56 protein-coding genes and 1 tRNA gene (1 of these 57 running past the window's edge) are annotated in these 57,671 nt (G+C 43.5%); 37 read left to right on the forward strand and 20 right to left on the reverse strand.

Annotation, left to right across the window (positions count from 1 at the left end; genetic code table 11):
* The 3 genes from AC07M6_RS16425 to AC07M6_RS16435 all read right to left on the reverse strand — a co-directional run.
* Nucleotides 1–449 (reverse strand): hypothetical protein (locus AC07M6_RS16425; protein ID WP_494891253.1); only part of this gene is annotated, 449 nt, incomplete at its 3' end.
* 47 nt (nucleotides 450–496) lie between these two features.
* On the reverse strand, nucleotides 497–1,471 hold the full coding sequence (locus tag AC07M6_RS16430; RefSeq protein ID WP_494891255.1) for a hypothetical protein: 975 nt from the start codon (nucleotides 1,469–1,471) through the stop codon (nucleotides 497–499).
* 50 nt (nucleotides 1,472–1,521) lie between these two features.
* Nucleotides 1,522–2,745: a hypothetical protein gene (locus AC07M6_RS16435; protein ID WP_494891257.1), complete on the reverse strand. Its 1,224-nt coding sequence runs from the start codon at nucleotides 2,743–2,745 to the stop codon at nucleotides 1,522–1,524.
* Nucleotides 2,746–3,382: 637 nt separating this feature from the next.
* On the opposite strand from AC07M6_RS16435, the gene AC07M6_RS16440 reads away from it, so the two are divergent.
* The 11 genes from AC07M6_RS16440 to AC07M6_RS16490 all read left to right on the forward strand — a co-directional run bounded on the left by AC07M6_RS16440 (nucleotide 3,383) and on the right by AC07M6_RS16490 (nucleotide 12,584).
* Nucleotides 3,383–4,612 (forward strand): phage integrase SAM-like domain-containing protein, encoded by a 1,230-nt coding sequence (locus tag AC07M6_RS16440; protein WP_494891259.1) that lies wholly within the window; start codon nucleotides 3,383–3,385, stop codon nucleotides 4,610–4,612.
* A gap of 58 nt (nucleotides 4,613–4,670) precedes the next feature.
* The gene (locus AC07M6_RS16445) at nucleotides 4,671–5,999 is read left to right on the forward strand and encodes an ATP-binding protein (RefSeq protein WP_494891261.1); all 1,329 of its coding nucleotides are present in this window, start codon (nucleotides 4,671–4,673) and stop codon (nucleotides 5,997–5,999) included.
* Nucleotides 6,000–6,131: 132 nt separating this feature from the next.
* Nucleotides 6,132–7,235 carry a hypothetical protein gene (locus AC07M6_RS16450; RefSeq protein ID WP_494891263.1) on the forward strand — a complete coding sequence of 368 codons (1,104 nt, stop codon included), beginning with the start codon at nucleotides 6,132–6,134 and terminating at the stop codon, nucleotides 7,233–7,235.
* A gap of 68 nt (nucleotides 7,236–7,303) precedes the next feature.
* Nucleotides 7,304–7,606 (forward strand): helix-turn-helix domain-containing protein, encoded by a 303-nt coding sequence (locus AC07M6_RS16455; protein WP_494891265.1) that lies wholly within the window; start codon nucleotides 7,304–7,306, stop codon nucleotides 7,604–7,606.
* Nucleotides 7,603–8,472 carry a DUF8464 domain-containing protein gene (locus tag AC07M6_RS16460; RefSeq protein WP_494891267.1) on the forward strand — a complete coding sequence of 290 codons (870 nt, stop codon included), beginning with the start codon at nucleotides 7,603–7,605 and terminating at the stop codon, nucleotides 8,470–8,472. The genes AC07M6_RS16455 and AC07M6_RS16460 overlap by 4 nt, the downstream gene beginning before the upstream one ends.
* A 169-nt stretch (nucleotides 8,473–8,641) precedes the next feature.
* Nucleotides 8,642–9,025 (forward strand): plasmid mobilization protein, encoded by a 384-nt coding sequence (locus tag AC07M6_RS16465; RefSeq protein ID WP_494891269.1) that lies wholly within the window; start codon nucleotides 8,642–8,644, stop codon nucleotides 9,023–9,025.
* Between the two features lie 95 nt (nucleotides 9,026–9,120).
* The gene (locus AC07M6_RS16470) at nucleotides 9,121–9,876 is read left to right on the forward strand and encodes a relaxase/mobilization nuclease domain-containing protein (RefSeq protein WP_494891271.1); all 756 of its coding nucleotides are present in this window, start codon (nucleotides 9,121–9,123) and stop codon (nucleotides 9,874–9,876) included.
* Between the two features lie 10 nt (nucleotides 9,877–9,886).
* Nucleotides 9,887–10,417 carry a hypothetical protein gene (locus tag AC07M6_RS16475; RefSeq protein WP_494891273.1) on the forward strand — a complete coding sequence of 177 codons (531 nt, stop codon included), beginning with the start codon at nucleotides 9,887–9,889 and terminating at the stop codon, nucleotides 10,415–10,417.
* 42 nt (nucleotides 10,418–10,459) lie between these two features.
* Nucleotides 10,460–10,864, forward strand: a complete 405-nt coding sequence (locus tag AC07M6_RS16480) for a DUF2408 domain-containing protein (RefSeq protein WP_121196791.1) — start codon at nucleotides 10,460–10,462, stop codon at nucleotides 10,862–10,864.
* 113 nt (nucleotides 10,865–10,977) lie between these two features.
* The gene (locus AC07M6_RS16485) at nucleotides 10,978–12,291 is read left to right on the forward strand and encodes a zeta toxin family protein (protein ID WP_494891965.1); all 1,314 of its coding nucleotides are present in this window, start codon (nucleotides 10,978–10,980) and stop codon (nucleotides 12,289–12,291) included.
* Nucleotides 12,292–12,389: 98 nt separating this feature from the next.
* The gene (locus AC07M6_RS16490; protein ID WP_494891275.1) at nucleotides 12,390–12,584 is read left to right on the forward strand and encodes a hypothetical protein; all 195 of its coding nucleotides are present in this window, start codon (nucleotides 12,390–12,392) and stop codon (nucleotides 12,582–12,584) included.
* A gap of 350 nt (nucleotides 12,585–12,934) precedes the next feature.
* On the opposite strand, the gene AC07M6_RS16495 is transcribed toward AC07M6_RS16490, so the two are convergent.
* The 7 genes from AC07M6_RS16495 to AC07M6_RS16525 form a co-directional block, all read right to left on the reverse strand.
* Nucleotides 12,935–13,441: a hypothetical protein gene (locus tag AC07M6_RS16495; RefSeq protein WP_494891277.1), complete on the reverse strand. Its 507-nt coding sequence runs from the start codon at nucleotides 13,439–13,441 to the stop codon at nucleotides 12,935–12,937.
* Nucleotides 13,442–13,472: 31 nt separating this feature from the next.
* A complete protein-coding gene (locus tag AC07M6_RS16500; protein ID WP_494891278.1) occupies nucleotides 13,473–14,105 on the reverse strand; it encodes a redoxin domain-containing protein in 633 nt (210 codons plus the stop codon).
* A gap of 157 nt (nucleotides 14,106–14,262) precedes the next feature.
* Entirely contained in the window at nucleotides 14,263–15,081 is an 819-nt protein-coding gene (locus tag AC07M6_RS16505; RefSeq protein ID WP_494891279.1) for an alpha/beta fold hydrolase, read from the reverse strand.
* A gap of 84 nt (nucleotides 15,082–15,165) precedes the next feature.
* Complete coding sequence (locus tag AC07M6_RS16510) at nucleotides 15,166–16,020, reverse strand: helix-turn-helix domain-containing protein (protein WP_494891280.1); 855 nt, start codon at nucleotides 16,018–16,020, stop codon at nucleotides 15,166–15,168.
* A gap of 13 nt (nucleotides 16,021–16,033) precedes the next feature.
* Nucleotides 16,034–16,756: an alpha/beta fold hydrolase gene (locus tag AC07M6_RS16515; RefSeq protein ID WP_494891282.1), complete on the reverse strand. Its 723-nt coding sequence runs from the start codon at nucleotides 16,754–16,756 to the stop codon at nucleotides 16,034–16,036.
* Nucleotides 16,757–16,765: 9 nt separating this feature from the next.
* Nucleotides 16,766–17,350, reverse strand: a complete 585-nt coding sequence (locus AC07M6_RS16520; protein ID WP_494891283.1) for a TetR/AcrR family transcriptional regulator — start codon at nucleotides 17,348–17,350, stop codon at nucleotides 16,766–16,768.
* Between the two features lie 741 nt (nucleotides 17,351–18,091).
* A complete protein-coding gene (locus AC07M6_RS16525) occupies nucleotides 18,092–18,703 on the reverse strand; it encodes a MarR family winged helix-turn-helix transcriptional regulator (protein WP_494891284.1) in 612 nt (203 codons plus the stop codon).
* 82 nt (nucleotides 18,704–18,785) lie between these two features.
* On the opposite strand from AC07M6_RS16525, the gene AC07M6_RS16530 reads away from it, so the two are divergent.
* Nucleotides 18,786–19,454, forward strand: coding sequence for an SDR family oxidoreductase (locus AC07M6_RS16530; RefSeq protein WP_494891286.1), 669 nt, complete (start codon nucleotides 18,786–18,788; stop codon nucleotides 19,452–19,454).
* Between the two features lie 1,088 nt (nucleotides 19,455–20,542).
* Here the strand turns inward: AC07M6_RS16530 and AC07M6_RS16535 are convergent.
* Entirely contained in the window at nucleotides 20,543–21,316 is a 774-nt protein-coding gene (locus tag AC07M6_RS16535) for an SDR family oxidoreductase (RefSeq protein WP_494891288.1), read from the reverse strand.
* A gap of 110 nt (nucleotides 21,317–21,426) precedes the next feature.
* Nucleotides 21,427–22,314: a helix-turn-helix domain-containing protein gene (locus tag AC07M6_RS16540; RefSeq protein ID WP_494891290.1), complete on the reverse strand. Its 888-nt coding sequence runs from the start codon at nucleotides 22,312–22,314 to the stop codon at nucleotides 21,427–21,429.
* A gap of 101 nt (nucleotides 22,315–22,415) precedes the next feature.
* Here AC07M6_RS16540 and AC07M6_RS16545 point away from each other — a divergent pair, with 101 nt between their 5' ends.
* From AC07M6_RS16545 to AC07M6_RS16575, 7 genes are all read left to right on the forward strand, one after another.
* Nucleotides 22,416–23,333 carry an aldo/keto reductase gene (locus AC07M6_RS16545; RefSeq protein WP_494891292.1) on the forward strand — a complete coding sequence of 306 codons (918 nt, stop codon included), beginning with the start codon at nucleotides 22,416–22,418 and terminating at the stop codon, nucleotides 23,331–23,333.
* Nucleotides 23,334–23,381: 48 nt separating this feature from the next.
* Nucleotides 23,382–24,365: an aldo/keto reductase gene (locus AC07M6_RS16550; protein ID WP_494891294.1), complete on the forward strand. Its 984-nt coding sequence runs from the start codon at nucleotides 23,382–23,384 to the stop codon at nucleotides 24,363–24,365.
* Between the two features lie 74 nt (nucleotides 24,366–24,439).
* Nucleotides 24,440–25,087 carry a carboxymuconolactone decarboxylase family protein gene (locus tag AC07M6_RS16555; protein WP_494891296.1) on the forward strand — a complete coding sequence of 216 codons (648 nt, stop codon included), beginning with the start codon at nucleotides 24,440–24,442 and terminating at the stop codon, nucleotides 25,085–25,087.
* A gap of 21 nt (nucleotides 25,088–25,108) precedes the next feature.
* The gene (locus tag AC07M6_RS16560) at nucleotides 25,109–25,882 is read left to right on the forward strand and encodes an SDR family NAD(P)-dependent oxidoreductase (RefSeq protein WP_494891298.1); all 774 of its coding nucleotides are present in this window, start codon (nucleotides 25,109–25,111) and stop codon (nucleotides 25,880–25,882) included.
* Nucleotides 25,883–25,919: 37 nt separating this feature from the next.
* A complete protein-coding gene (locus AC07M6_RS16565; RefSeq protein ID WP_494891300.1) occupies nucleotides 25,920–26,768 on the forward strand; it encodes an SDR family oxidoreductase in 849 nt (282 codons plus the stop codon).
* 122 nt (nucleotides 26,769–26,890) lie between these two features.
* Nucleotides 26,891–27,991 carry an FAD-dependent monooxygenase gene (locus tag AC07M6_RS16570; protein WP_494891302.1) on the forward strand — a complete coding sequence of 367 codons (1,101 nt, stop codon included), beginning with the start codon at nucleotides 26,891–26,893 and terminating at the stop codon, nucleotides 27,989–27,991.
* A gap of 21 nt (nucleotides 27,992–28,012) precedes the next feature.
* Complete coding sequence (locus tag AC07M6_RS16575) at nucleotides 28,013–28,390, forward strand: metallophosphoesterase family protein (RefSeq protein WP_494891304.1); 378 nt, start codon at nucleotides 28,013–28,015, stop codon at nucleotides 28,388–28,390.
* A gap of 163 nt (nucleotides 28,391–28,553) precedes the next feature.
* Here AC07M6_RS16575 and AC07M6_RS16580 read toward each other — a convergent pair.
* The 3 genes from AC07M6_RS16580 to AC07M6_RS16590 all read right to left on the reverse strand — a co-directional run bounded on the left by AC07M6_RS16580 (nucleotide 28,554) and on the right by AC07M6_RS16590 (nucleotide 31,444).
* Nucleotides 28,554–28,627, reverse strand: a tRNA-Pro gene (locus tag AC07M6_RS16580).
* Between the two features lie 52 nt (nucleotides 28,628–28,679).
* Nucleotides 28,680–29,885: a DUF1501 domain-containing protein gene (locus AC07M6_RS16585; RefSeq protein ID WP_494891306.1), complete on the reverse strand. Its 1,206-nt coding sequence runs from the start codon at nucleotides 29,883–29,885 to the stop codon at nucleotides 28,680–28,682.
* Nucleotides 29,886–30,061: 176 nt separating this feature from the next.
* A complete protein-coding gene (locus AC07M6_RS16590; RefSeq protein ID WP_494891308.1) occupies nucleotides 30,062–31,444 on the reverse strand; it encodes a DUF1800 domain-containing protein in 1,383 nt (460 codons plus the stop codon).
* 186 nt (nucleotides 31,445–31,630) lie between these two features.
* On the opposite strand from AC07M6_RS16590, the gene AC07M6_RS16595 reads away from it, so the two are divergent.
* The 15 genes from AC07M6_RS16595 (at nucleotide 31,631) to AC07M6_RS16665 (ending at nucleotide 47,406) form a co-directional block, all read left to right on the forward strand.
* The gene (locus AC07M6_RS16595) at nucleotides 31,631–33,628 is read left to right on the forward strand and encodes a DUF3857 domain-containing protein (protein WP_494891310.1); all 1,998 of its coding nucleotides are present in this window, start codon (nucleotides 31,631–31,633) and stop codon (nucleotides 33,626–33,628) included.
* Nucleotides 33,629–33,640: 12 nt separating this feature from the next.
* The gene (locus AC07M6_RS16600; protein ID WP_494891312.1) at nucleotides 33,641–35,572 is read left to right on the forward strand and encodes a DUF3857 domain-containing transglutaminase family protein; all 1,932 of its coding nucleotides are present in this window, start codon (nucleotides 33,641–33,643) and stop codon (nucleotides 35,570–35,572) included.
* Between the two features lie 10 nt (nucleotides 35,573–35,582).
* A complete protein-coding gene (aat, locus tag AC07M6_RS16605) occupies nucleotides 35,583–36,221 on the forward strand; it encodes a leucyl/phenylalanyl-tRNA--protein transferase (RefSeq protein ID WP_494891314.1) in 639 nt (212 codons plus the stop codon).
* 116 nt (nucleotides 36,222–36,337) lie between these two features.
* Nucleotides 36,338–36,928, forward strand: coding sequence for a crossover junction endodeoxyribonuclease RuvC (gene ruvC / locus AC07M6_RS16610; RefSeq protein ID WP_494891316.1), 591 nt, complete (start codon nucleotides 36,338–36,340; stop codon nucleotides 36,926–36,928).
* A gap of 88 nt (nucleotides 36,929–37,016) precedes the next feature.
* Nucleotides 37,017–38,132 carry a phosphoribosyltransferase-like anti-phage protein gene (locus tag AC07M6_RS16615; protein WP_494891318.1) on the forward strand — a complete coding sequence of 372 codons (1,116 nt, stop codon included), beginning with the start codon at nucleotides 37,017–37,019 and terminating at the stop codon, nucleotides 38,130–38,132.
* On the forward strand, nucleotides 38,122–38,916 hold the full coding sequence (locus tag AC07M6_RS16620; protein WP_494891320.1) for an NADAR family anti-phage protein: 795 nt from the start codon (nucleotides 38,122–38,124) through the stop codon (nucleotides 38,914–38,916). The genes AC07M6_RS16615 and AC07M6_RS16620 overlap by 11 nt, the downstream gene beginning before the upstream one ends.
* A gap of 190 nt (nucleotides 38,917–39,106) precedes the next feature.
* Nucleotides 39,107–39,634 carry a YceD family protein gene (locus AC07M6_RS16625; RefSeq protein ID WP_494891322.1) on the forward strand — a complete coding sequence of 176 codons (528 nt, stop codon included), beginning with the start codon at nucleotides 39,107–39,109 and terminating at the stop codon, nucleotides 39,632–39,634.
* Between the two features lie 18 nt (nucleotides 39,635–39,652).
* Nucleotides 39,653–39,844 carry a 50S ribosomal protein L32 gene (rpmF, locus tag AC07M6_RS16630; protein ID WP_494891324.1) on the forward strand — a complete coding sequence of 64 codons (192 nt, stop codon included), beginning with the start codon at nucleotides 39,653–39,655 and terminating at the stop codon, nucleotides 39,842–39,844.
* Nucleotides 39,845–39,858: 14 nt separating this feature from the next.
* Nucleotides 39,859–40,797, forward strand: coding sequence for a phosphate acyltransferase PlsX (gene plsX / locus AC07M6_RS16635; protein WP_494891326.1), 939 nt, complete (start codon nucleotides 39,859–39,861; stop codon nucleotides 40,795–40,797).
* Nucleotides 40,798–40,808: 11 nt separating this feature from the next.
* Nucleotides 40,809–41,798, forward strand: a complete 990-nt coding sequence (locus AC07M6_RS16640) for a beta-ketoacyl-ACP synthase III (RefSeq protein ID WP_494891328.1) — start codon at nucleotides 40,809–40,811, stop codon at nucleotides 41,796–41,798.
* A gap of 267 nt (nucleotides 41,799–42,065) precedes the next feature.
* Complete coding sequence (accB, locus tag AC07M6_RS16645) at nucleotides 42,066–42,533, forward strand: acetyl-CoA carboxylase biotin carboxyl carrier protein (protein ID WP_494891330.1); 468 nt, start codon at nucleotides 42,066–42,068, stop codon at nucleotides 42,531–42,533.
* 175 nt (nucleotides 42,534–42,708) lie between these two features.
* On the forward strand, nucleotides 42,709–44,049 hold the full coding sequence (gene accC / locus AC07M6_RS16650) for an acetyl-CoA carboxylase biotin carboxylase subunit (protein WP_494891332.1): 1,341 nt from the start codon (nucleotides 42,709–42,711) through the stop codon (nucleotides 44,047–44,049).
* A gap of 52 nt (nucleotides 44,050–44,101) precedes the next feature.
* Nucleotides 44,102–44,971 carry a twin-arginine translocase subunit TatC gene (gene tatC, locus AC07M6_RS16655; protein ID WP_494891334.1) on the forward strand — a complete coding sequence of 290 codons (870 nt, stop codon included), beginning with the start codon at nucleotides 44,102–44,104 and terminating at the stop codon, nucleotides 44,969–44,971.
* 214 nt (nucleotides 44,972–45,185) lie between these two features.
* Nucleotides 45,186–45,620, forward strand: a complete 435-nt coding sequence (gene rpiB / locus AC07M6_RS16660) for a ribose 5-phosphate isomerase B (RefSeq protein WP_494891336.1) — start codon at nucleotides 45,186–45,188, stop codon at nucleotides 45,618–45,620.
* Nucleotides 45,621–45,795: 175 nt separating this feature from the next.
* On the forward strand, nucleotides 45,796–47,406 hold the full coding sequence (locus AC07M6_RS16665; RefSeq protein ID WP_494891338.1) for a M28 family peptidase: 1,611 nt from the start codon (nucleotides 45,796–45,798) through the stop codon (nucleotides 47,404–47,406).
* Between the two features lie 104 nt (nucleotides 47,407–47,510).
* Here the strand turns inward: AC07M6_RS16665 and AC07M6_RS16670 are convergent, their stop codons facing one another.
* Nucleotides 47,511–49,487 (reverse strand): alpha-ketoacid dehydrogenase subunit alpha/beta, encoded by a 1,977-nt coding sequence (locus tag AC07M6_RS16670; protein WP_494891340.1) that lies wholly within the window; start codon nucleotides 49,485–49,487, stop codon nucleotides 47,511–47,513.
* 71 nt (nucleotides 49,488–49,558) lie between these two features.
* Here AC07M6_RS16670 and AC07M6_RS16675 point away from each other — a divergent pair, with 71 nt between their 5' ends.
* The gene (locus AC07M6_RS16675; protein WP_494891342.1) at nucleotides 49,559–50,413 is read left to right on the forward strand and encodes a DUF4198 domain-containing protein; all 855 of its coding nucleotides are present in this window, start codon (nucleotides 49,559–49,561) and stop codon (nucleotides 50,411–50,413) included.
* A 136-nt stretch (nucleotides 50,414–50,549) separates the two neighbouring features.
* Here AC07M6_RS16675 and AC07M6_RS16680 read toward each other — a convergent pair whose 3' ends face one another.
* From AC07M6_RS16680 to AC07M6_RS16695, 4 genes are all read right to left on the reverse strand, one after another.
* Nucleotides 50,550–51,101, reverse strand: coding sequence for a dihydrofolate reductase family protein (locus AC07M6_RS16680; RefSeq protein ID WP_494891344.1), 552 nt, complete (start codon nucleotides 51,099–51,101; stop codon nucleotides 50,550–50,552).
* Nucleotides 51,098–52,483, reverse strand: coding sequence for a LutB/LldF family L-lactate oxidation iron-sulfur protein (locus tag AC07M6_RS16685; RefSeq protein ID WP_494891346.1), 1,386 nt, complete (start codon nucleotides 52,481–52,483; stop codon nucleotides 51,098–51,100). The genes AC07M6_RS16680 and AC07M6_RS16685 overlap by 4 nt, the downstream gene beginning before the upstream one ends.
* A gap of 94 nt (nucleotides 52,484–52,577) precedes the next feature.
* A complete protein-coding gene (locus AC07M6_RS16690) occupies nucleotides 52,578–53,330 on the reverse strand; it encodes a LytR/AlgR family response regulator transcription factor (protein ID WP_494891348.1) in 753 nt (250 codons plus the stop codon).
* Complete coding sequence (locus tag AC07M6_RS16695) at nucleotides 53,327–54,394, reverse strand: sensor histidine kinase (protein ID WP_494891350.1); 1,068 nt, start codon at nucleotides 54,392–54,394, stop codon at nucleotides 53,327–53,329. Before AC07M6_RS16695 ends, AC07M6_RS16690 begins: the two co-directional genes overlap by 4 nt.
* Before the next feature lie 692 nt (nucleotides 54,395–55,086).
* Between AC07M6_RS16695 and AC07M6_RS16700 the strand changes: the two genes are divergently transcribed.
* Nucleotides 55,087–56,151, forward strand: a complete 1,065-nt coding sequence (locus AC07M6_RS16700; protein WP_494891351.1) for a DUF6515 family protein — start codon at nucleotides 55,087–55,089, stop codon at nucleotides 56,149–56,151.
* Nucleotides 56,152–56,488: 337 nt separating this feature from the next.
* Nucleotides 56,489–57,671, forward strand: partial view of a circadian clock protein KaiC gene (gene kaiC / locus AC07M6_RS16705; protein WP_494891353.1) — the 5' portion only. Its footprint extends 572 nt past the window's final position; only the first 1,183 of its 1,755 coding nucleotides appear in the window; the start codon lies at nucleotides 56,489–56,491; its stop codon lies beyond the right edge, outside the window.

Raw genomic sequence — 57,671 nt, forward strand, 5'->3', positions numbered from 1 at the left:
GATGTTGTAATCCCAGCATCAAGTACAAGATTTGTGCTGCCCGCTCCGATTCTGAAATTACTATTTTGAGCAGAGCCTGAGGTGCTCGGTACATATTCGGAACCTTCCGCATGCAGAAGCGCAGAAGGGCTTGTGGTGCCGACGCCTACATTGCCGGTGGAACTGATGACCAGCGGCGTTACCGAATTCAGCTTGTCTACAAAAGACAATCCCCCGTTGCTGATGCCGTATATAAAGGGGTTGATAGCCCAGTTGCCGCCGCCGCCCGCGTTAAACTGAAGGCGCAACATGTCGGTAGCTGCAGATGAGTACAAATGAAGCAATCCTCCGGGGCTTGTGGTCCCGATACCGACATTGCCGGTTGTTGGCCATGGATTTGAGTTTTGTGCTTGTGAAACAAACGGAAGTGCCGAAAGAATGGCAATAACTGCCAATAGCATTTTTTTCATGATGTGATAAGTGTTTATTTAGATTCAGCTAATTGAACCCTAACTTTTTATGATTTCTTTTTCAATAATGTTTCGACTTGTTTGCGCAATTCATCTATTTGGTTCAGTAGCATCATATTTACCTCCTTCTGAGTTTGTGCTTCTTTGTCCTTTTCTATCAAATACAGCGTCAACTCCTCCACCTTCTTCAGCAGCAACTTGTTCATTTCACCCAGGTTGAGCCCGTTCTTTTCGACTTCTTGTGCCGATGGCATTTCAGGCAAATGGCTGTTTTTGTCGATGTAGGTTTTCACTTCTGACAAGGTTGGCAGGTGATAATCAGGTTTGAAAACATAATCTGGCAACCCGGTTAGATTAACTTTCACCTCTTTGGAATGAATAGTGCCGTTAACCGATAGTAGTTCGTCGGGAGTTGTAGTGCCGATACCGACATTGCCGCCATTGGGGTTGAGGGACAGCGCATAGTTCGCGCTGTACGTAGACTGATTCCTGCTTTGCAGCCAGCTATACGGGACTGCACCCGAAGTGGTTATTCCCGCGTCCAACGCCAAATTAGTGCTGTTTGCACCAATGCGAAACGTACTGTTTTGCGCGGACCCGGACGTGCCCGGCGCGTATTCCGCTCCCGCCAGGCTTAGCAGTGACGCGGGGGTTGAGGTGCCGATGCCGACGTTACCTGTATTGAGTATGCGCATCCGTTCCGTCTGGCTGCCTATGCCCGTTGGGCTTGAATTGAACAAGATCCCGTTATAGCCGCTCAGGCTGACCACGCTGCCGATTCCGCCATAGGCGAACCCAATGCCTGCTGAATTGTTAGATGCTCCGTTATATAGCACGCTGCCTGAAATAAGATTAACATTGCCATTAACTGTAAGTGGGTCGCCTGTGCTTGCCGTACCTATGCTTACGTTGCCGGAATTGTAATAAATATTGCCGGGTGTACTACCCGACCATGTTTGTGCTTGTGAAATTAAAGGGAGTGCTGAAAGCAGGGCAATGACTGCCCAAAGGTTTTTTTTCATGATGTGATAAGTGTTTATGGTGAGTTTCAACAGATAGAAATCAAATGCATTTACGGTTTCTTTTTTAATAAGGTTTCCATTTGTTTGCGCAGTTCATCAATTTGGTTTTGCTGCTGCTGATTTGCTGCTTCTTGTTGTTTAAGCTTTTCTTGTTGACCTTTTAATTCTTTATCCTTCTCAATCAAATAAAGGGTTAGCTCCTCTACTTTCATCAAAAGCAGTTTGTTCATCTCTCCTACCTTTAGGCCATCTGTAGTCATTTCCTGTGCGGACGGTATTTCTGGCAAATGGTGGTTGGCCAGAACATATTTTTCGATGTCGGCAAGTGCGTTGAGTTTATAACCTGGTTGAAATACAAAATCTGCTCCTGTAGTATTGACAACTACTTCGTTACACCGTGCCTTGCCGTTAACATCCAACAGATAGGAGGTATTCGCTTGTGAGATCTTTCCCAGAAGCATATTGCCACCGGCCGTAATTTGCATAGTCGGTGTACTGCCGGTATAAAATTGGGTCACTATGCCTGTAGCAGCCCCAATATTGAGCTGGCTGTTTGCTGATAATGACCCTACCTCTGTTCCGTTATTCATCATTGATAAATAACCGCCCTGACTGGGGCTTCTACCATTTATAGCAAGTACACCATAATTTCCAACAGCTGGGGGAGTTGTAGTGCCAATACCGACATTGCCACCCTTAATTGTTAAATAAGCATTTGCTGCTGTCCCCCATGACTGAATATCATTATAAGGATCCCTTTCCCACCAGGTTCTCGTATTTATTTGTGGATTCAAAAAAGATGCATCAACTGATACACCGTCATGGAGCCTGGCACTAAACCAATCTGAACCAGCAGTATTTCTAACGGACCATATACCGTTTTGTAACGTATTAGCGCCAACTGCTCCTGCGATAGTTGTTAATAAAATTGCGCTTTTAACTGAAGTACCTAAAACGGAACTATTATCAACCGTTAATACTTTTTGCCAACGTTGGTAAGGATCATTGTTTGTTTTTCTGAAATATAGATTTTGATCAAAGAAACTTCCTGCAAATTGCATCGCAAAGTTATTATTAACATTTGTATGCCTAACATCTAACAAATGCCACCAGCTACTTGCACCTGCCGGATAGTTGGTAGGAGCTGCTGTTTCAAAAAATCCGGATGCACCGCCAACCTGAGCACCAGCATCATCGCGAGTTTGCGTGGTTTGTGCGGACGAAAGTTGTACTGTCGCCAGTACGGCAACGAAAGTTGTGTAGATTTTTTTCATGATGCGATAAGATTATGTTGTTATAGTTTTTTACGGATTTTCTTCACTAAAGGTTTCAATATTTCAGTATGCCTATCTAAGCAAACAAGCAAGAATAGGCGCTAACTTATTCTAATTAAAAACTGAATACTTAAACTTGGTTGAAGGATATCTGAAGAGTGATTTCATTGTGATGGAATTAGGTAAGGTTATATTTATATATGTTTTGTGCCCTAAGTTAATTTGCTTTTTAATATTTTCAATGTCCACATAAATTTATTTTTTACCCCATCGTTACCATGATAATTACAAATATTGCTATCCTATTTCAAGGTGATGGTGGCAAAAGTATGTCAGTAATTACACAAAAAAAGCCTTTAGGCTTTCACCTAAAGGCTCTCCGGCTTCAATAGTCGGGATGAGAAGATTCGAACTTCCGACCTCCAGCACCCCATGCCTTTAAGGCAACTGTTTTCATTAACTAAAAACCGCATTTTATAGCTAAAATAGCCATTTTTTAGTTTTGTGATTGTGTATTTTTAAGTTATTTTTTGCTATTTTTGACTTAAATGTTAGACCTATGTTAGACCTAAAAAGTTGATTTTTACCTTATAAATGGGCTTTTTAATGGTTAAATTTACAAAATGTTAGACCTAATATGGCAATTACGACGAAACTAATGTTGAGAATCAACAAAACGCTTCCCTCTGGCGAACATCCGATCATGTTCCGGATAACAGAAAACCGGAACAACTACGAGGTGTCTACGAAAGTTAGCTCTACGAAAGAGAATTGGAATAAGGCATCACAATGCGTGCTGGATTCGCATATCAATCATAAATCTATCAATGCGCTGCTTAATAATATTAAGGTTAAGGCCACATTCTATTTTGCCAATGTTCCCGACGACCGGTCACCACGGGTCAGTGAAATTAAATCTCTTGTTGAAAAGCTGACAGGCGCGGTTAAAACAACGCCTAAATTGATGCTTTTGGAGTTTTTTGACAGCGAGGTCGCACGCTTAAAATCAATGGAACGATATGGTTATGCAGGTGTTCATATTGTGACCCGCAGCCGCCTTAACAAGTTTATGAAAGAAAAAGACATGAACTTCGAAGATATTGATGTTAATTTTTTGCGCCGGTTTGAAGATTGGCTGATCAAGAACAATATTGCAATCACTACACGGAGCATCGATTTTCGGACATTCCGCACCGTTTGGCGTAACGCAATGAAAGAAAAGATCTGCCGGGAAAACCACTATCCATTTAAAGACTTTTCCTATTCGAAATATAATGCCCCAAAGACCAAAAAACGGGCAATTAGTGTCGAACAGATCAATAAAATAGTGGAATTAAAACTCGAAGACGATAAGTTAATCAATTCGCGCAATTATTTCCTGTTCAGCTATTATTGCCGCGGATTAAATTTTGCTGACCTGGCCAGTCTTAAATGGACAAATATCAGGGACGGATTTATTAACTATGTTCGTGCAAAAACAAAAGAGGAGTTTGATTTTAAACTACATCCCGAAGCTCTTAAAATACTCGATCATTACCGTGTCCTGGAAGGCAATAGTGATGCCGGTTACGTTTTTCCGATACTTTATAAACGTCACGCGACAGTGCGGTCACAACGAGACAGGAGACTAAAAATATTGAAACGCGTTAATAAAGATTTGAAAACCATGGCCGGGGATGCTGAAATACAAAAAAACCTAACTACCTATGTTGCAAGACACAGTTATGCTTCTGCATTGAGGATCAAAGGGCTATCGAAAGAAGATATTGGCAAGTCTCTTGGTCACGATAGCATTAAAACCACCGAAATCTATTTAGATGAAATTGGTGATCCGTTGTTTGACGACAGGATCAACGAATGTATTTAAACATTCTTATTTTTGCGGCAAGCCAATGATAACCATATTGTAATACTAATAGCAACTAATGCAGGAGGACAGCCATACAGAATTTAAAAGTAGCTTTAACGATGCCGTTATTGAGAGTTTGGTCGCTTTTACCAACACCAAGGGCGGCAAAGTGCTTATCGGCGTAGATAACGAGGGCAACCCTGTAAAGTCATTTACCGTCGGAGGTGAAAGCCTTCAGAATTGGGTAAATGAAGTTAAGAATAAAACGCAACCCAGTATCATACCCGATGCGGAAATAGTTACCATACAAGGGAAAGATGTGGCTTCCCTATCCGTTCAGGAATTTCCAATAAAGCCGGTTTCCTTTAAAGGCCGATATTTTAAACGAGTAAGGAATTCAAATCATCAACTTTCATTGACTGAAATTTCGGACCTTCATCTTAAATCTTTTAATTCAAGTTGGGATAGCTACGTTAACCCAGAATATGCAATGGACGCTTTGTCACTGGATAAAGTACGTGGCTTTGTTGCGATGTGTAACAAAGACAGGGAGGTTCGCATTGAAGATGATCCTTTAACGGTACTTACCAAATTTGAATTGATCAAAGGGTCAGGGGTTACCAATGCCTGTTACCTGCTATTTTCCAATCATGATATTTTTTCTGCCACTATAGAGTTAGGTAGATTTGATACCGCTACAAGTATCAAAGATAGTTTATCGGTTCGTTCCGATTTATTTACCGAGGTTGAAGATGTTATTAATTTTGTGAGGAAGCACATCAATAAGTCCTATATCATTTCAGGCGACCCGCAGCGCGAAGAACGATGGCAATACCCCATACCAGCGATCAGAGAAATCGCTATTAATATGATCGTCCATCGTGATTATACGCATTATGGCGACTCTTCGGTCAAGATATTTAATGACCGCATCGAATTTTTTAATCCGGGGAGGTTACCTGATGATATATCCATTGCCAAATTATTGAGTGGTCAATATATTTCTCAAGCAAGAAATAAAAAAATAGCCGCAACATTCAAAGAAGCCCAATTGATAGAAAAATATGGTTCCGGAATTAAACGGATTCAGGAAGCGTTTGCTGATTATGGGCTAAAGCCCCCTCTTTTTGAAAATATGCAGCATGGTTTTCAGGTCACAGTATATTCTGCCGCTAAATTAACGTCGGAGAAAACGTCGGAGAAAACGTCGGAGAAAACGTCGGAGAAAACGTCGGAGAAAATTCTTTTAATGGTAACACAGAACCCAACCATTACCATTGCTAAACTTGCGGCAAATATAGGCGTTTCAAACCGCTCAATTGAACGGAATATAGGCAAGCTACAGAAAGAGAAAAAATTAGAACGAATAGGAGCCGATAAAGGTGGGTTTTGGCAGGTCTTGTAAAACTATGAGGGATTAATAGGGAATTAATGAGGGATTAAAAGTGGTTAATAAAACCGTGGCAACACAAAAATAAAGTAATTTGGTTATGTATAATGTCACCAATTTTGATCCGATTTTGTCAACTAATTGAGCATGTATTTTCTAAGCCTGCCGAATTTTCACCCCAATAGGGGTATCAATACAGACAACTACCATAAGGCCGTTTTTTTGTCATCGGTTGATGGGTTGTTCGAGCGTGACCAATCAGCATTCAATTATGGCGGCATGCTATTCCCTTTCAAGGAAATTTTTTTAAGAGAAGAGCATTTTTTTGTTAGTGAGATTAACCTGCAAAAGCTGTTCGACCCGTATAACCTCGATCAACTATTGCGGGAGAATAGCTTTCCGGTCAGTCCTGAACTGGTGGAAGAAATCAAGGCCCAGTTTTTTAAAGGGTATACTGATGGCTTGCAAAACTTCGACGGGGAGATCGGTTCTTTTTTCTTTTCATTAGCCCCTACGGAACAGCTTAAAGTGCTGGTTGATTTTATGAATTATTGTCATCACCACTTGTATTTTGAAGGCTTTGTCATTCCTGAAGTTTTATATAGCCTGGGGTATATCCAGGCTTGTATGGTTCAATCATACAAAACCTATCAGAACTTATCCAAATTATCTGTCAAAGAAATAACCGGCGAACCATTAATCGAAGCCACCCTGGCGGCAGAACCCGCAGTTTTAACGGTACAAAATACCGTGGTGCAAACTAACGGAATACACAAGATCGCGCTCAGATATCCTGCGGGCGAGATCATCAAGCTATGGCAGGTATTACTCGATATCCATCGTTGCAAATCGGTGGCAATACTGCCGTTTTTTAAGACCGAAAAAGAGGTAGAAAACTTGTTGGGCGAACTGTTTGGAACGTCTAACAACGCCGGCGTCTCCTTACCCGATAGGGAGCACCGCTATTATGAATTATCTTCCGATTATCAGCCTATCCTCTGCCTGCTGATGCACGCTACCTATAAGCTTAACCATACCTTTACCCGTATCAAACTTGAGCCGTATTCGGCACTGCTAAAACAATCTTTTTCCGCTTTCCAAGGCATTGAAAATGTAGCCGACATTTCCGGCAACATCACCAAAAAGAAAGATGCCGGTATTATGTTGTTGGGGGAAATCAAAAGTAGCAAATACGCTAAAAATGCATTGAAAATCTTAACCAAGATCAAAGATTACCGGATTAAAGCCTAACTACGTTCAACTTCGTTCAGTATCGTTGGGCTTTTTTAGCATTGTTTTGCTTCATCAATTTTTTTACGATGAACGAAACTACATTTATTACAACCCTATCGACCGATCAACTCAAGGAGCTGATTGAGTCATCCGTTAAAAATGCCGTGAGGGTGAACCCAAACAGCAATCCACAGGACGATACTTTACTGGACACCAAAGAAGCCGCCAACCTTATCAAATACGAGGTTACTTCTCTTTATGGTTTAGTCAAAAGGAACAAAATCCCCTTTTGTAAAGTTGAAGGCAAGCTTTTATTTTCCCGCAAACAATTACTGGCTTGGATATCCGCTGGCAATCATCCGATAAATCAAAAGCAAGGTCGGTTATGAATATGAATTGTAACCAGGCCAGGCAAATCTCGATAATCGACTACCTGGCTAAATGTGGCTTCCGCCCGCAATACATTAATGGTGTTAACCATTGGTATCTCTCGCCGATCCGGGAGGAAAATACCGCTTCTTTTAAAGTCAATACTCAACTCAATGCGTGGTTTGATCATGGCATAGGAGTTGGCGGCAATTTTATCGACTTGGGTATCCGGCTGCATCAATGTACAGTAGAACAATTATTAAGCCGGTTAAGCACGGGAGATCGTTCACTTTCTTTTCATCGGACGGTAAAGACTACAACGACTGAACCGGAACGTAAGATAAATATTATCCAGACCGGCGAATTGCAAAACCTGACGTTAATAAAATATCTGCATGAACGTGCAATAGATTATTACACGGCTAAAGCCTGGTGCAAGGAGGTATTGTTTACATTGAACGAACAGCGTTACCTGGCTATCGGCTTTAAAAACAACTCGGGTGGCTACGAACTGCGTAATGCACAGCTTAAATTATCCTCGTCCCCCAAAGATCTGACCTACATCGATCAAGGAGCAGACACGATTCACGTATTTGAAGGCTTTACAGATTTCCTGTCTTTGCTAACGCTAAATGGCCGCTATATGCCCGGCGATTTCCTGGTGTTGAATTCACTCAGCTTTGTGGGCAAAAGTTTGGAGATTTTGCGACAACGTCCTGCTGCCAAATTGTACCTGGATCACGATAAGGCGGCAGCAAAAGAGATGGCTTTCATTAAGCAAACAATTCCGAATGTAGAGGATGCCAGCCGCTTTTATAGCGGCTATAAAGACCTTAATGCCTATCTCAAAATTCAGCAGCAGCAGAGCAGGGGGTTGGGCTTATGAAGGGGATCGGCAGGACAGTATCGGCAATTCCGTTTTTGCGGAGCCAGCTATGTTTCGGCCCTGCCGAAACTCGCTGGCCCCCCTCATGCTATCGCATTCGGGGGGATTTTTTGAGGACATTGATAAGATCGGATTTAGCTATATAAACATTTAACACCTATTTATTTATATGCAAAAGATAATTAAAAAGAGAACAGGCAATAAGGGTGGCAGGCCAAAAGCAGAACTTAAAAGAAACACACACTTAACCGTTATGTGCAATATCATTGAAAGGAAGATCATACAGTCCAATGCCAAAAGTGCCCGCACCAATGTATCTGTTTACCTGCGGGAATTAGGTTTAAATGGTCGTGTCAGGATGGTGGTTAAAACCTTACCGAAAGAGGTGCTGCAAATTACCGGAATGCTCAATCACATGGCTGCTAATTTGAACCAGATCGCAAAAAAGCGAAATAAAGGGGAAGACCTGAATGCGCTGGACAGAGCATTGCTAAACCAGGAGGTTAGAGCCATACAGGAGGTAGTAAAGGACGTTAAATTCTATTTGGTATGATAGGAAAAATAGCAACGGGAAAAAGTTTTCGGGGTTGTATGCAATATCTGCACGAGGGTAGGTTACAGGAAAATGAGGAACTACAAAAGTTGGAAATGGAAAAGAAACAGGCAGAAGTGATTTATTATAATCAATGTTTTGGCAACAAGAAAGAATTGATCCGGCAGTTTGTTGAAGTCAGTAAGCTGAACCCTAACGTTAGCAGGCCTGTATTTCATATGTCAATCAGCCTGGCGCATCAGGACGCCAATCGGTTAGACCGGCAGGACAAAGCGGATATTGCCGCGGCGCTGGCCCAAAAGTTTGATTTTGCGGATAAACAGTATGTAGTCATCACACACGCTGATACCGACCACGAACACCTGCATATCGTGGCCAACCGAATCGGTTATGACGGGCCGACGGCCAGTGACAGCAACAGTTATAAGCGCATGGCGGAATTTTGCCGGGAAATGGAACGGAGCTATAAGCTGACACCAGTGTTAAGCCCGAACAAATTTTTGAAAGCAGAACAACGTGTAGCACAAAGTCAGCGAGTAGACCAGCGCAAAGAAACCTTGAAAAAACATTTAGGCCATGCAATCAAACAATGTGCAAACATAAGGCAGGTCAAAAACTATATGGAAAAACAAGGGTATGCCGTAGAGCTTGGCAGGGGTATCGCTTTTACCGACCAGCAGCAAGTTCGCTTCAAGGGCAGCCAGGTTGGATATGCCTTACTGGATATTGAAAATAAACTTAAACAGGAACAAATGAAACAACAACAGCAAATCCAACAACAAAAACGACAGGAGGAATTACTTAAAATGCAGCAACAAGAACGTAAACAATCTCATGGTATAACCCGATAAAATTAAAGAAATGGAAATAGACCAATCTACCCTGATGACCATATTAAAAGATATGGTGGAACAGGATATCAAAACGCAACAGTTTATGGAAGCCGAAAAAGAAGCACGTCAAAAGCGCGACCAGGTTATAGACGGGCTGATAGATCAGATTAGGAATTTTAAAGTAGAAGCACCAAAGCCCGATCTTTCGCTGGTCGTGGCTGCCATCGATCAGGGCTATCAGCGAATTACCTCAGCCATAGAGAAAAAGCCAATGTCAATTGAGCGGAAGCTGAAGATCAACCTGTTCCCCGAAACCAATGTAAGAGAGTATTACCGAATGGTTTTCGGTAGGCTCTTTTTCTGGGGGCTGATGTTTTTAATTGTCATATACCTCGGCTCCTTTATCAACCGGTCGATAGATGCCTATCAAGCCCACCAATACAACAAAGAGGGTAACGCCTGTATTTCGGCCTGGAATGAGGTCTACGCTCAATCGGGAAAATTACAACGGGAAAGGATGTCAAAAGCTTTGGCTAAGGCAAAAGAAGAACAGCAATAACAATTATTTAATCACTTATAATTATTAAATTTGATAGACGTTATGGATAAGAGTATGGAAACACAATTTGTGACAGATGCCACCGGGACACCAGTTAGGGTAGTGATGGATTACCAGGATTACGTTAAGATAGCGGAACAATTGAACCTGCCATTAACTGCCACTTCAACGGTACAGGAACGTAACCCACTCGATTGGTATTCATTAACCGAGAGTGCTAATTCTATTTTAAATGGATTAGTTGCCCTTGCTTCAAGAGAGCGCCGGAATGAACTTAATAAGGTAAAGCCAGATCAGGATCGTGTCAAAGAATTAGAAACCCTACGCGATGAAGGAATTAAGGTGAGCCGGGACACGGAAACATTTTCCAGTTTGGAAAAGATGGAGCAGGTCATAGAAAAATACAGTCCGATTTTATTAGCTGAGAAAAAAAAACTCCAGATTTAAGCAGCGAGGTAGCCGTCGACTTTACGGCGTCATTAAAAGGACTATACACCGTAAATCCCGATGAGTTCAACCTGATACAAGGTGATATTATCGATGATCTGACGCGCGGCATTCTGCCATCAGACAGCCCTACTGTAATTATTTTAGGAGGTCAGCCAGGTGCTGGTAAAACAGAGTTAGAAAAGCTAGCCATTAAAGAGTTAGGCGGTCAGGTGATCAGTTGTAATGCCGATCTGTTCCGTGACTATCATCCTAAAGCGGAGGAAATCAAAAACAGGTACGAAGCCTACTATCCTGAAATAACTGTCAAATATGCACATGATTGGAATAATGGCCTGCGAAGTTATTGCGAAGCCAACCGGCTGAACTATATCCTGGAAACTACATTCTCGTCCGGGCCTGCTATGAACAGGACCATTGCTGAATTACAACAAAAGGGTTATCGTGTGGAAATCAAATTGCTGGCGGTTCATCCGCGTTTGAGTTTATTAGGTACCCATATCCGTTTCGAGGACATGAAAGCCAAAGAAAAGGGCGGAAGAGCTGTCGGTAAAGATGCCCACGATTCCAGGTACAATTTGGTTGCGCCAACCTTATTTGCAGTACAATCCGAATCGCTATATCATAAGTTGCAGATTTATGGACGCGCGGTCGATGCGCTCGAAGGCTCCTATAAAGAGGGGGTTCATCTGCTGGGCACTAATCCACCCAATGCTGTGCAGTTATTCCAGGAAGAGATTGATCGCAAATGGACAACCAATCTGAAGTTATATTTTGATCAACGGGTACAACTGGTGCTCGATCTGATGAAAAAGCGGAATGCCGATGAAAAAGAAATCAAAGCATTCAAAGCGGAGATGAAATCGGAATACCCGACCCAGAAACAGCTGCAAGCTCAAATGGCGCAGCAAATCCAGGAGCAGAAAGTGACAGAGTTGCTGGACAGACGTTTGGCAGGTGAACTACCCCATATTGATATTGCAGGTACCGACTTTACGATTGACTGGCGGTTAAAGCAAATACGGGAAACAGCAGTCCCGAGTAATCAGCTTGAATTTAAAGATATGGAGTTATCAGCGTCCGGTGACACTTACTTATGTTTTTATGATAACAAAAAACATAGCCTGTACGAACCTCCTGAAAATATTAAGGCATTGCCTAAAAATGTAGTATTGCTGGAAATACCTAACGAAATTAAGCTTGATCCAATTGCTGTAGCAAGAGAACATGGAATTGACCATGTTGCGCTGCTAAAAGAAAATCCCATTCAATGCGAATTAAGGGCCATTGTTAAACCTTTATCTGAATCAGGCTTACCAAATCTGATCGCAGAAAACCTAAAGAACGAGCAACTAATAAAAAAAGGGAGGGGCTCCGGAGAAGATTTAGACCAAGGCTATGACCGTGGCCCGTCATTAGGCCGATAAAATCAACGAAGGAAATGCCTTAAACATTTCCTTCGTTTTTTGATCATAAAACAGGTACTCTTTCGTTCAATTTGTAGTGTTTACGATTAATAATAAAAATGTCTGAACAACCTTTCAAACCCATTTTTGAGCGATCATTTAAAGAAATGCAGGAATTATTAGAACGAGTCATCCAAAAAGTAGAGCAAGAACTTCTTGATAAGGGCTTATATATCAGTTATAGGGATGAAAATTGCACGACCCCCGACCTGTTCATGCACCGTTATATAGACGGACGAAAAGAAATGGAATAACTGCCATTCCTTATTCACCTGTGCCGCGAAGATAGCCCACCGCCGGGATAAAAAGTAAAAGCTATACAAGCGGGCGGGAGTTGTTCGCTTTCAGCGGCCCCGCCCGGCCTTGACTTTTTACCCGGCTCGCGCTGTTGGTTGCTTAACAGTTGAATAAGGGATCGTGGGTTCACCAGGTTGCAGACCTGTCGCCTGTAGTTAAAACAGGTACTATATTTTTTCTCGTACAAATAAAGAGACAGTTAAGCGGTGCCCCCCCAGAATTCTACCTATAGATTTTCGGTAACTTGAAATGCTTACAACAGTTAGGCCCAAATCGCTGCAATGCATACCATTCATGCCTAATACGATCAAGAAATAGCCTCATTCCCGCCTGGTCTATTCATTTTTCTTTGCTTCCAAAATTGATAAACAGAACCCGCGATAAACAGTATAAAAAGTGTCAATAGCGTTTTGCCTATCAAGGGATCATTGATGCCTTTTGCTAAAGGGTGTCCGATGGGAATACGGGTAAAAGTTTCGTTGACCGTCGGAACCAACGACAGGAAGAAGGTAAAGGACAAACAAAAGTTTTCGAAATAACGAGCCCTGTTATTACCTTTTTTCCGGGAAAAAAGAAAAAAGGCAACCAATACTAAAACAACAATAAATAAGGAACCCACATGCCCTGGGTTAAACCCTCCATGTTTATATATTCCTAATGCCGTTAAACAAGCAATGATTGTTCCGTAAAAGTATATTTTCCCGGATAACTCCGCCAGATTGATTTTTCCATACTTTACCAACGATATGACTGCGGCTACAATGGCCATGATGCCAATGATCGTGTGGAAGATTCCTAAATTTGATAATCCCATTTTATTGATGTTTTAGTTTAAAGAATAAATTTTATTGGTTTATAAAGGCTTTAATTTTTTCAACGGGTAAATGATCGCCTACAAACTTTCCATAATAGGCCATATGTACAATACCGTTTTCGTCAATTAAAAAATCAGCACCTATCGTATTGCCATTCCCGTCTTGTTTTATTGCTGTCTTAAATAATTTCTTGCCCTGCTTCGCTTTACCTATAGCACCGTGAAATATTCCGGTCAGCGTCTTGCCTGTACTTTTATCTATAGTGTATAATTGATAAAGATCTTGTTCCGGGTTCGGCACCATGATGGCATACGGATCTTCACCATCTAAATATTTTCTCATATTTTCCGCTGAACTTTCATAAACAGCCAAAACGATCAAATTTTTTGATTTAAAATATTCAGCCTGTTCTTGTATTTGATGAAATCGAAGATTGCAGATCGGGCAACCTACGTTTCTGTAAAATGTCAGCAGGACTTTTTTGCCTTTGTAATCTGCCAGGCTTAATGTTCTGCCATTCACATCTTTGATCGTAAAACCAGGCGCTGCTTGTGCTTCTTTAATTTTCATTTTAGTTTTGTTTACGGTGAATGATTGAATGGTCAGCGACATGACTGCTATAGCGATTAATAATAATTCATTCCGTTTTATTGATCTTTTCATGATATGGAAGCGTAAATGGTATGTCCGTATTGACGATACAAAAATGCCTGAGAAAAAAAGGGAAGGCTTGGTGAATTAGTTCAATTATTTGGCAATCTGGTTCAAAAAGCACCCCTAAATTCTGATACTTAGAGGTGCTTACGGATGGTATTAGCTATTATCGCGCAATTTGAGCCAGTAATAGCGCTAATGAATCCGGTTTTGAAAGGAATGGGGAATGGCTTGTATTTAATTTGTAGACCGATCTCACGCTGGTGGCCGAAATCATTTGATCTTGCAACGCAGGTGTTACAGCATGATCCTGCAAGGTCTTGATATAAAACTTGTCAACAGAGCCAAAATTCGAAGCTGTTAATGTAACCGGGGTGTTCAGCGGGGCTATGGGTTCTGCCCTGTAATTTTGCAAAACAAGGTTTTGCATAGTGGGCGTGCCATCCTGAATAAAGATGTTCACAATCTGATCTTGTTTCACGTCAACTGTGGGCCCGCCAGTAAAAATCAGATTCCCCAGCATGGGATTGAGTTGAGATTTCGCATCCATCGCTGATAAACTTTGCAAGGATTGCCCGGAAGTTGGCAAATAGGCCGCTACATAAATCAGTTTCTCGATCTTTGCAGGTACTTGTTCTGCAACTGAGGAAATGACAATTCCCCCTAAGCTATGACCAACCAAAATAACTTTTCCATCAATCTGTGAAATCGCATCAACCACTTTGTTTTTATAGTTTTCTAACAATATACTCTGTGGCGGAGTTTGGTCGCTGCCGTGACCAGGCAGTTCGACCACTGTGACGTGGTTACCGTCCCTTTCAAGATTGATTTTAACCGCATCCCAGGCATAAGGCCCCTGCCAGGCTCCATGAACAAGGACGTAATTTTTGGGCACCAAGCTTGGTTCATCATCCTTCTTTGAACATGAAGATAAAATAAATAGGCAGGCAAACAACAAAAGGGGTAATACTTGTAGTTTTTTCATTTTTCTATGTTTTAATTTGACTGTCATTATTGACAATGCAAATTTGTGATAGAAAAAAAACAAGCATTTGGGGAATCAGCTCAATTATTTGGCAATTTTGTTCATCCGGTAACTGCTCGGTGTAACATTGTATTTATCCAAAAAACTCTTGGAAAAATTTGCCAGGTCGTTAAACCCACAGTCAAAAGCAATGTTGGTAATGCGCTCATCCGAAACGATAAGTAATTCGGCTGCTTTTTCAAGCCTTTTAGTTTTCATATAATTGGCAGGCGTGTCATGGTATAATTTTGCGAATTCCCGTTTGAATGAAGAAACACTTAAATTATTGCGTTGTGCCAACTCTTCAATGGTAAATTGCGAAAACAAATGTGCTTCTATTATTTGTTTGAAAGTATAAGTAGTTGGTGAAAAAAGCTGGGATAATATTACTTGTACTGCCCCGGCATTTTGTGTTTGCGAGAGTAAAAGTATGATCTCCTTTAACTTTAAGATCAAAATATCTTCATTGACCATTGAAGGATTTTTAAAATAAAATAATAATCCTTCAATATATTTTTGAATTAAAAAGTCATTACTGATTTGCTCAATTGACTTGTTCGATACTATATTTTTGGGCGGTTGAAGCAATAAAGGCAATTCCCTGTCATAAATTTTCTTTAAGGTATCAGGATGAAAATTAACAATGACGATTTCGTTGGTATGGTCTGCATTTGAACTGCTTATCTGTTTGCCGGAGTTGATGCAATTTAGAAATAAGGAATGTTTGCTGGGGATATTTATTTGTTCGTCATCTACCTGATACTGCATTTCACCTGCTAATAGGTATATAAAACAGGCATTATCCGTAACCGGAAAGGTAAATTTAAACGGTGGTTTTAACACCATCCTTTGCAGGAGTGTTTTTCCAAATAAATCATATTTTTTATGGTCGATGATCATGTCAACTCGATATTTATAAAGGAGTTACAGAACTGCAAATATCAATTATAAAATTCTCCAGGATCTTGTTAAACTCACTTGGTTTTTCCATCATTGGCGCATGACCGCATTGTGAAAGAAACACCAATTTGGCATCGGGCAACATCCTTTGAAAATCTTCGGCCACATTTGGTGGGGTCACATGGTCATCGCTGCCCCATATCAGCAGTACAGGCAGGTTTATTTGCGGCAGCAAGTCCGTTACATAACTGTTCTGTGTTCTTTTTGATGTTCTGATTATCCTGAGGCACTTCCTGTTATCACCAACAATTTTAAATACCTCATCAACCAGTTCATCAGTTGCTATAAACGGGTCATAAAAAGTGTTGGCAACGTGCTTGCGGATAAATGAATAGTTATGACGCTTCGGAAAACTTCCCAAAGCGTTCTTTTCGTACAAACCTGAGCTACCGGTTAAAACCATTGAACTTACATTTTCAGGTTTAAGGTGTGCATAAAGAATCGCCAGATGACCTCCCAGCGAATTGCCGACAAGTATCACTTTTTTTAAACCAGCGTCGTCAATGTAGCGTTGCAGCCAATTAACTAAATACTCCAATTCATCTTCTTTATGTTCGTCCATTATTGGCAATAGTGGAACATGCACGTCATACGCCTGCTCAAAGTGGTCAATAACAGCTTCCCAGTTACTTAAACCACCGAATAATCCGTGTAATAAAATAATACTTTGTCTCATTTTTTTTAACTAAGTCTTCAAAAATGATAGGCACATGTTGATCGTATCATCAAATATTTTTTCGTCTGTCCCAAGCTTTACGCTTACCCGTAAGCCGCTAATGGAGTTAATTACAAACTTTGCCAATAAACGTGCGGTATGCTTGTTAGTGAAGATCCCTTGTTGTTGCCCTTTTTTGATGACTTTATAAAACGCATTTTCGGTATCGCTCATGATCGTTTTGGCTATCTCAGAAATTTCCGAATCAGCCGGGTCCATTTCAATGGCCGTGTTTACCCAAAAACAGCCTTTGGTATGGTTTAGATCAAATGTTTCCTTTTTTATAAAATCAAATAAGCTTTTGATATAAGTCTCTGCATCGGTTATCGTATTCGCGCTTTCTATTACCGGGTCTATCCACTCTTTTCGGTATTTCATCAGGCATTTTAAAAACAGGGAATGTTTGAATCCAAAAGTGTCATAAAGGCTTGAACGACTAATACCAAGTTCCTTTACCAGATCTTGTGCAGAGGTAGCATAATAGCCTTTTTCCCAAAACAAATTCATTGCCTTGCTCAATATTTCCTGCTCGTCAAACACTTTTGTTCGTGCCATATTTTGTTATAACTGGATGCTATATTTTGCAAATATACAATAACGGAACGATTGTACAATAATAATTTAACCGACCTTTAACAATACAAACAACTGATTTTAAAAAGTTAGCGCAATAAGTTGGCCCGAATAATTGATTTAAAACCTCTTTTTCTATTTTTGAAATGTTATGATTCTACAGTACTGCTCCGGCCTACATTTAGAGTTTTCCCAAAATGAAGCTTATATAGAAGCCCAGCCAAATCAACCCATAGGAGATATTTTGATATTAACAGATGACATTACATTGATGGGAAGGTAAATTGATTGATAAAATTGAGACACCGATATTAAGGATTTCAACATACATTTGTCCATTGGTTAAAACAATTTTTGAAAGACTTTCTTTTGAAACGTTGTTTAATTGAACAACACAAGTTTGAGGAAATGACATTTTTTAATTAAATAGTAAGTGATCGGCAACCCTGTTTTTCGATAACGTAACGGTTATTATTTAAATCGGAGAATGGGCTTTTTCCGCTAAAAGATGGACTAAATTGCAAAAACTTGGTGTCATTCCTGCGAGTACCTGGACATCCGAGATCAATCGATCATCTTGCTCTGAAAATGTCAGGCAGGCAATTCCATTAATTACACTTTGACCATATTGATTTGTTGATTATAAATGGCAATTTCCCTAATTACTTACACCGAAGTACACGGAGCAGTTTGTCAAGCTTCGCAGAATATCTACTTGGTTTATTATATATTTTTGAAATGCGTTGCACGGTGATGCTTTAACAAACCAGAAAATTTGAGCTCCAACGGACTGAGTAATTGTATGCAGAGTTTAATATCCTCTAATGGCATGTCGTTATAAAATAAATAGTTAACGGTTTTAAGCTCTTCATAGCAGCCTTTCAATATACTTTTGCCTTTATCAGTCAATAACAATCGCTTACTACGTTTGTCATCTCCATCTTTATATTCCTTGACGTATCCATTTTTAAGCAAACGGTCAATTATCAATAGGCCCGAAGACAGTTCATTGAAGTTTGTGGCGACTACTTCGGTTTTCTTCGGCAGATCTAAATGGCCTATAACATTGATATAGAGGAAATCATCAAAACTTTTCAGTCCGACCCGTTTTAGTGCTGCTTCTGCATAGATGCGATAAAGCCGGGTAATTCTATCGGATAGTTTGGCGAGTGTCTGGTCATCTTCAGGAGGAACTACGCCGCCAAGGAACTGTTTTTCTTTTTCCTTCTCTCTTTCTTTTGTGAGATAAAACCTGCAAAAATCCCCAAGGCTGCAACCCGCGTGCGCTTCCTCGTAAGTAGCCCATTGGGCAACTAATTCGGCTGTTAAATTCATATTACATCATTTATGTTGTAAATATATTAAATTTTACAACATTTATTTTACAACATCTCTTTACCTCTCTAATTTTGTACCTATGAAAACACATATCATTGTTACCGGCGGAAGCGGTTTCTTGGGAAAAGAAATATGCAGACAGGCAAGTAGTCTGCATATACCGGTAGTTAGCTTATCAAAGTCTGGTAAACCCAGTCAAATCAAAAGTGAAGATTTTGCAACAGTTACATGGGTGAAAGGGGATGTCTTTGACCATGCCGCATGGGATAATTATATAGCGGATTGTCGTGGCATAATCCATTGTATAGGGATACTTCATGAACAGCCTGAAAAAGGCATCACCTATAAAAGGGAGATATTCGAAACGGCGCAGGTTATTGGCCTTATGGCCAAAACAAATGGGATTAACAATCTGGTTTATATTTCTGCTGGCGCAGCTGCACCGGGTACGCCTGATGGATATATGAAAAACAAGCTGGAAGCTGAGGATTTTCTACAATCTCTTAACCTACATCTTACTGTGTTAAAACCCGGGATGCTTTATGGTCCGGATTCGCCCGAGACATTGACTGAAAATGACCAGGTTCAAAAGTTACTTCTTGACCCAAAAATCCGTCCGCATTTATATCCTCACCGTCCTTTGCCCGTCAGTTCAGTGGCTCGGGTGGCATTGGAGGCAGTTTTGGGTAACGAAATAAACGGTAAATTAAGTGTTGACGATATAGAAAGGCTGGCCGCAAATGAATAACACGTATCTCATAAAACGAATGAGCTGGGTACCATTAAACTTCTACATGAATGTTTTATACTGTTTTGGGGCCAGTCTGATAGATAGTTTTGTCATTTACCCGGGATGGAGATCAATTAGCCCGGCAGCTTTTATGGTATTACACCGGGATCAATCACCCTGGATAATCAATACATTGGTCATACCTCTGTTTATCACGACATTATTAAACGTACTATTACTTTTTGTAAAGCCGTTATTTATCCCAAGAAAGCTGGTCATTATTTCGTTAGCCTGCATGTTAAGCAACTGGGTCATGTCGGCACTCATACAAATACCCGCGCATCAATTCTTGCTGTTACATTATGATAGTGAAGTGCTTGACAGGCTGCTGTGGACCAATTATATCCGGGTTATGCTACAGGTTGTTCAGATGGTAACCGTTTATAGGATGATGTCTATTCATTACTTTTTCAACAAGGGGCAATCGTAAATGGTGTCTGATATGCGCGTTAAATTTCTACTGAATAATTTTTGCCAATGCTAAGGTGAAATATCATTCAATCATCCATAAATCGGCTCGAAAAACTTACCACTGGGTCGCTTTGTAACCAATAATTCCCACCGATTTGTTTTAGTTAATTTACTTAATTGTAGAAAGGTGTTCTAACCGGCTCCTTGATCCCCGCAAACCCATTTATTGCCTGGCGTAGCCGGGCATTTTTGTTTTACACTCCATGCAATGAACTTTGTGGTGTTCTAAATTTCATTAACCCCGGAATACGCCATCATTGTAACCGATACGGAAGGCAATAATTTGGTTTTTAATAACCGTGAGGATGCTGAAGCAGAAGCGGCAGATTGTCAAGATGGGTTAATAGTCGAGATAAGATGAACCCAAAAATCGCCCGCTGTTGCTCCAAAGACGGGCGTTGCTGTCACAAGTAAAGTTTCAAAAGGACAACTTTAGTTATTTATAAAATCCTGATAAGTATCATCGTGGAGATGAACCAGACTACCGGATGCGGCGGCTGTCGGAGAACAATTATGTTGCATGAGAAACCTTTAAACTATTTTTAAAGGCCTCTCAAGCGATCTGAAAGCAAATCTTAATTTTTTCCCGCATAAACCATAGTTTGACCGCCATCTACAGTCAATTCAATACCAGTAATGAAACTGCTGGCCTGAGATGCTAAAAAGACAACCGCGTTGCCCATATCTTCGGCAGTACCGACACGACCAACGGGTATTTCATGGGTAACACTATCTACATAATTCTGTACCTGCTGCTCTGTCATCCCCTGTTCAGTACGGTAGCCCTCTGTTGGAACAACACCAGGGCTTAGGGCATTCACGCGAATTTTTCTGTCCCGCAGATCATTTGTCCAACTTCTCGCAAATGAACGGACAGCCGCTTTTGTTGCTGCATAGATGCCGAAGCCTTTAAGCCCCATATGGGCGGTAATGGAAGCGTTCAATATGATTGAACTGCCATCGTTTAGAATAGGCAGCATAGTTTGGACGGTAAAAACGACGCCTTTCACATTGACATTATAGGTTTTATCCAGATATTCTTCGGTTACTTCCTCTAAGGGTATTGGATTGCCGCCACCCGCGTTGGCGAAAACAATATCCAGTGAACCCTTTTCCGTCTTAATCATGCTTGCAACTTCCTCCATTGCCTTTTTACTGGTAACATCCGCCCTGATTGCCCGAACGTTTTCGCCAAGCTTCACTAATGCAGCATCTAATTGTTCTTGTCTGCGCCCTGTGATATACACAAATGCACCTGCTTTTAGCAGTGATTTGGCGGCTCCAAAGCCGATTCCTGAATTGCCACCGGTAACCAGGGCAACTTTTCCTTTTAATACTTGAGTTTCCATTTGATTGTTTTCTAATTTATTTTCACGATGTATGTTTAACACCACAAAATTAGATCATCATTGGTAATCATTTCTAAAAGTAATCAAATCGAAAAGTATGATAATCAAATCTAAACTAACTGAACCGCCTTAGCCCGGAATGATTTAGGGATGGCTCCGGTTACCTTTTTAAAATGATTATTAAAGTAAGTCGGATATTCAAATCCAAGCGCATAAGCAATTTCAGCTATACTCCATTCCGTGTGTAATAAAAGGGCTTTGGCTTCTGTTGTTATCCGTTCGGCAATATGAACCGTTGTAGGTTTACCTGTAACCTCCTTAACCGATTTATTAAGGTAATTAACATGAACGTTTAAATGCTGTGCAAATTCCTGTGCAGTCCTCATTTTGAGCGGTTCATTGATGGTTTCTATCGGAAACTGCCGTTCCAATAATTCCAGGAATAGGAATGCCACTCTGGATGCCGCATTTTTGTATTTCACTAAATGATCCTGCGGGTTCATTTTAAGTGCTTCCTGAATAATCAGATGTAGATAACTACGAACCAGGTCATCTTTATAAGTATAATCAGATGCTTGTTCTGCCAGTATCTTTTTGAATATCGTAATCAAAAACTCTGTTTGCTGCTCGTTAATTGCTACCACCGGAGAATTAGCCAGTTTGAACAAGGGGGATTCATGATGGCTACCGGGGCGATCATTCAGTTTTAAGAACTCTTCTGAAAACAGACAGGCATAACCTGTCATCATCTCCGATTGGATATGAGAAGAATAAGGAATATGGGGATTTCCGAAAAAAAGAAAAGTACCATCTATATCTATACTGCGGTCAGCATAATTTAATAAAGTATGCCCGCTGATCAGGCACACCTTATAAAAATCCCGGCGACCATAAATTGGGATCGGATGTACCCTGGTTTCTACCTCGTAGGCTTTAAAACCCTTCATTTGTAAATCACCTACCGGATATGCTGCCAATTCTGCTACTTTTTCATTCATAAAGCAAAGTTAATATAATCAAAGCTGAATTTATAAAAACGGTAGTCTCCCATATTTCAGGTCCATAATTTAAAATTGATTTGATTATTGTACTTTTTGGTTTGATTGTATTTAAAAAATGTTTGGTTTTGGCCGCACCTTTGTCCTATTCAAACGAACAAAAAATAGTTATGAAAACAGTTAAATTGAATAACGGAGTGGAAATGCCAATTTTAGGATTGGGCGTATTCCGGGTTTCAGATCCGCAGGAATGTGAGGACAGCGTTTACGAGGCTATTAAAGCGGGTTACCGCCTGATAGATACCGCAGCCGCCTATGAAAATGAAGAGGCAGTTGGCAGGGGTATTCAAAAAAGTAAAGTTGACCGGAAAGAGCTTTTTATAACCACTAAGTTATGGGTTCAGGACGCTGGTTATGAAAGCACCAAAGCGGCTTTTGCTAAATCATTAAAGAAATTACAGTTAGAATATCTTGACCTGTACCTGATCCATCAACCGTTTGGCGATATCTATGGTTCATGGAAGGCAATGGAAGAATTATATAAAGAAGGTAAGATCAGAGCTATCGGCGTGAGCAATTTCTATCCTGATAGGTTAGCCGACTTGTTGGTTCATAATGAAATAGTACCTGCGGTAAATCAAATTGAAACACACCCGTACTGGCAGCAGGCAGAAGCGCAGCAATATTTGAAGGAAAACCATATTCAAATTGAATCATGGAGCCCCTTCGCACAAGATAAAGAGATTTTCAATAATGAATTGCTGAAAGGTATCGCTGCAAAGTACCAGCGTTCGGTTGCACAAATTATTTTGCGTTGGTTAACCCAACGTGATATTGTAGTAATCCCCAAATCGGTGAATAAGGATCGCATCATTCAAAATTTTAATATTTTCGATTTTGAGCTAAGCTCTGAAGATATGGAAGCGATCAAAACGCTTGACACAGGCAAGACCACCATTTTTGACCACCACGATCCTGTTAAAGTGAAATTTCTAAGCGGCTACCGTTTTAATATATAGGATAATCAAACAAAACATAAACAGATAACAACATTTAAAATTATAATTATGAAAACAAGAAAATTAGGAAGTCAGGGTTTAGAAGTTTCGGCCGTTGGTTTAGGTTGCATGGGAATGAGTTTCGGCTATGGCCCCGCTGCCGATAAAGATGATATGATCAGATTGATCCGTCATGCAATTGAAAAGGGTGTAAGTTTATTTGACACTGCTGAAGTTTACGGCCCTTTTGTCAATGAAGAATTGATAGGCGAAGCCTTAGCCCCATTCGGCCACGAAGTTAAAATCGCCAGCAAATTCGGCATCAAAGTAGAAGATGGCAAACAGGTAATGGATAGCCGCCCAGATACCATCAGGAAGAGCATTGAAGGTTCATTAAAACGTCTGAAAAGAGATGCGATAGATCTTTATTACCAGCACCGTGTTGATGTGAATGTGCCTATGGAGGATGTGGCCGGAACGGTTAAAGACCTGATACAGGAAGGTAAAGTAAAATACTTCGGTATGTGTGAAGCAGGTGTGGATTCGATCCGCAAAGCCCATGCGGTGCAACCCCTGACTGCACTGCAAAGCGAATTCTCTTTATGGTGGAGAGAGCCGGAAGAAACGATCATTCCGACACTGGAAGAATTAGGAATTGGCTTTGTACCGTTCAGCCCGCTTGGTAAAGGGTTTTTAACAGGCAAGATCACAGAAGATACCAAATTTGGAGACAAGGATGTACGTGGAAATTTTCCGCGCTTTCAAAAAGAGGCTATAGAAGCTAACCAGGCATTGATAGACCTGATCGGAAAGATCGCCAAAGATAAAGATGCAACCCCTGCACAAATAGCTATCGCCTGGGTGTTGGCGCAAAAACCGTGGATCGTTCCAATACCCGGTACAACTAAAATTCACCGTCTGGATGAAAACCTTGGTGGCGTTGAAGTTGAACTAACGACGGCTGATCTGAAAGAAATTGAAAATACCGCCTCACAGATCAAGATCGTTGGCGACCGCTATCCGGCAGCTATGCAAAAAAGCATCAACCGGTAATAACAGAAAATAGATCCGCTCAAACCGGACAGGTTTTGCAGCAGAACTTAAATCAAAACAAGAAAATTCCGACAATGGAAAAGATAAATGAAATGCTGGATACAAGGCAGCAACACCTGGTAAATCTATCGGCCTTTACGTCCAAAAGTGATGTGAATCATCTTAAAATAGCTTTAAATGAAGCATTGGATGCCGGGCTGACGATTAATGAAATTAATGAGGCACTGGCACATCTGTATGCCTATGTTGGCTTTCCCCCAAGTATCAGAGGGATACACTTATTCAAAGAAGTAGTTGCTGAACGGGAAGCTAATGGTATTAAAGATGACAGGGGGCGTGAAATTACACCGATCCCGCAAGACAGCAGTAGATACGAAAGGGGTGAAAAAGCCCAAATGATCGTAACAGCCATGAGCGCTGAGCAACTCAAAACGCTGTTTGCATTTAACCCGCTGATCGATGTATTTTTAAAAGAGCATCTTTTTGCAGATATTTTTGACAGGGACATCCTCAGCTTTATTGACCGTGAAATTGTAACGGTATCATCATTGGCAAGTTTGCACGATCCGTTTGTACGTTCACACATTGGAGGTGCTTTGAATGTTGGGGTTACTGAACCGCAATTGCAGGAAGTATTCTCTATTATTGAAGCTCGTATCGGGAAAGAAGAAGCGGATACCAGCAGAACCGTATTAGCAGAAGTAGTTGCTTCCAGAAAATAGGAGATTTTAGTTAAAGGAGATATGGCAAGAATATTTATTACAGGTTCGGCAGATGGTTTAGGGCAGATGGCTGCGAGCGCACTGGTTGAACAGGGACACCAGGTCGTGCTGCACGCCCGTAATGAAAGGCGGGCACAGGACGCACTCAGAAAGGTTCGCGGCGCAGAAGCTGTATTGACCGCTGACTTGTCCAGTATGGAAGAAACGAAAAAGCTGGCTGCCGATGTTAACGCTATGGGCAACTTTGACGCGATTATTCATAACGCGGGTGTTTATCAGGTGTCTAATCTGGAACTCAGTATTGATGGTTTACCGCTACTGCTTGCGGTGAATACGATTGCGCCTTACATTCTTACCAGCTTGATCAGAAAACCTGAAAGGCTGATCTACCTGAGCTCGGGAATGCACTTACAAGGTGACCCCACGCTCAAAGGCCTGCAGGGAAATAAACCGAGGATCACTTATTCTGATTCCAAGCTGCATGACCTGATGCTGTCCAAAGCCGTTGCCAGAAAGTGGGCCGGTGTCCATTCCAACGCGGTTGATCCGGGTTGGGTGCCGACAAAAATGGGCGGGCATGGTGCGCCTGACAACCTGGAGAAAGGATTTCAGACGCAGGTTTGGCTGGCGGTAAATAATGATCCCAAAGGTTTGGTAAATGGCGGTTACTTTCATCATCAAAGAGAAGCCAATTATTTATCCGGTGCAGATGATGTCAACGTTCAGGAGCAATTTCTCTACCTGTGTGAGCAAATCAGCGGTGTTCACTTTCCCGCAGAGCAGGATTTAAGGTAAGTGCACATCTGTCCATTCAATTAAAAAGAATTAAATCATGAAAAACACAAAAGAAGGAAATGTTTGGTTGATAACCGGGGCTGGTCGCGGCATGGGCTCAGATATTGCCAGGGCTGCATTAGCTGCCGGACATAAAGTAGTCGCTAGCGGTCGCAGCATCGAAAAGGTGATAAAGGTGCTCGGAACATCCGAAAACTTACTGGTGGTAAAGCTGGATGTGACCAGTTCAGAAGACGCAACGCAGGCGGTACAGGCAGCTGTTGAACGTTTTGGCGCTATTGATGTCCTGGTAAACAATGCGGCTAATTTCTACGCAGGTTTTTTCGAGGAGTTCACCAACGAGCAAATTCAGGCGCAAATGGCTACCAACTTTTTCGGGCCGATGAACGTTACCCGCGCAGTGCTGCCGCAAATGCGCAGACAAGGTTACGGGCAGATTATTTCAATTTCATCCACCGCAGGCATTTGGGGATATGAGCAGTGCTCCATGTACTCCGCATCCAAATTCGCGCTTGAGGGATGGATGGATGCGCTCCGGATCGAGATCGCACCTTTCGGTATCAGCACGATGGTTGTTAATCCGGGCTTTTTCCGGACCACATTGCTGGAGCCGCAGTCAACGATCTGGGCCGAAAAGGCAATCGGTGATTATGCAGCCCGCAACACGGCGCTCCGCGCGGGATGGGAAAGCATGAACGGAAAACAAAGCGGCGACCCCGATAAGCTGGCAAAGGCTTTAGTCACATTAGCAGATCAGGATGAGCCACCTTTGAGATGGTTTGCCGGTGCCGATGCCGTGGCTGAAGGCGAACGTAAAGCTACTGAGCTACTGCATGAGATCGATCCTTATCGCGTGGTCTCCAGTTCTCTCGCTGTAGAAGATTAATATTTTATACAGCAATCATAAGCATTTAGAAAGATAATGGTATCCTGAAAAGGGTAAGCGGAAGCCGGTTGTCTTTTTGGGGTACCGGGCTATGATGAATAGTTAGCAAAGGAAAATAAAAGATGAACAAGAATTTCCCGCAGCATGAGTCTGCTGTTGTAGTCGGTGCGTCGCTTGCCGGTCTGATGACGGGTATTGCACTTGCACGTGCCGGATTAAAAGTCACAATTTTAGAACGGGTGGGATCAAAACCCAGAAGTGGTGCTGTTCTTCAGGTTGACAGCGGGGAGATGGATTTTTCTGAAACTGCCAAAGTCTTAAGAAACATCGCCTCCGGTGGTGTCAGATCAGCCGAGGCATGGTCATCTATACAATCCCGCTTGCGGGAAACGGTGATTGCCGATCCCAGGATCGACTTACGTTATGACACCCGCATTCAAACTATTGATCAGGATGAAAGCAGTGCCTGGGTGGTGACCGATAAAGGTGAAACATTCCGCGGCGATATGGTGATCGGGGCAGATGGCCATCGTAGCATTGTGCGACGGATTGTTGCACCGGATAAACCGGATGCTACGTTTGCAGGCTACCTAATCTGGGTGGCTATCATAAATGAAAAGGATATCCCTGAAAAATACTGGCCCGCACTTAATGCACCGGTGAGTATGCCAAACGGGATCGGAGATTTTTTACTCGGTTCCGTTATCGAGGGTATAGACGGTTCCCGTGCGCGGGGACACAGAAGACTGGGCTGGGCCTGGTATGATAATACAAGAAATGATTTGCTGCGCCGTCTTGGTTGCGTGGAAGGAAACGTTGTGCAACATTCGCTTACTGGACCCGACATTCCAGCGCACACATTAAAAGAGTTAGCAGAACAAGCTGCTGTCAGATGGCCGCAACCTTGGTTGGCTGCAACGCTTCACAGTATTCAAACTCGCAACCTTACTGGGATTCCCATTTCAGAATATGTTCCTGAAAAACTGGTGCAAGGGCGAATAACGATTGTTGGCGATGCTGCGCATGTACTTACGCCATTGAGTGCAGCGGGATTTAATGCTTCATTACACGATGCGGCCATATTAGCCGAATGTATTGCAAGCGGAATTCAAGGTAAGGGAGTAGCCAAAGCCCTTTTGGAATATGAGGCCCGCCGTTTAAAAACTGTCAGGCAGGTAGTGCAATCCGGACAATCATTCAGCCGGTCTTTTGGGAATGTCTAATCTAAATATTTAACTCGAATATTGACAGAACGTGGCAATTATAATGGGAAACGTTTTCAAATTCCTGATTATAACGCCTTTCACGCAAATTGTTTCACGTTTCTGCGCGATGCTTTAAACGAAGATTCCAGCGGCAAAAAAGTTGTTGTCACACATCACGTTCCTACTTTTAAACACTATCCGCCCGAATACAAAAGCGATTATTTAAACGAAGCTTTCGCAACTGTGCTGGATGATTTGATTTTAGATACCACGCCGGACTATTGGATTTACGGGCATCATCACAGGAATATTCCTGAATTTAAGATAGGTCATACCAAAATGCTGACCAATCAGCTTGGCTATGTTCAACAGAATGAAAATCGAAACTTTAATAATGCGAAGCTCATTGAATTATAGCAAGAATTTGTTCCCGCCACTATCTTCAATAACAGAAAATAACTTAATATGATTTTCTTTAGCAATAAAAAAACGTACTAAAACACAGGTAAACTGTTAGACCTATGTTAGACCAAATAAAAAAAGACTTAGATTTTTCAGTCATAAGTCCTTGATTTTCAAGTCGGGATGGCGGGATTCGAACCCACGACCTCCAGCACCCCATGCTGGCGCGATACCGGGCTACGCTACATCCCGAAGCGGGCAGCAAACTTAATAATTTTCATAATTTCTTTAAAGAAATTAATGTTTAAATAAACCCTAACCCGGCAAAGTTCTTATTCAATATCTGGCTATTGCTTACATCCAGCCATTTATCAAGCAGGGTGGCGTACACATCCCTAAAATCAACCTGGTATTTCAGGTCGCCATTTTCCAGGTCGCCAAGATTGGGGGCATCGTTATAAATACCTGCTTTGGTTAGTTTTCCGCCAAATACAAATACATTGTTGGCTGTGCCATGGTCGGTACCGTTGCTGGCGTTCTGCTCTACACGGCGGCCAAATTCCGAAAAGGTCATAATCAGGGTATCATCCAGTTTACCGGTAGCTTTCAAGTCTTTCACAAAGGCGGCTACGGCATCGCCATAGGTTTTTAACTGGCGGCCTTGTTGGTCTTGTTGGCCAACATGGGTGTCAAAACCACCCAGCGACACATAATAGATGCGTGTTTCCAGGCCCGAGTTAATAAATTTAGATATATTTTTTAACTGGTTGCCCAAACCCGTGGCCGGGTAAGTAGCGGTTACGTTATAAGTTTTTGATGTTTTCTGGATATAATCGGCCGATGAATAAGTTTCTATCATGGTTTTGTACAGGTAGCCCAGGTTATCCTCGTTCAGGTGGGCGGCGGCGTGTTGCTGGTCCTGCACCAGGTCTTTAAAAAACGGCTCGCGCGTTGCTTGGAACAGGCGGTTCGGGTCCTGCACGGCAATGCCTTTCAGGTTGGCGCCCTTCATGGCCAGTGATAGAGTGTCGTCTACCTCAATAGCGGTGTACGGGTTTTTGCAGGTTTGGCAATTGCTGTCAAGGTAACGGCCAATCCAGCCGGTGCTTAAAAACTGGTTCGATTCGCTGGCGGTTTGCCAGATATCCATAGAACGGAAATGCGACCGATCGGGGTTGGGATACCCTACCGAATTAATGATGCTCATCCAGCCCTGGTCGTAGATCTCCTTTAAAGCCGAGAGGTTAGGGTTCAGTCCCTGCATATCGTTCAGGCCAATTACCTTATCCTGCGTAATGGCAATGGTTTTACGTTTTTGATAGTAGATATCGTTACCAAAAGGTATCACGGTATTCAGCCCGTCGTTACCGCCAGATAGCTGAATGATCACCAGGTTTTTATACCCGCTGATCTGGTTCATGGCTATAGCCTCAAAAGGCTTTAAAAAAGCCGGGATCATCAATGCGCCCGATGCCAGCGCTGTTTTCTTTAAAAAATCTCTGCGTTCCATGGTAGTGAATGTGCAGATATGCAAATGTGCGTATGTGCAGATGTTTTTAATGACACTATACGTTTATCAACATATCAAGGTTATATATTCATTTTCAAATCATTTGCATATCTGCACATCTGCATATACGCACATCCTAATTCATTTGCACATACGCACATTTGCATATATGCACATTAACACAGCTGATACTCGGGCGTACTTACCACCTGTATCAACATTGTTTTAATATCGGTTAATTTGTTCACCTCGTCAATCAGGTTCTGGTTCATTTTGGGCTCCAGCATAAATTCGGCCACTTCCAGGTGACTGGTTTTCAATGGGATCTCCTGCAGGAACTTATCCCAGTCGGGTACCGATTGGGTACGCTTAATCACGTTAAACTGCTGCTTTTTCATTGCTGCCAGGTAGGCCTCGTCCTCGGGCGTGGCCTTGCCGCTAAAATCGATCACCCCGGCGCTTAAAATGGTTGAGGGTATCTTCATGCGGTACATCAGCGACGAGCTGTCTATCCAGTTGCGGCCACCCGGCCAGCCGGCCACGTTTGGCGGACGGAACAGCACCTGCCCCAGTGTGCGCTGAAACTGCAGCAATACTTCGGGGTTTTGATAGCTTACGTAAAACTGGCGGTTTAAACCGATCAAAAACTCCACCGGCGATTTTACCAGGTTACCGATATTTTTATCATCATAAAACCAATCGGCCTGGAAAACAAACTGCAGCAGCGGGGTAATTTCATAATTAGCCTTATAAAACACATCCGTCATCTGCTCAATATGCGTATCATCAGGCACCTCGTTCACCAAATATTTATAAAGCTTGGTGCTGATGTATTTGGCGGTCAGCGGGTTTTTCAGGATGATATCAATAATGTCCTCGCCGCAAAAATCGGCGGTATTGTTCATAAAGGTTTTTAAGCCGGTATCATGCACCCCGGGTCTGAAAACGTAGCTGGCCGTTTTGCCATCGTACTGCCAACCGGTAAAGGCCCTGGCCGATTCTTTAATATCCTGTTCGGTATAATGGCCCCGGCCAATGGTAAACAGCTCCATCAATTCGCGGGCAAAGTTCTCGTTAGGGTGGGTTTTTACATTTTGCTGGTTATTTAAAAACTGCAGCATCCCCGGCGATTGCGATACCTGTATCAGCATGGTTTTAAAGTTGCCTAAAGCGTTGGCCCGCTGTATATTGTTGATCTGCTGGGCATAGTACGAGTTGCCGATATTACAGGCAAAATGGTTATGCCAAAACAGGGTCATCTTTTCGCGCAGCTGGGCATCGCTATCATTCATTTGCTTAAACCAGGTGGCATTCAGGGCTTTTTCCTGCTTGTTGCGCAGGTCCTGTATCACCTTTTTTTCTTCTTCAGTTTGATCTTTATGATAGCGCAGGTCGAGGTTTTCGTCTACAACGGTTATGGGTTGGTTTATGGCCGATGTTTCGAAAAGTTTTTTTACGGTTTTTTTGATAGACCAGTTGGCGCGGTCGTGCAGGTCTTCAAAACGGATGCCAAAACCCGCCCTTGCATACAAGTGTTTAATTTGCCTTGCGTTGTTCATGATGGGGTATTAAGATAAATGTAGGCCAGTATGACAAGTGTATTTGAAAATAGTTTAACGGAAAAATGAAAAATTAATGAAATTCTTAATCAGGGGTTAACTGGAAACTCATAAACGGGCATAGGCCGTATAATTTATTTTGTTTTATTAAAACTTCCATTATATTTAGCAAACCAAACCATTACAATGAAGCTTACACATACTACACTGTTAATGTGCGCATTGGCAGTAACTACAGCAACCGCACAAAAAAAAACTGACGCATTAGGCATACCTACTACACAATCGTACGGTAAAATTGATATGGCCGATATGGAATTAAAGGCCTGCGATTTTGAAAAAGACGCCAACGCTATGGTGCTTTTTGATAAGGCGGATACTTATTATGACAGTGATTTCAATATCAATTCAGAACGTCATAAAAGGATCAAGATATTTAATACTAATGGCAAGGACGAAGCCAATATTCGCATAGAATACATTAGTGCCAGCCATTACGAGTACATCACCGGCCTGGAAGCCGAAACCTTTAACCTGGTTAACGGCAAAGTTGAAATAACCAAACTGGATAAAAAGGTACTTTATACCGAAAATATTGATAAATCCAGATCGGCCTATGTTTTTACTTTTCCTAATGTAAAACCAGGTTCGGTAATTGAGTACAGGTATAGATGGTCTACCCCCGATTACAGCAACTTTCCTGATTGGGATTTCCAGGATAAACTACCCGTGCGATACAGCGAATTGACCACCCAGATACCCGATCTGTTTTCCTTTACCGTACAAAGCCACGTGTACGAACCGTATGTGGTGAATAAACGGTCTTCCGAAGCAAGGAGCATTGGCAACGGGGCCGATGCTGTTTCCTATACGCTTGAAGGGACAACAAAGGCGTTGGCCAATATACACTCGTTACCCGATGAGCCCTACATGAGTTCTAAAAATGATAATCAGGAGTCGCTTATTTATCATTTGACTTATATTAAACCAATCAATGGTTTTGTAAAGTCATACTCGGATAGCTGGGCCAAACTCGGAGGCATTTTAGCAGATCACGAAGATTTTGGCTCGCAGCTGAAAAGGAAGCTTGCCAACGAAGAAGCCATCCTGACCAAAGCTAAAGCCATCCCGTCTGAGCATGATAAAATGATCTATATTTTTAAGGAAGTACAATCAGCTATGAAATGGGACGGGCGGGACCGTTGGTATACCAACGACGGGACGGTTAAAGCCTGGGAGAAGAAAACAGGTAATTCTGCCGAAGTAAACCTGATATTATACCATTTGCTTTACAAGGCCGGGGTTGAAGCCTATCCAATGGTAGTAAGCACGCGCGAGCATGGCAGGGTAAACCCGGCCTACAGTTTTTTATACCAGTTTAACCGCGCCGTTGTTTACGTGCCGCTGGCTGATGAACGACTTTATATATTGGATGCTACCGGAAAATATAATATTTATAGTGAGATACCGGATGACTTGCTAAACTCTACAGGTTTGTATATTGATAAAGAAAATAAAAGGTTCAATACTGTTTTTTTATCCAAGAAAACGCCGGTGCAACAGGTTATAATGATTACTGCTGATATTAAACCCGATGGTAAAATGACAGGTACGGCAGCGTTAAGCCTGTACAGTTATAACCGGATTAACAGTATAAAAAAATACAAAACCGATGGCGAGCAAAAGTATATCGACTATATCAGGAAAAATGATAACAGTTTGAAAATATCTGGTTTAAAAATGAACAACATGGATGTGGATAGCCTGCCATTAAACCCAACCATGGATTTTAATATGGACCTGACCGGTAGCGATGGTAACTATATTTACTTTATACCCGCCATGTTTTCCCCTTTGCGTACCAATCCTTTTTTAAACGAGACCCGCATGTCCGACATTGATTTTGGCTATCGTGATAATTTCTCAATGGTGGGTAATTATAAACTCCCCGATGGATTTAAAACGGATGGCCTGCCAAAAAACATCACTATGCAAATGCCCGATGAAAGCATCATCTTCAGGCGCATCATTGGCGAGCAGGATGGCAGCATTGTAGTACGCTTTATTATCGATTATAAAAAACCCATCTTTTATAAGGAAGACTACGCGCAGATACGTGACTTTTATAAAAAAATGCATGAGTTAATGAATGAACAGGTAGTACTTAAAAAATCATCAGAATAAGTAATGACAGGGATGAAGAATAAGGGCTTGGGTTTTATTTTCACGGCATTGCTATTGTTTTGCGGTTATACCTACGGGCAGGATAAAAACATATCTAAAGATTATTACCAGGCATCAGGCATCCCCGATTCGTTAAAGACGGATGCCAATGCCGTGATCAGGTATACCATGGATGAAATAACCGTAAAAGCCCCGGGGCGCGAGGTATTAAAGCATCATAGTATCACTACCGTATTGAACGAGAAAGGCGACGATGCCGGCGAGTTGGTGCTTTTTTACAACCGGAAATATGACACCTATACCGATATCGAGATAAAAATATATAGCGCTACAGGACAGGTATTAAAAAAATATCATAAAAGCGACATGTACGACCGATCGGCCAGTAATGATGAAACTATTGTTACAGACGACCGGATACTCATGCTGCAGCATGCTATACCCAGTTACCCCACAACAGTCGAGATCAGTTATGAAGAGGATATCTCCAGCTTTACAGATTTAGGCAGCTGGGTAATCAGGCCAAAGGCCGAGGTTGCGGTACAAACCGCTAATTGTAAAGTGCTGGTAAACCCCGCGGTTGGTTTCAGGTACCTGCCGGTTAATATTAACGCAGATCCCGAAAAAGGCACCCAGGGCGATCTGGAGACCTATACCTGGCAGGTAAAAAACCTGAAGGCGGTTAAACCCGAAGAAAATGTGCTGCCCTGGCAACTGGTGCAAAAAATTTCGTTTGCTACCAATAGTTTTGAGTACTATGGCATGCCCGGCAGCTTTGATAGCTGGCAAAATTTTGGCAAATGGATAAATAACCTCAATGCCGATGTAAATACGCTAAGCCCTGCCCGCGCCGCCGAAATTAAAAAAATGACAGATACCATACCGGCCGATAAGGATAAGGTGCGCTTTTTATACCGGTATTTGCAGCAAAATATGCGCTATGTAAGCGTGCAATTAGGCATTGGCGGCTTAAAGCCATTCCCCGCCATGTTTGTTGATCAAAAAAAATATGGCGATTGCAAGGCCCTTACCAATTATATGGGCGCTTTGCTCAGGGCGGTAAATATCCCATCGTGCTATGCCATTGTTAATGCGGGTACCAATGCAAAACCTGCCGATCCTAAATTTCCTGATAATGTTTTTAATCACGTTATCCTGTGCGTACCGCTTAAAAATGATACCACCTGGCTGGAGTGTACCAGCAATACACAACCCTTTGGCCAACTGGGTTCGTTTACCGAGAACCGCAACGCGCTGCTAATTACCGGCGATGGCGGTAAACTGGTAAGCACGCCTAAAAGCACCCTGCAGGAGAATGTATTTGATAGTTATGCCCAGGTTACTATCAATCCCGACGGCAGCGCTAAGGCCCGGCTAAAGTTTGTTTCAACAGGCGAATACCGCAGTATGTACGTAGGTTTAGAATCGGGCAAGCTGGACGACCAGAAAAGCTATCTCATTAGCTACTTAAACCTTAAACAGCCATCGGCCTTTAATTTTAAACTGGCGCCTGATAAAGATGGCATCAAGGAAGTAAATATCGACCTGGAATTTGACAGGCTTTTTGACCTGGCCGTAGGCGATAAACAGTTTTATCGCTCAAACGTGTTCGACTTATGGCGTTTAACCGTGCCTGAACTGGAGAAGCGTAAAACCGATTTTTATTTCGATCATCCGATGCAGAAATCGTGTGTAACCACGATAGACCTGCCCGCGGGCTTCGAAATGGAATCACTGCCTTCGGATGTGAAACTGAAATTTAGCTATGGCAACTATGAGGCCAGCTATCTGTACGATAAAGCCAAAAACCAGGTGACCACTAAAGTAAAATTCAACCTGGACAATCAGGTTGTGCCGGCAGCAAAGTATACCGAAATGCAGCAGTATATGGACAATATTGCCAAAGCACAGAATAAAAAACTGGTGATTAAACGAAAGGCGTAAATTTGTCCTGATGATATTCAGGCTGGACGAACGTTTATTATTTCCCGATCCGGAACTGGCCGAAGAAGATGGCCTGTTAGCCGTAGGCGGCAACCTATCGCCCCAAAGGTTGCTGCTGGCTTATCAAAACGGCATTTTCCCCTGGTATAGCGATGATACACCGATATTATGGTACTCGCCGCATCAGCGTTTTGTGCTTTACCCTCAAAACTTAAAGATTTCTAAAAGCATGCGGCAGGTGCTGCGTTCGGGGAAATTCCGGGTTACTTATAACACCTGTTTCGCCGATGTGATCAAAGCCTGTTCGGCTGCTTACCGCGAAGGGCAGGATGGCACCTGGATCACCAATGATATGATTGCAGCTTATATCGAATTGCATAGACTTGGTCACGCCCATTCGGTTGAAGTTTGGCAGGATGACGAATTGGCGGGCGGTTTGTATGGCGTACAAACAGGCCGTGTGTTTTGCGGCGAAAGTATGTTTAGCAAGGTGAGTAATGCTTCCAAAACGGCCCTGGTCCACCTTTGCCAAACCGCGGACTATGATCTGATAGATTGCCAGGTACATACCGAACATTTAGAATCGTTAGGGGCGGGGATGATCAGCCGGGCGGAGTATATGTCTGTTCTTGCTACCATCCCGTCATAGCGAGCGCAGCGTGGCTATCCCCGATAAGCAGAGCCGCCCTGCCTGCCGGGGATGGCCACGTCGTTTCACTCCTCGCCATGACGTGTTGTGGCTATAAAACCTTAGCTTTGCATTCAATGCAGCAACCCGATAAAAAAGAACGGATAATTTTAGGGATCGACCCCGGTACGGCGGTAATGGGGTACGGGCTGGTAAAGGAAAGTGGATCGAAACTGGAGCTGATTAGCCTGGGCGTTGTAAAAATGGCCAACCTGGACGACCATCACCTGAAACTGCAGCGCATTTTCGAGAAAACCATCGCCCTGATAGATAATTACAAACCCGATTGCCTGGCTATCGAGGCGCCGTTCTACGGCAAAAATATCCAGGTAATGCTAAAGCTTGGGCGGGCGCAGGGCGTTGCCATTGCAGCGGCGCTATCGCGCAGTTTGCCGGTATGCGAGTATGCCCCCCGTAAAATCAAACAGTCCATCACCGGCAACGGTAATGCCACTAAAGAACAGGTAGCCGCCATGCTGCAAACCCTGCTCAGCTTTAAAGAAACGCCCGAGTTTTTAGACGCAACCGACGGACTGGCCGTAGCCGTTTGCCATAGCTTCCAGCGCATCGCAACCGGCCGCGGCAACAAGATCAGCTACTCGGGCTGGGAATCGTTTGTGAAGGAAAATACGCAAAGGGTGGCTTCGCCGTTGAAGATTAAGAAATAAAATCGGTACGTTTCTATAGAAACTTCGGGTGGTTTTTTATTTTTAAATAGAAAGTTTTATTGTAGTTTTAGAAAAACTAAACCTCACAATGGAACAAATTATAACTGAAATTTACGAAATCATAAAGGATTATCGGTCCACAGACAATAAAATGTCTATAGAGCATATCACTGCATGGATACTACAATTCGATGAATCAGATCGAATCTTTTTACTCAATGAATTGAAACATCTTTTAGGTAAGCGTTATTTTTCTAAAGATGTTGTAAAAAAAGCCTTAAAGAAAATTATCGCTGATGTTTCGGAAAAACATGGTTATAAAAGTGTAACGGAATTTCTTTTAAACTCCGCCTTTATTAGAAACCAGCCAAACGGAAAAAGTCAAAGTGATTTTCTAAAGCTTCTCCGCGAAATTTTTATTGACGACTTTGGGTTTGATATAGACGCAAATCCACCATTAGAACCTAAGTACTATCTTTACATAGACGATATATTTTGTACCGGCGATAGTTTATATAAATGCCTTATTAAAGAAACTAAAAATGAAGAGACGGATAACTGGGAAGTTACTGGTGGTTGGCTATTTGAGGGGGATGGCGAAAAAAAACATTTAGAGTTGTTAAGGGAGAAAAAAGCAAAACTTTTAATTCTGAATTTCATCATGCACAGTTACAATTATGATAAATTCAAATCTCGAGTATACATGGCATTAGGTAAACGTAGTATAGAGCAATATTCTGAGGGATGGGCTTTTCTACATGTTGAAAATGATCCAAGAAATAGTTCATCTAATCTTGATTTTATTTTTCCAATCAGGGACGAAAACGATGAGCTTTTGACTCAATATTGTGAGGAGATGGAGCTTGATGATTCTACAGCTTTTAGAAAAAGTAATTTACCGAACGAAGAAGTTCTTTTTAGCTCTCCAGAAAACAGAAATAGGTTTGAAACAATTATCTTAAAAAAAGGAATTATGCTTTTTAATGAAGCCGGTTCGGGACGACATTCACGGATGAGACCATTAGGCTATGGATTATCAAGTCACAAAAACCTTGGTTTCGGAGCATTTTGCGTGACTTACAGAAATGTTCCATTTAATATGCCACTTGTTTTTTGGTATGCTGGGCATGGTTGGATTCCTTTGTTTGAACGTCATTTTTCAAGCTACACACCTCCTTTTGATTGGCTTACATATGAAATATAAAATCGAACAGAAAGAAAATCGAGTTTATAATATTGAAGACTCCTGTATTTTCAAGAAAAACAACGATAAGTATGGAGATTTGTCCAATATGGCGACCTCTTTTCCGTTGAGAGTTAATGGCATTGATATTAAAACATCAGAAGCACTTTATCAAATTTGCAGATTCCCACACCATCCAGAAATCCAGGAGAAAATTATAGCTGAAAAAAGCCCGATGTCAGTTAAAATTATAAGTAATGCAAATAAAAAAAACAGCAGAGACGATTGGGAATTGATTAGGTTAAAAGTGATGAAATGGTGTTTAAATATAAAACTGGCCCAAAACTTCATTTCTTTTGGCGAAGCTTTAAATCAAACAGGACTAAAAAATATAGTTGAAAATTCTAAAACAGATAATTTTTGGGGCGCTATTCCCAACTCAGATAACACAGTTTACACAGGAAAAAACGCTTTAGGGCGATTATTAATGGATTTACGACAGTTGTATTATAGTCGAGATAAATATTTGTTATTATATGTTGAGCCATTAAATATTCCCAATTTTCTAATCTGTGGTGAAAAAATAGACATTATCGACGAGCGAATAAATTTTATTAATTGGCTTAATAACTACTGGACTTTAGATTTAAAGAAAGATATTTTAAATATTAACACATTACAAGAAAACAATGTGTCAAACAGTCACCTTATTGCTACTAAAAAGACAGAGTCTGTCAAAAGTCTAACGCCCAAAAGAAAAAAGAGTAAATCCAATAATTCACAGAAAGGCTTATTTGAATTTTAGTTTATTTATTGCATCGCATTTCTTCTTTAAGGACTATGTGAATATCTTAGCACCCTTTGTGGTTAAATCACCACGCGCACTAAACGCCATCCACGTTTTCCACACTCCAAAACCTTATTAACATTTTCATCTAAAAAACACTTTTCAGATATATTTATTTTTCCTACATTTGCGGGCTAAATATTGCTCATTGAAATCATTGAGGACATACGCCATCCCTTTCACCGGCCTTAAGCTGGGAAAACACGAGTTTGACTATGTGATCACCGATGCTTTTTTTAATGAGTTTGAATATTCGTTAGTTAAAAAGGCTGATCTGCAGTGCAAGGTGGATCTGGATAAGCAGGAAACCATGCTGATCCTTAACTTTCATATCACCGGCAATATCCAGCTGGATTGTGATAAATGCCTGGCCACTTATCCGCAGCAGGTGGATATGAAGGAGCAGCAGATCGCTAAATTCAGCGACGAGCCGATTGACGAGGACGAAGAAGTAATGGCGCTGACAAAGAACGATCACGAGATCAATATTGCCGGCCTGATATATGAATATATTAATGTCGCGGTGCCTTTTATAGCTACCTGCGGCAACGAGGGGGAAACCCCATATTGTGATAAGGATATGCTGGATAGGTTAAAACAACTATCGGCAGGTGATGAACCAGAACCCGGGCAGCAGGTTGACCCACGATGGGATGCGCTCAAAAACATTAAATAGAATTAATAACAAGAAATTATGCCACATCCAAAACGGAAATTTTCCAAATCAAGGACCGCGAAACGCCGTACACACTACAAAGCAGAAGCTCCTTCATTAACAACTTGCCAAACTACTGGCGTAGTACACTTGCCTCACCGCGCTTATACTGTTGATGGTAACGTATACTACAACGGTAAAGTACTGATTGAGAAAGCTGCCGTAGCCTAAGTTTAATTTTCTGTATGAAGATTGGCTTAGATATTATGGGCGGCGATTATGCTCCCAAAGCAACTGTTTTAGGAGCAATAGCAGCTTATAATTCATTGGCTGAAGGGCAAAAGCTTGTGCTGATAGGAGACCAGGCTACCGCTTTAAGCATTCTGCAGGAAAATAATTTCGATGCCGCTAACTTCGAGTTTGTAAACACAACCGAAGTAATTGGCATGGGCGAGCACCCCACCAAGGCAATTGTACAAAAGCCCGATTCGAGCATTAGCGTTGGTTTCCAGCTGTTAAAGGATGGAAAGATCGACGCTTTTTCGTCGGCGGGCAATACCGGCGCTATGCTGGTGGGCTCCATGTTCAGTGTAAAAACCATTCCGGGCGTTTTGCGCCCCTGTATGACAACTATTGTACCCAAACTGAAAGGCGGTTTGGGTATTTTGTTGGATGTAGGCGCCAATGCCGATTGTAAACCCGAAATGCTTTTGCAGTTTGGCGTATTGGGCAGCTTGTTTGCGCAGGCTGTTTACGGTTTAACCGACCCCAAAGTGGCGCTGATGAACATTGGCGAAGAAGAAGAAAAAGGCAATATCCTTTGCCTGGCTACCTACCCCTTAATGAAAGAGACCAGCTTGTTCAACTTTGTTGGCAACGTGGAAGGCCGCGACCTGTTTGGTAGCGCGGCCGATGTTTTTGTATGCGATGGCTTTACCGGCAATATCATCCTTAAAATGGCCGAATCTTTTTACGTGGTTACGCTTAAAAAGGGCTTAAAGGATGAGTTTTTCGATCGGTTTAATTATGAGCAATACGGTGGCAGCCCCATATTGGGTGTTAACGCGCCGGTAGTGGTAGGGCACGGTATATCCAGCCCCGAGGCTATTAAAAACATGGTGCTGCTATGCAAAAACATGGTAGAGACCGGCTTGGTTGATAAAGTAAAACAGGCTTTTCAGTAAAACAGATATAAATGAGTAAAATTCATGCCGCAATTACAGCGGTGCACGGCTACGCCCCTGAGTATGTGCTTACCAACCATGAACTGGAAAGCATGGTGGACACCAATGACGAGTGGATCACCAGCCGCACAGGTATAAAGGAAAGGCGTATTTTAAAAGGCGAAGGCCTGGCAACTTCAGATATGGCCGTTCCGGCGGTTGAAGGTTTGCTGAAAAAACGCGGTATCGGCGCCGACGAGATCGACCTGATCATTTTTTGTACCACCACCCCCGATTTGGTTTTCCCCGCTACGGCAAACATACTGGCCGATAAAATTGGCGCTAAAAATGCCTGGGGATATGATTTGCAGGCTGCCTGCTCGGGCTTCCTTTTTGGTTTAGCTACCGGCGCGCAGTTTATCGAAAGCGGAAAACATAAAAAAGTGCTGGTAATTGGCGGCGATAAAATGTCGTCGATTGTAAATTACGAAGACCGTGCTACCTGTATTATATTTGGCGATGGCTGCGGCGCTGCCCTGCTGGAGCCCAATACCGATGGCTACGGCATTATAGATTCTATCCTGAAAAGCGATGGATCCGGTTCGCAATACCTGTATCAAAAAGCAGGTGGCAGTAAATTGCCGGCATCGCACGCTACGGTTGATGCAAAAGAGCATTTTGCTTACCAGGAAGGCCAGGCTGTATTTAAATTTGCCGTTACCAACATGGCCGATGTAGCTGCCGAGGTAATGGAAAAAAACAACCTCACCGCCGATGATATTGCCTGGCTGGTACCACACCAGGCCAACAAACGTATTATTGATGCTACCGCCAGCCGCACCGGTGTAACTGCCGATAAGGTGGTGATAAACATTGAGCGTTACGGCAACACAACTAATGGCACCATCCCGCTATGCTTATGGGAGTGGGAAGATAAATTTAAAAAAGGCGACAACATTATTTTAGCTGCCTTTGGCGGCGGGTTTACCTGGGGCTCCATTTATTTAAAGTGGGCCTATTAAATGTGTAGATGAGAAAATGTGCAAATATGCAGATGAAAACCACTAAGCAGGTTATTCGCACATACGCACATTTGCATATCTGCACATTAACACGAACATTATTTACAACCCGCTGTTTACTATAATACCATATGCATATTTGCACATCGCACATTTGCATATTTTATAATCATTAATTAATTAAACATCTGCATATTTGCACATACGCACATTTGCATATATTTAACCTACTAAACTGTTATTCCTAAAACCATTTCGTAACAAACTATGGATATTAAGCAAATACAGGACCTTATACGTTTCGTTTCAAAATCAGGCGTAAATGAAGTTTCTATAGAGCAAGAAAGTTTCAAGATCACGATTAAAACCAACCAGGCCCCAACATATGTTACGGCCCAGGTACCCATAAGCGCACCGGCATTGCAAACGCCGGCAGCAAGCGCCCCCGAACCGGCCGCCGCCGCCGCAGAACCGGTGGTTACCGACACTTCAAAATATATCACTATCAAATCGCCCATGATCGGTACTTTCTACCGTTCGGCAAGTCCCGAGAAACCATTTTTTGTAAATGTGGGCGATGAGATCAGCACGGGTACAGTACTGTGTATCATAGAAGCCATGAAATTGTTTAACGAGATCGAATCGGAAGTATCCGGCCGTATTGTTAAAGTACTGGTTGATAACTCTACCCCGGTTGAATACGACCAGCCTTTATTTTTAGTAGAACCCGTTTAAATGTGCAGATATGCGAATATGCAAATAATCTGCATGTATAAAATTCGCGCTCTGCAAACAAGTAAGTATATTAATTGCTAAACCATGTGTGAATATCAACCGTGCGGAAAATGGAGCATCAACGGCATCCGAACATCTGCACATTTGCATATCTGCACATTTGCACATTAAAGAAATGTTTAAAAAGATATTAATAGCTAATCGTGGTGAAATAGCCTTGCGTATTATCCGTACGTGTAAGGAGATGGGTATAAAAACGGTTGCTGTATATTCCACCGCCGACCGCGACAGTCTGCATGTGCGCTTTGCCGACGAGGCCGTTTGTATTGGCCCGCCACCCAGCCGCGATTCTTACCTGAATATCCCCAATATTATTTCGGCTGCCGAAGTAACCAATGCCGACGCGATACACCCGGGCTACGGCTTTTTATCAGAAAATGCCAAATTTTCGGCCATTTGCGCCGAATACAATATTAAATTTATCGGTGCTACTGCCGATCAGATCAACGCCATGGGCGATAAAGCTTCGGCTAAGGCAACCATGAAGAAGGCCGGTGTGCCATGTATCCCCGGTTCTGAAGGTTTGTTAGAAAGCGTTAAACAAGGCATCGAGATCTCCAAGAAAATAGGCTACCCTGTAATACTGAAAGCTACTGCCGGTGGTGGTGGCCGTGGTATGCGTATTGTGTGGAAAGAAGAGGAGTTTGAAGCCGCCTGGGATTCGGCCCGTCAGGAATCGGGCGCTGCCTTTGGTAACGATGGCATGTACCTGGAGAAATACGTGCAGGACCCGCGCCACATTGAGATACAGGTAGTGGGCGATCAGTACGGTAAAGTTTGCCACCTGAGCGAACGCGACTGCTCTATCCAGCGCCGTCACCAGAAACTGGTAGAAGAAGCGCCATCGCCGTTTATGACCGAAAAACTGCGCAAACGCATGGGCGAGGCTGCCATAAAAGGCGCCAAAGCCGTAAAATACGAAGGTGCCGGTACCATCGAATTTTTGGTGGATAAAGATCGCAATTTCTACTTTATGGAGATGAATACCCGGATCCAGGTAGAACACCCGGTAACCGAAGAGGTAATAAACTTCGACCTGATCAAAGAACAAATTAAGGTAGCATCGGGTATCCCTATTTCGGGTAAAAACTACGAGCCGCAAATGCACGCCATTGAGTGCCGCATCAACGCCGAAGACCCGTTCAATAACTTCCGCCCTTCACCGGGTAAAATCACTAACTTCCATTCGCCGGGTGGCCATGGGGTACGTGTGGATACGCATGTGTACAGCGGTTATGTGATCCCATCCAATTACGATTCGATGATCGCCAAGGTGATCTGTGTGGCCCAAACCCGCGATGAGGCTTTAAGCACCATGTCGCGCGCGTTAAGCGAGTTTGTGATTGAAGGTGTTAAAACTACCATACCCTTTCACTTAAAATTGTTACAGGATCCTAACTTCCGTGCAGGTAACTTTACTACCAAATTCATGGAAACTTTTGAGTTTGGCGAATAAAAAAACCTTTGCAAATAAAACAGACGTAAATACCCCTAAACAACGGTTTTAAATGAGCGACACGGGCGATAAACTAATTAAAGCGATAAAGGACAAGGGTAAAACCATTGAGGCCGAAATGTCGTTCTTCGACCATCTGGAAGCATTAAGGTGGCACTTGATCCGGGCATCTATCGCTATCGTGATCTTCATGGGCTTCGCGTTCGCGTATTTCGACTGGATCTTTGAGAACATCATTATGGCCCCCAGTAAGGCCGATTTCTGGACAGCCCGCACCATGTGCAATATTGGCCATTGGCTGCACCGCGATTTTTGCTTCAGTACCATAAAAGTACAGCTGATCAATAATGAAATGGCCGGGCAGTTTATCTTACAGATCAACGCGTCGTTGCTGATTGGGATTACTGCCGGGGTACCTTATTTGTTGTGGGAGATCTGGCGCTTTATTAAGCCTGCCCTGCACGATAAGGAACGCAAGGCCGCTACCGGTTTTGTGTTTTATGCTACCTTCCTGTTTTTTTTAGGTGTGATGTTTGGTTATTATGTGATCACGCCATTATCGGTGCATTTTTTAATGGGTTACACAGTTAGCGACTCTATTCAAAACCTGCCAACCATCGATTCGTACCTGTCATCGGTAGCCACTTTAACGCTGGCCACAGGCATTGTTTTTGAATTACCCATCCTGATCTATATTTTGGCTAACCTGGGTATCATGACGCCTCAATTTATGCGCTCAACCCGCCGCTATGCTATTGTAGTTATCTTGATCATTGCCGCGGTGGTAACACCAACCCCCGATATGCTGACTATGACCGTAGTGAGTATCCCGCTGTTTATTTTATACGAAGTAAGTATTTTGGTAGCCGCGGCGGTTGAAAGGCGCAAGATTAAAAAGGACGAAGAATTTATGAAGAGCTAACAAGCGATAAATAATTAAAAAAGGGGCGAACCACAAGGTTCGCCCCTTTTTTGTTGTAAAAACCCTGAATTGTATCACAAGCTCTGTGATCTTTGTGGTTCTCTCTTTGTGCCCTCTGTGGTTAAATCACTCCAATAGAAATCCTAATAGCCTCCGCCTTTCCCACAAAATAGTTACTTTAGTCCCACATAAATTCTGAATACATTTGAAGCTAATGAAAACAGGGATAAAGATTGCCATAGGGGCCGACCATGCCGGATTTGAGTACAAGCAGGTATTAGCCGGCAGCATACAGGCCAATGAAATTATAGACTTTGGCACCTATAATACCGATTCGGTAGATTATCCTGATTTTGCACACCCGGTAGCCTCGGCGGTAGAGACTGGCGAGGCCGATTTTGGCATTTTGGTTTGCGGCAGCGCCAACGGCGTGGCTATAACGGCCAACAAGCACCAGGGCATTCGCGCGGCGATATGCTGGAATGAGGAACTGGCCGCGCTGGCCCGCCAGCATAACAATGCAAACGTAGTATGCATCCCGGCAAGGTTTATTTCGCTGGATGATGCCAAGAAAATAGTAGACGTATTTCTATCCACCGAATTTGAAGGCGGCCGGCATGCGACAAGGGTGGGGAAGATGACTTGCTGATAGCACTTTACGTCATCCCGAATTTATTTAGGGAACCCATTGCTAAGTAATACCATGCATGTGGGGTGCTGAAACAAGTTCAGCATGACAAATTATTTTAGAAAACTAAAAACTAAACATAAAAACATCCGCTAAGCAACTTGTTGCCGGCGGCTAAAAAACTGATCAAAAAAACATGAAAAAAACCGCAACCTGGATTGCAGCTATGGCCATTGCGGCCACGGCCTGTGCCCAACAAAAACCCGATCAAACCGCGATCAAGTATTCGAAACTGATCACCGCCGAGTTTGCTAAACAGCAATTAAGTATTATTGCAGCCGATGATATGGAAGGCCGCGAAACCGGCCAGCCAGGCGCCGAAAAAGCCGCTAAGTACCTGGCCGGCGAGTATAAAAAATTAGGCTTGTTGCCTGCTAACAATGGATCGTATTTTTTAGATGTCCCTTTAACCCAAACTACTTTTAAAGTAAGTTCGTTTACGGTTAATGGCAAAACCTTAACCATGGGTAAGGATTTTTACGCCAGCGGCGGAGCGCCTGCTACCACTGTTAAAGCAGATGATATTGTTTATGTAGGCTATGGCACCGATGCCGAATTAACCGGCGACCTGAAAGGTAAAGTGGTTTTAGTAATGAACGAAACCCCACCTGTGGCCGCAGGTGCTGCACCTGCAACCCCGCCTGCAGCCGGTGGACGCCAGGGCCGCGGTATGGTGAACCCGCGTATGCGTGCAATAATGGCAAAAGAGCCATTATTGATTCTGTCTGCCAGCCCTACGGTGGCCCAGATGGCCCCGCGCTTTGCCTTCCAGCACCCGGGTGTTGCCCTTAAAAGAGAGGCTGGCGCAACCGCAGCTCCGGGCCGTGGTAACCCAATGGGCGGTGTAGTAACTATAAACATTACTACCGATGTTGCCGACCAATTATTAAAAGCCAGTGGTAAAACTTACGCGGCTTTAAAAACCGCTATTGATGGCGGCGCGCCGCAATCGCAAACGATTAAGGCCAGCGTTAATACATCTTTTGGCACTGAAGTGAAAGATGTAATGTCGGCTGATATTGTGGCGATGATCCCGGGCAGCGATCCGAAACTGAAAGATGAAGTTTTGGTTTTCTCGGCCCACTATGACCATATTGGGTTAAACCTTGCGCCCGATGCAAAAGATAAAGTAAACAACGGCGCTGATGATGATGGCTCGGGCACAGTCGGTATCTTGACCATTGCACGTGCTTTTGCCCAAGCTAAAAAAGACGGCAAGGGCCCTCGTCGTACCATCCTTTTCCTGGGTAACGTTGGCGAAGAAAAAGGGCTGTTAGGTTCTGAATATTATACCGAGCACCCGGTATTCCCATTAGCTAATACCATTGCTGATTTAAATATTGATATGATTGGTCGTATTGGCGACGATTACAAAGGCAACCCGGATTCGGCTAACTATGTATTCCCTATTGGTTCGTCCATGTTAAGCAGCACCCTGCACCAAATTACCGAAGATGCCAATAACACCTATACCCACCTGAAATTGGATTATCGTTACGACGATTTGAACGACAAAAACCGTTTCTACTACCGTTCAGATCATTACAATTTTGCTAAACACGGCGTACCAATTGTATTCTGGTTTAATGGCACCCATGCTGATTATCATGGTGCTGGCGACGAGGTGAGCAAGATCAACTTCCCGCTGTTAGCTAAACGTGCGCAGCATGCTTATTTTATGGGCTGGGAGTTAGCAAACCGCGATGTCCGCCCTGCGGTGGATGCCAAGGATGCTCCCAAAAACTAAATCTATAAAAGCTATATTAATACAAAAGAGCCTCCCGGTATTACCGGGAGGCTCTTTTGCGTTTGAGGGATTACGCTCGTCGCCCTTAGTTGGATATACCGCTGCTAATAACTTAGCAGCTTATTCATCGTTTCTTCTAAACGGGCTTTGGCTAAAAAATCGTCCTCTAATGCTTTGTTCATCGGTACGGCAGTATCCAGACTGGCGCAGCGCATAATAGGGGCATCCAGGTTAAAAAAGCAATGCTCGGCTATATGGGCGGCAATTTCGGCGCCGAAGCCGCTGGTCAGGGTATCTTCGTGCAGGATTAAAACGCGGCCGGTTTTCTTTACACTCTGCTCAACCGCTTCCTTATCCCAGGGCTGCAGGCTGCGCAGATCAATGATCTCGATAGAGAATTGCTTATATTTTGCCGCATATTCCAATGCCCAGTGCACGCCCAGCCCATAGGTAATAATAGTAGCCTGCGTCCCTTCTTCCAATATTTTTGCTTTGCCTATCTCAATAAAATAGTCATCATCAGGTACTTCACCGCTGATACTGCGGTACAGGTATTTATGCTCGAAGAACATCACCGGGTTAGGGTCTTCAATGGCGGCCATTAACAAGCCTTTGGCATCAGCCGGGAAAGCCGGGTAAACCACCTTTAAGCCCGGTGTTTTGGTAAACCAGGCCTCGTTACTTTGCGAATGAAAAGGCCCCGCGCCGGTACCTGCGCCCGTAGGCATCCTAATTACAACATCAACATTTTGCCCCCAGCGGTAATAAGTTTTGGCCAGGTTGTTAATGATCTGGTTAAAACCAACGGTCACAAAATCGGCAAACTGCATTTCTACCACCGCCTTATAGCCATTAAGCGACAGGCCCATGGCCGTACCCACAATACCCGACTCGCACAGCGGAGTATTACGCACACGCTCGCGGCCAAACTTTTCTACAAAGCCCTCCGTTATTTTAAAGGCGCCGCCATATTCGGCAATATCCTGGCCCATAATAACCAGGTTACTATACTTGTACATGCTTTGCAGCAGGGCATCGCTAATGGCATCAATAAAACGCTTGGGACTGTAATTGCTGGGCTGTTTTACTGGCGGCGGTGTGTAAGGCATGTACATATCCGCCAGTTCGCGGTCGGCACTGGGACTTAGCTCACGCTCGCGAAAAGCTGATTCTATTTCCTTATCAATAACCGGCGCGAATTCGTTTTTAAGATAAGGCACCCATTCTTCCCGTAATATCAGCTCGCTAATGAGGTATAGTTCAAAGTTTTTTACCGGGTCCTTAGCGGCCCACTCTTCCATTAATTGTTGCGGCACATATTTAGTGCCTGAGGCTTCCTCGTGCCCGCGCATGCGAAAGGTCATACATTCCAGCAATACAGGGCGCGGGTTTTCGCGCAGGTCCTTTGCCAGTTCGCTAACGGTGTGGTAAACTTCCAGGATATTATTGCCGTCAATGGTGCGCCCTTCAATGCCATATCCGGCGGCTTTGCTGGCCAGGGTACGGCATTTATATTGCTCGTTTACCGGGGTTGATAAGGCATAGCCGTTATTCTCTATTAAAAATATTACCGGCAGGTTCCATACCGCGGCAATGTTAACCGCTTCGTGGAAATCGCCCTCGCTGGTAGCGCCTTCACCGGTGAATACCAGGGTAACTTTTTTACGTTTGGCCAAAACATCGGCCAGGGCAATACCATCGGCCAAAGCCATTTGCGGCCCCAGGTGCGATATCATCCCGATGATCTTATGCTGTTGCGAACCAAAGTGGAACGATCTGTCGCGCCCCTTGGTAAAGCCCGATGCCTTGCCCTGCCACTGCGCCATTAAGCGCGACAGGGAAATACCGCGCGATGTAAACACACCCAGGTTGCGGTGCATGGGTAAAATGTATTCGTCCTTTTGCATGGCCAGGGTGGCCCCTACGGCAATAGCTTCCTGGCCAATGCCCGAAAACCATTTGCCGATACGCCCCTGCCTTAACAGGATCAGCATTTTCTCTTCGATAGCGCGCGGCCATAAAAGCGCCTTGTAAAAAGACAGCAGGGTGTTAGAATCGAGATTTTTTTTGTCAAAAATCATTAAGCTAAGCTAACGATTTTTTAAAACTTTGTATGTTTGAACGTTCATATCATTACATTTATGGGATATTTATGAAACATAAAAATCTTTACCCCCTCGTGTTTTTATGCCTTGCCGCACTAACGGCCAGCGCACAGGATAATTACCTGGCTGCCAAAAGCTATTTTTTGCATAAAGGCGATAAATTGGACATGTACCTGTTAGGCGGCGACCAGTTTAAAGATGTAGAAGAATACAAGTACGACGCCTCTAAAACCAAAAAATTTATGCTGTATGACGACGGCAAAAAAATAAACCTGATGACCGCCGCCAAAGACAGCGCCGCCCCGGTGTTAACTTATACCATGAACAACCCCGGCCTATCTATGGTGGAAATGATACGCGATATACCAGCCACCGCTATAGACCGCGAGCAGTATGCCCAATATCTGACTAACGAGGGTTTAACCAAGCTGGCCGAAACCGTAAATAACAGTAACCAGTCGCGTTTCCGCGAAAAAAAGGTTTGCTACTTAAAAGCACTGGTAATGGTTGATAAAGCCACCGGCGGCGATTTTGACAAGCTGACCGGACAGGAATACGAGATCATCCTGAAGAAGAACCCGTATAAACTGAATTATGGAGACGATTTAACCGGCGCCCTTTATTATAAAGGGAAACCGCTTAAGGGCGCGCCGGTAGATATCTTTTTGAAAACACCCGCCGGTAACGTATATCCCGACCGTGCAACCACTAACGAAAAAGGCGAATTTTCTATCACCACAACCCGCGAAGGTATTTATATGTTCCGCAGTGTGCGTACGGTAGCATCAACCAGCACCGATGCCGATTTTGAGACCATCCAAACCGCCTTTACCTTCCTGTTTAACAGCAGTAACGACAGGACAAGCGATTTTAAGAGTTTTGGATTAGGGGATAGGCACTAACCGATGTGCAGATGCGGGGATATGCAGATGTGCAAATGATTAATAATTTGTCATTCTGAGTGATAACGAAGAATCTAACGTAAGCAGAGCGTTAATGCATTGGCGGTAGATTCTTCACTACGTTCAGAATGACAAGCTACTGTAAACCGGGCAAATTACTCAAATCAAAAACGGGCTTCAGCGTATACATGAGTTGCACCAGGCCGCTGCTATAGGTTTCGGTACCCGTATGGATCAGGCCTACCCGGCCGGCTAATGGATTAAACAGGAGTTTCCCGCCGCCTAATAATATGGGGTGTATGGATAGCATAAAATCATCTATCATATTCTCCTGTAAAAAGGCCGATATTAATTCCGCGCCGCCGAACAGCCAGATATGACCGCCAAACTGGTTTTTTATCGCCGTAACCGTTTCCTTAAAATTTGCCGACCGGATAATTTCTACATCGGGATGCAGAGCCGGGTCGAGCGTATCCGAAAACACATATTTATAATGCGGGAAAGCATTGATATCACCCGTGCTGCTAATCAGCTCGTAGCTTTTGCGGCCCATAAATATCATATCTATACTGGCAAAAAACGCGGTCATGCCATAATCCTGGTCGGCATAACACCAGTCGTACTCGCCGTTAGGCCCTTCAATATATCCGTCAAGGGTAACAGCCAGGTTTAGGATCACTTTTCTCATTCGCCCTGTTTATTTTTTTCCTTCCACAGCGTGGAGAATGATTTATCGGCTACGGTTGGCATTTCGCGGTAATGTCCCCATGTTTTTTTGAAGAACAGGCGCATCAGGTAGTTTTTCATTTTACCGCCAAAAAAATCCATACTGCCGCGCTTCAGCATGCCTTTTTTCCAGGCCGACCAGCCCCATTTTTCCTTACTGGTAACCAGGTTGTCCTTAACCGCATCGCGGCGGTTTAGCAGCAGCATTTTGTGGATCTCTATCTTCACCGGGCACACTTCCGAGCATTTACCGCACAAGCTTGATGCATTGCTGAGGTGCTTAAACTCCTCCATCCCGCGCATGTGCGGGGTGATCACCGAACCAATTGGGCCGCTATACGGGGTATTATACGTATGGCCTCCCACGTTTTTATATATGGGGCAGGCATTTAAACAAGCCCCGCAGCGGATGCAGTATAAACCTTCGCGCTGCTCCTTTTGTGCCAGTAGGTTGGTACGGCCGTTATCCAGCAATATTACGTACATCTCCTCGGGGCCGTCGGTTTCGTCGGCTTGCCGCGGGCCGCTTAATATAGTATTGTAAACCGTCAGGTTTTGCCCGGTGCCATGGGTGGATAGCATGGGCCAGTACAGGTCGAGATCCATCATAGATGGGATCATCTTTTCGATACCTGCTATGGTAATATGTATTTTAGGGAAAGTAGTGCACAGGCGGGCGTTGCCTTCATTTTCGCTGATGGCAATACTGCCGGTATCGGCCAGCAGGAAATTGGCGCCGGAGATGCCGATATCGGCCTGCAGGTATTTTTCGCGCAGCAGCTCGCGCGCTTTTAGGGTTAGTTGTTCGGGAGTAGCGTCAACAGGGGTGCCAAACCGTTCGTGGAACAGCTGGGCGATGTCCTCCTTGCTCAGGTGCATAGCGGGGGTTACAATATGATAAGGCTTTTGCCCCAGCAGCTGTACAATATATTCGCCCAGGTCGCTTTCCAGGCTCTCTACCTGGTTGGCCTCCAAAAACTCGTTCAGGTGAATTTCTTCCGTCACCATCGATTTGGATTTGATGACGCTTTTTGCTCCGCTGCGTTTAATGATGTTCAATATTTCGCGCTGCGCCTCGGCCGTATCATTGGCCCAGATCACTTTGCCGCCCCTCCGCTGGAAATTGGCCTCAAACTCGGGCAAAAATTTATCCAGGTTTTCCATCACCCGCCACTTAATTACGTGACCCTTCTTTTTGGCATTATCCAGGTTGGCTATGCGCGATAATCCCCGGTCTACCGAAACCTCGTACTTGCCCATATTATTGTTAATAATGGCCCTGTGCCTAAGGTCGAAGGCTTTTTCTTCGGCATCAACTAAGAATTCTTCGGCGGTACTTCCCATACCACGAAATTAGGGAATAAAAGAAATAAACGGATGGGGTTTTTGTCCACAATGTAAATGATGGGGGAATCATCGCCCATCACTCCCCGGGACCTTAGATCCCAAACCGATCGCGCAGCATATCCCCGTTCGACCGGCTCGACGTTAGCCTTACATCTGTATGGTTCATTAAAAATATCAGCGCGCCGTTAAAGCCTTTACGGATCTCTTTAATATGATCGGTATTAATCATCGTACCGCGATGAATGCGCAAAAACTGTTCGGGCAGCTTATCTTCCAGCGAGCTGATGGTAAAATCGGTGAGGTGCTTTTTGCCATCGGCAGTATGCAGGAACACGTATTTATCTTCGGCATCAATAAATAAGATCTCACTTAGTTTGATCAGCAAGATCCGGTCGCCAATTTTTACGGTGAGGGTCTTAATATCCTTTTTTACCAGCAGTTGTTTCATCAGGGCCTCTAATGGCAAAGGTGCGGCAGTTTGCAATTGCGTTTGCTGCAGGCGCTTAACAGTTTTCTCCAGTCGTTCGGCCTCTATCGGTTTTAACAGGTAATCTATCGAATCCTCTTCAAAAGCTTTAATGGCATATTGATCGTAAGCGGTAGTAAAAACCACTTTTGGCTGCTGATCCAGCTTGGCCAGCATCTCAAACCCGTTTAATACCGGCATTTCAATATCCAGGAATATCAGGTCGGGGCGCAGGGCTTGTATCTGTTCCAGTCCGTCGGCGCCGTTAACGGCCTCGCCTATTATTTCTATTTCATCATAAGGCTTCAATAAGCGTTTCAGGCGCTGGCGTGCCAGTTGTTCGTCGTCGATAATAAGGGTTTTCCAAACTTTGCTCATGGGTTTGCCGGGATAGTTATTTTAATATGTTTTTGCGGATGATTGCTGATGTGGATGCGGTAGTTATCGCCATACAGCAGGGATAGTTTATCGTAAGTGCTTTGCAGGCCGTAACCCATGTTTATATCATCAGGGAACGGCACGCCATTATCGGCAATGGTAATGGATATATTGTCGGCATCGCGGTTGGCTATGATCTGTAAAACGCCATGATCGGCTTTGTTATTTAAGCCATGCTTCAGCGCGTTCTCTACCAGGGGCTGTATCAAAAACCGGGGGATGCGCAGGTCCTTTACCTCAGGCGCTATTTGCATCATAAAGTTAATGCGATCGCCAAAGCGCACCTTCTCGATATCCAGGTAAGTATTAACAATTTCTATTTCCTCTTTTATGCTGGCCATGTTCTCCTGCTGGGAGTTAATGCTATAGCGGAACAGTTTAGATAGCTTCAGCGTCATGTCCTCGGCCTTGTCGGCATCCTCGTGGATCAGGCTGGCAATGGAGTTAAGCGAGTTATATAAAAAGTGCGGGTTGATCTTTGATTGCAGGGTTTGTAGTTCGGCCTGTGTTTTCAGGTGCACCAGTTTAGCCATAGCCAGTTCTTTTTCTTTCAGGCGTGTTTCCATCCGGCCTTTTTGGGCGTGGTAAAAATAAATGATGGTACCCACCACCAGCACAATTACCCCACTAAAACGGTATTCCTGGTAATGATTTAAAAAATGAAAAGGAACATGAAAAATAAACGAAACCAGTAAATACGATAGCTCGATACCCATCAGCATGCCAAAGGCATTGCAGCTATAGTAAACCAATAACAGGATCCAGCCCTTGCCCTTTTCTTTAATCAATAAATACTCAAACAAAAACATGCTGTTAGCGATGCTCAGCGTTATTACCACGCTAAACATAATATTTACCAGGGTATCCTGCAGGGGCAGCATGGCGCCTATAACAGCCGATTTAAACACCACAATAACCAAACCAACTACAATGCCGATTACGGTATACTGAACATTGCTGCGTAAATACGACCGCTCCCTATCCTTAAACACGCTTTCTTTCATATAACAAAACTGTTTAATGTAAAGTGAATATCAGCATAAAAAGAGACGAATGGCATAATTGAGCGGATATTTGGTTTGTAGTGGGGATTTAAACCACAAAGGAACCTCACCCTGCCCTCTCCAAATAGTAATAGCGCATTAATAGCCATTACTGATATGAGTTTATAAGGGTAGTCCCCGCTGGGGACAATTCCTTTTTTTCTTCCCTGCTATAAACAGGTAACCCCTCCGGGGCACAGAAGCATTATCGAATACTGATGGATCATACAAGTTCTATGTCCCAGAGGGACTACCTGTTTGTAGTAAACGTAACAGAAACCATAATGCCCCGGCCAGGGGCTACCCTAAAATGTCTATTCATGGGCTATTACTTTCCCACGGAGAGGGTTATAAAACTTTGCTTCTGAAATCCTCTCCTCTGGAGAGGATTTAGGTGAGGCTCCGCGCCCTTTGTGGTTAATTTAAAAAAATTCAAGACCCTACCTCCCTTGTTCATTTAAATTTCATTCTGAAAATTATTTTTGAATAAAGAAAGTCAGGGTGCCTTTATCTGTCAGCGGATTGTCGGTTTTTAACTCATAATTTAATAGGGGTTAAACCGTTTATAAAAATGCAGGTCTATTAAACATAAATCGATTATAAAAAGTAAATATAAATATTTTGTAAGTGCTGCCCTTAGCGGACTGTTTGGTTTGCTGGTAGCATTTTCGGCCAGTGCGCAGCGCGGTGGCAGAGGCGGTGGTGGTGGTTCGCACGGCGGCGGTTCGCATGGTGGCGGTGGGTTTCACAGCGGTGGCGGCTTTTCGGGCGGTCGTTCAAGTGGAGGCTTCTCCGGTAGCCATTCAGGCGGGCGCATCCAAAGCCCCGGTAGCGGTGGTTCCTATAACCGCGGCGGCGGCTTTTCGGGCAGCAGGCCATCGGCAGGATACGCTACCCCAAGAGGAAGTTATTCAAGCCCGAGGGTAAACGCTTCACCATCTTATCGTGGTAACACACGTGCCGATATTGGTAGCCGTGGCAGCGTTGGCGGCAGCAGGTATGGCGTATCGCCAAGGGTTTATGCTTATGGCGGCGGCAACCGTACAGGTTACTCGCGGGGGTATAGCAATGGCGGTGCCCGTGTAGGTTTCGGTTACCGCGGCTACAGTGGCAGCTATAATCATGGCCGTTACTATTCATATAACAGGTTTGGTGGCCGGTATGCTTATTATAACCGTTATTACGCGCCGCGTTTAGGTTTCCGTTTAAGTGTATTGCCTTATGGTTACTACCCATTTTACTGGGGCGATTACCAATACTTTTACAGCGATGGCTATTACTACCAGTATAATAACAACGATTATACCGTGGTTGAACCGCCATTAGGCGCCATACTTGATCAATTGCCTGCGGGCGCTAAATCACTGATGATTGATGGCGAACAGTATTACGAATTAAATGGCGTATACTACCAGGCCATAACCAAAGATGACGGCAGCACAGGCTACCAGATTGCCGGTAAAGACGGCGAACTGAGCACCGGTGCAGGTACACCGCAGGATGATGGCACTTACAATCAGCAAGGCGGCAATGCAGACCAGGCCCCCATACGTATAGGCGATACGTTTGACAGCCTGCCACCAAATTGCAGCAGCGTTAAAATTGATGGTCAAAAATATTATGTGTCTCCCGATGGTGTTTACTACCAGGAAGACCGAGATGGCAACCGTAAAATATACCGGGTAGCCGGTACGCCGGACGATCAGCCTGGCAATTAAGAAGCGAAGAATTTTTTTAAGGTGATTGTTTGATGGAGGGATAGCAGCGAAAGCGGCTACCCCTCTTTTTTTTGCCCTGTTTTTGCTATATCATGCCAGCAATTTGAAGAGATTAATGTGCAAATCGCTGAAATTAAAAACAATATAAATACACCTTGTGTTGTTATTCGACGCATCTTTTAAAGCAATTGGGCTTTAATAAAAACCGCGTAATAAGCGCTGTTGTATTTATTAAAACGGAACAGGGCTTATTTAAATTAATGGTATAACAATAGCATATATGTGGCCGGTTCTTATATAAATAACCGGCGATATATGCTGCTAAGAAATATATAGCATGAGTAAATCCCGGGAAAAAAAACAGGCCCTACAAAGGCCGGCATTGCCCAAAGCGGCAACAGGTATCATAGGATTAGACGAGATAACAGGCGGCGGTTTCCCCATGGGGCGCCCAACATTAATATGCGGCGAAGCCGGCAGTGGCAAAACATTACTATCGCTGGAGTTTATTGTACGCGGGGCAACGGAGTTTAACGAGCCCGGCGTGTTTATGGCCTTCGAGGAAAAAGCCGAGGAGCTTGCCCAAAATGTGGCTTCGCTGGGTTTTGACCTGGAAAAGCTGCAAAAAGATAAAAAAATAAGGATAGACCACGTACATATCGAACGGATAGAAATTGAAGAGACCGGCGAGTATGACCTGAATGGTTTGTTTATCCGCCTGGGCCATGCTATTGATGCCATAAAGGCCAAACGGGTTGTGCTGGATACCATTGAGAACTTGTTTGCCGGCCTTACCAATCAGCGCATTCTGCGTGCCGAACTGGTCAGGCTTTTTCACTGGTTAAAAGAGAAAGGCGTTACAGCAGTAATTACCGGCGAGCGCGGCGAGGGCAAACTTACCCGCCAGGGCCTGGAAGAATACGTATCAGACTGTGTGATACTGCTTGATCACCGGGTGATCGATCAGATCTCAACCCGCCGTATGCGTGTTGTAAAATACCGGGGCTCGCTACATGGTACTAACGAGTATCCTTTCCTGATAGATGAGGAGGGGATCTCGGTATTACCGGTAACATCGCTGCACCTGGCTAAAAATGTACAAACACAGCGTATATCAACCGGTATACCCGGGCTTGACCAGATGCTGGGCGGCAAAGGCTTTTTTAAGGGGAGCAGTATCCTGGTATCGGGTACGGCTGGTACCGGTAAAACCAGTATAGCCGCCTATTTTGCTGCCGAAGCCTGCAAACGGGGCGAGCGCTGTATCTACTTTTCTTTCGAGGAATCGCCAAAACAAATTATACGCAACATGCGCTCTATCGGGTTAAACCTGCAACAGTATATGGATAGCGGACTGTTAAACTTCCATGCTTCGCGGCCTACCTTATATGGCCTGGAAATGCACCTGGTAGCTATGCATAAGCATATCCGCAAGTTTAAACCGGAGACGGTGATATTAGACCCGATTACTAACCTCATCACTATTGGCCCGGTTGGCGATGTAAAATCGATGCTGATCC

Source organism: Mucilaginibacter sp. GW821-FHT07H05 (assembly GCF_059418485.1).

Excerpts from the sequence above, each read along its gene's own strand:
- AC07M6_RS16430 (WP_494891255.1), bottom strand. The coding sequence starts at position 1,471 with ATGAAAAAAAACCTTTGGGCAGTCATTGCCCTGCTTTCAGCACTCCCT.
- AC07M6_RS16435 (WP_494891257.1), bottom strand. The coding sequence starts at position 2,745 with ATGAAAAAAATCTACACAACTTTCGTTGCCGTACTGGCGACAGTACAA.
- AC07M6_RS16440 (WP_494891259.1), top strand. The coding sequence starts at position 3,383 with ATGGCAATTACGACGAAACTAATGTTGAGAATCAACAAAACGCTTCCC.
- AC07M6_RS16445 (WP_494891261.1), top strand. The coding sequence starts at position 4,671 with ATGCAGGAGGACAGCCATACAGAATTTAAAAGTAGCTTTAACGATGCC.
- AC07M6_RS16450 (WP_494891263.1), top strand. The coding sequence starts at position 6,132 with ATGTATTTTCTAAGCCTGCCGAATTTTCACCCCAATAGGGGTATCAAT.
- AC07M6_RS16455 (WP_494891265.1), top strand. The coding sequence starts at position 7,304 with ATGAACGAAACTACATTTATTACAACCCTATCGACCGATCAACTCAAG.
- AC07M6_RS16460 (WP_494891267.1), top strand. The coding sequence starts at position 7,603 with ATGAATATGAATTGTAACCAGGCCAGGCAAATCTCGATAATCGACTAC.
- AC07M6_RS16465 (WP_494891269.1), top strand. The coding sequence starts at position 8,642 with ATGCAAAAGATAATTAAAAAGAGAACAGGCAATAAGGGTGGCAGGCCA.
- AC07M6_RS16470 (WP_494891271.1), top strand. The coding sequence starts at position 9,121 with ATGGAAAAGAAACAGGCAGAAGTGATTTATTATAATCAATGTTTTGGC.
- AC07M6_RS16475 (WP_494891273.1), top strand. The coding sequence starts at position 9,887 with ATGGAAATAGACCAATCTACCCTGATGACCATATTAAAAGATATGGTG.
- AC07M6_RS16480 (WP_121196791.1), top strand. The coding sequence starts at position 10,460 with ATGGATAAGAGTATGGAAACACAATTTGTGACAGATGCCACCGGGACA.
- AC07M6_RS16490 (WP_494891275.1), top strand. The coding sequence starts at position 12,390 with ATGTCTGAACAACCTTTCAAACCCATTTTTGAGCGATCATTTAAAGAA.
- AC07M6_RS16495 (WP_494891277.1), bottom strand. The coding sequence starts at position 13,441 with ATGGGATTATCAAATTTAGGAATCTTCCACACGATCATTGGCATCATG.
- AC07M6_RS16500 (WP_494891278.1), bottom strand. The coding sequence starts at position 14,105 with ATGAAAAGATCAATAAAACGGAATGAATTATTATTAATCGCTATAGCA.
- AC07M6_RS16505 (WP_494891279.1), bottom strand. The coding sequence starts at position 15,081 with ATGAAAAAACTACAAGTATTACCCCTTTTGTTGTTTGCCTGCCTATTT.
- AC07M6_RS16510 (WP_494891280.1), bottom strand. The coding sequence starts at position 16,020 with ATGATCATCGACCATAAAAAATATGATTTATTTGGAAAAACACTCCTG.
- AC07M6_RS16515 (WP_494891282.1), bottom strand. The coding sequence starts at position 16,756 with ATGAGACAAAGTATTATTTTATTACACGGATTATTCGGTGGTTTAAGT.
- AC07M6_RS16520 (WP_494891283.1), bottom strand. The coding sequence starts at position 17,350 with ATGGCACGAACAAAAGTGTTTGACGAGCAGGAAATATTGAGCAAGGCA.
- AC07M6_RS16525 (WP_494891284.1), bottom strand. The coding sequence starts at position 18,703 with ATGAATTTAACAGCCGAATTAGTTGCCCAATGGGCTACTTACGAGGAA.
- AC07M6_RS16530 (WP_494891286.1), top strand. The coding sequence starts at position 18,786 with ATGAAAACACATATCATTGTTACCGGCGGAAGCGGTTTCTTGGGAAAA.
- AC07M6_RS16535 (WP_494891288.1), bottom strand. The coding sequence starts at position 21,316 with ATGGAAACTCAAGTATTAAAAGGAAAAGTTGCCCTGGTTACCGGTGGC.
- AC07M6_RS16540 (WP_494891290.1), bottom strand. The coding sequence starts at position 22,314 with ATGAATGAAAAAGTAGCAGAATTGGCAGCATATCCGGTAGGTGATTTA.
- AC07M6_RS16550 (WP_494891294.1), top strand. The coding sequence starts at position 23,382 with ATGAAAACAAGAAAATTAGGAAGTCAGGGTTTAGAAGTTTCGGCCGTT.
- AC07M6_RS16555 (WP_494891296.1), top strand. The coding sequence starts at position 24,440 with ATGGAAAAGATAAATGAAATGCTGGATACAAGGCAGCAACACCTGGTA.
- AC07M6_RS16560 (WP_494891298.1), top strand. The coding sequence starts at position 25,109 with ATGGCAAGAATATTTATTACAGGTTCGGCAGATGGTTTAGGGCAGATG.
- AC07M6_RS16565 (WP_494891300.1), top strand. The coding sequence starts at position 25,920 with ATGAAAAACACAAAAGAAGGAAATGTTTGGTTGATAACCGGGGCTGGT.
- AC07M6_RS16570 (WP_494891302.1), top strand. The coding sequence starts at position 26,891 with ATGAACAAGAATTTCCCGCAGCATGAGTCTGCTGTTGTAGTCGGTGCG.
- AC07M6_RS16585 (WP_494891306.1), bottom strand. The coding sequence starts at position 29,885 with ATGGAACGCAGAGATTTTTTAAAGAAAACAGCGCTGGCATCGGGCGCA.
- AC07M6_RS16590 (WP_494891308.1), bottom strand. The coding sequence starts at position 31,444 with ATGAACAACGCAAGGCAAATTAAACACTTGTATGCAAGGGCGGGTTTT.
- AC07M6_RS16595 (WP_494891310.1), top strand. The coding sequence starts at position 31,631 with ATGAAGCTTACACATACTACACTGTTAATGTGCGCATTGGCAGTAACT.
- AC07M6_RS16600 (WP_494891312.1), top strand. The coding sequence starts at position 33,641 with ATGAAGAATAAGGGCTTGGGTTTTATTTTCACGGCATTGCTATTGTTT.
- aat (WP_494891314.1), top strand. The coding sequence starts at position 35,583 with ATGATATTCAGGCTGGACGAACGTTTATTATTTCCCGATCCGGAACTG.
- ruvC (WP_494891316.1), top strand. The coding sequence starts at position 36,338 with ATGCAGCAACCCGATAAAAAAGAACGGATAATTTTAGGGATCGACCCC.
- AC07M6_RS16615 (WP_494891318.1), top strand. The coding sequence starts at position 37,017 with ATGGAACAAATTATAACTGAAATTTACGAAATCATAAAGGATTATCGG.
- AC07M6_RS16620 (WP_494891320.1), top strand. The coding sequence starts at position 38,122 with ATGAAATATAAAATCGAACAGAAAGAAAATCGAGTTTATAATATTGAA.
- rpmF (WP_494891324.1), top strand. The coding sequence starts at position 39,653 with ATGCCACATCCAAAACGGAAATTTTCCAAATCAAGGACCGCGAAACGC.
- plsX (WP_494891326.1), top strand. The coding sequence starts at position 39,859 with ATGAAGATTGGCTTAGATATTATGGGCGGCGATTATGCTCCCAAAGCA.
- AC07M6_RS16640 (WP_494891328.1), top strand. The coding sequence starts at position 40,809 with ATGAGTAAAATTCATGCCGCAATTACAGCGGTGCACGGCTACGCCCCT.
- accB (WP_494891330.1), top strand. The coding sequence starts at position 42,066 with ATGGATATTAAGCAAATACAGGACCTTATACGTTTCGTTTCAAAATCA.
- accC (WP_494891332.1), top strand. The coding sequence starts at position 42,709 with ATGTTTAAAAAGATATTAATAGCTAATCGTGGTGAAATAGCCTTGCGT.
- tatC (WP_494891334.1), top strand. The coding sequence starts at position 44,102 with ATGAGCGACACGGGCGATAAACTAATTAAAGCGATAAAGGACAAGGGT.
- rpiB (WP_494891336.1), top strand. The coding sequence starts at position 45,186 with ATGAAAACAGGGATAAAGATTGCCATAGGGGCCGACCATGCCGGATTT.
- AC07M6_RS16665 (WP_494891338.1), top strand. The coding sequence starts at position 45,796 with ATGAAAAAAACCGCAACCTGGATTGCAGCTATGGCCATTGCGGCCACG.
- AC07M6_RS16670 (WP_494891340.1), bottom strand. The coding sequence starts at position 49,487 with ATGATTTTTGACAAAAAAAATCTCGATTCTAACACCCTGCTGTCTTTT.
- AC07M6_RS16675 (WP_494891342.1), top strand. The coding sequence starts at position 49,559 with ATGAAACATAAAAATCTTTACCCCCTCGTGTTTTTATGCCTTGCCGCA.
- AC07M6_RS16680 (WP_494891344.1), bottom strand. The coding sequence starts at position 51,101 with ATGAGAAAAGTGATCCTAAACCTGGCTGTTACCCTTGACGGATATATT.
- AC07M6_RS16685 (WP_494891346.1), bottom strand. The coding sequence starts at position 52,483 with ATGGGAAGTACCGCCGAAGAATTCTTAGTTGATGCCGAAGAAAAAGCC.
- AC07M6_RS16690 (WP_494891348.1), bottom strand. The coding sequence starts at position 53,330 with ATGAGCAAAGTTTGGAAAACCCTTATTATCGACGACGAACAACTGGCA.
- AC07M6_RS16695 (WP_494891350.1), bottom strand. The coding sequence starts at position 54,394 with ATGAAAGAAAGCGTGTTTAAGGATAGGGAGCGGTCGTATTTACGCAGC.